Annotated in this window: 51 protein-coding genes and 1 pseudogene (1 of these 52 only partly in view); 22 read left to right on the top strand and 30 right to left on the bottom strand. The window is 70.8% G+C overall.

Features of this window, described 5'->3' with window-relative positions; genetic code table 11:
* Window positions 1-625 carry the 3' portion of a type II secretion system ATPase GspE gene (gene gspE / locus CKO43_RS05975; protein ID WP_200228372.1) on the top strand. The gene continues 794 nt to the left of window position 1, outside the view, so only the last 625 of its 1,419 coding nucleotides appear in the window; the start codon falls outside the window, past its left edge; the stop codon is at window positions 623-625.
* Between the two features lie 5 nt (window positions 626-630).
* On the top strand, window positions 631-1,848 hold the full coding sequence (gene gspF, locus CKO43_RS05970) for a type II secretion system inner membrane protein GspF (protein WP_200378142.1): 1,218 nt from the start codon (window positions 631-633) through the stop codon (window positions 1,846-1,848).
* 24 nt (window positions 1,849-1,872) lie between these two features.
* Here the strand turns inward: gspF and CKO43_RS05965 are convergent, their stop codons facing one another.
* The 4 genes from CKO43_RS05965 to CKO43_RS05950 form a co-directional block, all read right to left on the bottom strand.
* Entirely contained in the window at window positions 1,873-3,429 is a 1,557-nt protein-coding gene (locus CKO43_RS05965; protein WP_200228370.1) for a methyl-accepting chemotaxis protein, read from the bottom strand.
* Window positions 3,430-3,614: 185 nt separating this feature from the next.
* Window positions 3,615-5,177 (bottom strand): methyl-accepting chemotaxis protein, encoded by a 1,563-nt coding sequence (locus CKO43_RS05960; RefSeq protein ID WP_200378141.1) that lies wholly within the window; start codon window positions 5,175-5,177, stop codon window positions 3,615-3,617.
* A 39-nt stretch (window positions 5,178-5,216) separates the two neighbouring features.
* The gene (locus tag CKO43_RS05955) at window positions 5,217-5,426 is read right to left on the bottom strand and encodes a hypothetical protein (protein WP_200378140.1); all 210 of its coding nucleotides are present in this window, start codon (window positions 5,424-5,426) and stop codon (window positions 5,217-5,219) included.
* Between the two features lie 134 nt (window positions 5,427-5,560).
* Window positions 5,561-7,117 (bottom strand): methyl-accepting chemotaxis protein, encoded by a 1,557-nt coding sequence (locus tag CKO43_RS05950; RefSeq protein WP_207184904.1) that lies wholly within the window; start codon window positions 7,115-7,117, stop codon window positions 5,561-5,563.
* 258 nt (window positions 7,118-7,375) lie between these two features.
* Between CKO43_RS05950 and CKO43_RS05945 the strand changes: the two genes are divergently transcribed.
* Together CKO43_RS05945 and CKO43_RS05940 are read left to right on the top strand one after the other, a co-directional pair.
* Window positions 7,376-8,377 (top strand): AAA family ATPase, encoded by a 1,002-nt coding sequence (locus CKO43_RS05945; RefSeq protein ID WP_200228366.1) that lies wholly within the window; start codon window positions 7,376-7,378, stop codon window positions 8,375-8,377.
* 85 nt (window positions 8,378-8,462) lie between these two features.
* Window positions 8,463-10,649: a patatin-like phospholipase family protein gene (locus CKO43_RS05940; protein ID WP_242481070.1), complete on the top strand. Its 2,187-nt coding sequence runs from the start codon at window positions 8,463-8,465 to the stop codon at window positions 10,647-10,649.
* A 262-nt stretch (window positions 10,650-10,911) separates the two neighbouring features.
* Here the strand turns inward: CKO43_RS05940 and ydiK are convergent, their stop codons facing one another.
* From ydiK to CKO43_RS25735, 5 genes are read right to left on the bottom strand one after another with little or no spacing between them, the layout of a single operon-like run.
* Window positions 10,912-11,988, bottom strand: coding sequence for an AI-2E family transporter YdiK (gene ydiK, locus CKO43_RS05935; RefSeq protein WP_200378137.1), 1,077 nt, complete (start codon window positions 11,986-11,988; stop codon window positions 10,912-10,914).
* The gene (locus CKO43_RS05930; protein WP_200378136.1) at window positions 11,985-12,569 is read right to left on the bottom strand and encodes a DUF3299 domain-containing protein; all 585 of its coding nucleotides are present in this window, start codon (window positions 12,567-12,569) and stop codon (window positions 11,985-11,987) included. The genes ydiK and CKO43_RS05930 overlap by 4 nt, the downstream gene beginning before the upstream one ends.
* Window positions 12,570-12,592: 23 nt before the next feature.
* Window positions 12,593-13,864, bottom strand: a complete 1,272-nt coding sequence (locus tag CKO43_RS05925; RefSeq protein ID WP_200378135.1) for an ABC transporter permease — start codon at window positions 13,862-13,864, stop codon at window positions 12,593-12,595.
* Window positions 13,861-14,538 (bottom strand): ATP-binding cassette domain-containing protein, encoded by a 678-nt coding sequence (locus CKO43_RS05920; RefSeq protein WP_346014421.1) that lies wholly within the window; start codon window positions 14,536-14,538, stop codon window positions 13,861-13,863. The genes CKO43_RS05925 and CKO43_RS05920 overlap by 4 nt, the downstream gene beginning before the upstream one ends.
* The gene (locus CKO43_RS25735) at window positions 14,535-15,086 is read right to left on the bottom strand and encodes a ZrgA family zinc uptake protein (RefSeq protein ID WP_242481069.1); all 552 of its coding nucleotides are present in this window, start codon (window positions 15,084-15,086) and stop codon (window positions 14,535-14,537) included. Before CKO43_RS25735 ends, CKO43_RS05920 begins: the two co-directional genes overlap by 4 nt.
* An 88-nt stretch (window positions 15,087-15,174) precedes the next feature.
* Between CKO43_RS25735 and CKO43_RS05915 the strand changes: the two genes are divergently transcribed.
* Both CKO43_RS05915 and CKO43_RS05910 read left to right on the top strand, forming a co-directional pair.
* A complete protein-coding gene (locus CKO43_RS05915; protein ID WP_200228360.1) occupies window positions 15,175-16,095 on the top strand; it encodes a 5'-nucleotidase in 921 nt (306 codons plus the stop codon).
* A gap of 38 nt (window positions 16,096-16,133) precedes the next feature.
* Window positions 16,134-16,982, top strand: a complete 849-nt coding sequence (locus tag CKO43_RS05910) for an alpha/beta fold hydrolase (RefSeq protein WP_200378134.1) — start codon at window positions 16,134-16,136, stop codon at window positions 16,980-16,982.
* A 66-nt stretch (window positions 16,983-17,048) separates the two neighbouring features.
* Here the strand turns inward: CKO43_RS05910 and CKO43_RS05905 are convergent, their stop codons facing one another.
* The gene (locus tag CKO43_RS05905) at window positions 17,049-19,796 is read right to left on the bottom strand and encodes a M16 family metallopeptidase (RefSeq protein ID WP_200378133.1); all 2,748 of its coding nucleotides are present in this window, start codon (window positions 19,794-19,796) and stop codon (window positions 17,049-17,051) included.
* A 56-nt stretch (window positions 19,797-19,852) separates the two neighbouring features.
* Window positions 19,853-20,581 (bottom strand): Crp/Fnr family transcriptional regulator, encoded by a 729-nt coding sequence (locus tag CKO43_RS05900; RefSeq protein ID WP_200378132.1) that lies wholly within the window; start codon window positions 20,579-20,581, stop codon window positions 19,853-19,855.
* 112 nt (window positions 20,582-20,693) lie between these two features.
* Here CKO43_RS05900 and CKO43_RS05895 point away from each other — a divergent pair, with 112 nt between their 5' ends.
* The 8 genes from CKO43_RS05895 (at window position 20,694) to CKO43_RS05860 (ending at window position 29,869) form a co-directional block, all read left to right on the top strand.
* Window positions 20,694-22,640, top strand: coding sequence for an AMP-binding protein (locus CKO43_RS05895; protein WP_200378131.1), 1,947 nt, complete (start codon window positions 20,694-20,696; stop codon window positions 22,638-22,640).
* 10 nt (window positions 22,641-22,650) lie between these two features.
* Window positions 22,651-23,478 carry an ATP-binding cassette domain-containing protein gene (locus CKO43_RS05890; protein WP_200378130.1) on the top strand — a complete coding sequence of 276 codons (828 nt, stop codon included), beginning with the start codon at window positions 22,651-22,653 and terminating at the stop codon, window positions 23,476-23,478.
* A 165-nt stretch (window positions 23,479-23,643) separates the two neighbouring features.
* Window positions 23,644-24,573 (top strand): branched-chain amino acid ABC transporter permease, encoded by a 930-nt coding sequence (locus CKO43_RS05885; RefSeq protein ID WP_200378129.1) that lies wholly within the window; start codon window positions 23,644-23,646, stop codon window positions 24,571-24,573.
* A gap of 9 nt (window positions 24,574-24,582) precedes the next feature.
* A complete protein-coding gene (locus CKO43_RS05880) occupies window positions 24,583-25,647 on the top strand; it encodes a branched-chain amino acid ABC transporter permease (protein WP_200378128.1) in 1,065 nt (354 codons plus the stop codon).
* A gap of 220 nt (window positions 25,648-25,867) precedes the next feature.
* Entirely contained in the window at window positions 25,868-27,178 is a 1,311-nt protein-coding gene (locus tag CKO43_RS05875) for an ABC transporter substrate-binding protein (RefSeq protein ID WP_200378127.1), read from the top strand.
* A gap of 127 nt (window positions 27,179-27,305) precedes the next feature.
* Window positions 27,306-28,112 (top strand): ABC transporter ATP-binding protein, encoded by an 807-nt coding sequence (locus CKO43_RS05870; RefSeq protein WP_200228352.1) that lies wholly within the window; start codon window positions 27,306-27,308, stop codon window positions 28,110-28,112.
* Between the two features lie 167 nt (window positions 28,113-28,279).
* The gene (locus tag CKO43_RS05865; RefSeq protein ID WP_200228351.1) at window positions 28,280-28,585 is read left to right on the top strand and encodes a hypothetical protein; all 306 of its coding nucleotides are present in this window, start codon (window positions 28,280-28,282) and stop codon (window positions 28,583-28,585) included.
* A 9-nt stretch (window positions 28,586-28,594) separates the two neighbouring features.
* Window positions 28,595-29,869 (top strand): phenylacetate--CoA ligase family protein, encoded by a 1,275-nt coding sequence (locus CKO43_RS05860; RefSeq protein WP_200228350.1) that lies wholly within the window; start codon window positions 28,595-28,597, stop codon window positions 29,867-29,869.
* Window positions 29,870-29,885: 16 nt separating this feature from the next.
* Here CKO43_RS05860 and CKO43_RS05855 read toward each other — a convergent pair whose 3' ends face one another.
* Entirely contained in the window at window positions 29,886-30,848 is a 963-nt protein-coding gene (locus CKO43_RS05855) for a tripartite tricarboxylate transporter substrate-binding protein (protein ID WP_200378126.1), read from the bottom strand.
* A 234-nt stretch (window positions 30,849-31,082) separates the two neighbouring features.
* Between CKO43_RS05855 and CKO43_RS05850 the strand changes: the two genes are divergently transcribed.
* The gene (locus CKO43_RS05850; protein ID WP_200228348.1) at window positions 31,083-32,054 is read left to right on the top strand and encodes a tripartite tricarboxylate transporter substrate binding protein BugD; all 972 of its coding nucleotides are present in this window, start codon (window positions 31,083-31,085) and stop codon (window positions 32,052-32,054) included.
* Window positions 32,055-32,120: 66 nt separating this feature from the next.
* On the opposite strand, the gene dtd is transcribed toward CKO43_RS05850, so the two are convergent.
* From dtd to tyrS, 3 genes are read right to left on the bottom strand one after another with little or no spacing between them, the layout of a single operon-like run.
* A complete protein-coding gene (gene dtd, locus CKO43_RS05845) occupies window positions 32,121-32,561 on the bottom strand; it encodes a D-aminoacyl-tRNA deacylase (protein ID WP_200378125.1) in 441 nt (146 codons plus the stop codon).
* Window positions 32,558-33,454 (bottom strand): cation diffusion facilitator family transporter, encoded by an 897-nt coding sequence (locus CKO43_RS05840; protein ID WP_200228346.1) that lies wholly within the window; start codon window positions 33,452-33,454, stop codon window positions 32,558-32,560. Before CKO43_RS05840 ends, dtd begins: the two co-directional genes overlap by 4 nt.
* Window positions 33,455-33,482: 28 nt before the next feature.
* Window positions 33,483-34,721: a tyrosine--tRNA ligase gene (gene tyrS, locus CKO43_RS05835; protein WP_200378124.1), complete on the bottom strand. Its 1,239-nt coding sequence runs from the start codon at window positions 34,719-34,721 to the stop codon at window positions 33,483-33,485.
* A gap of 148 nt (window positions 34,722-34,869) precedes the next feature.
* Between tyrS and CKO43_RS05830 the strand changes: the two genes are divergently transcribed.
* Window positions 34,870-36,240, top strand: coding sequence for a M23 family metallopeptidase (locus CKO43_RS05830; RefSeq protein WP_200378123.1), 1,371 nt, complete (start codon window positions 34,870-34,872; stop codon window positions 36,238-36,240).
* Between the two features lie 19 nt (window positions 36,241-36,259).
* Complete coding sequence (locus tag CKO43_RS05825; protein ID WP_200228343.1) at window positions 36,260-37,354, top strand: anhydro-N-acetylmuramic acid kinase; 1,095 nt, start codon at window positions 36,260-36,262, stop codon at window positions 37,352-37,354.
* 70 nt (window positions 37,355-37,424) lie between these two features.
* Here CKO43_RS05825 and erpA read toward each other — a convergent pair whose 3' ends face one another.
* The 3 genes from erpA to rplM all read right to left on the bottom strand — a co-directional run bounded on the left by erpA (window position 37,425) and on the right by rplM (window position 38,848).
* Window positions 37,425-37,799: an iron-sulfur cluster insertion protein ErpA gene (gene erpA, locus CKO43_RS05820; RefSeq protein WP_200228342.1), complete on the bottom strand. Its 375-nt coding sequence runs from the start codon at window positions 37,797-37,799 to the stop codon at window positions 37,425-37,427.
* Between the two features lie 219 nt (window positions 37,800-38,018).
* Window positions 38,019-38,411 (bottom strand): 30S ribosomal protein S9, encoded by a 393-nt coding sequence (gene rpsI, locus CKO43_RS05815; RefSeq protein WP_200228341.1) that lies wholly within the window; start codon window positions 38,409-38,411, stop codon window positions 38,019-38,021.
* 8 nt (window positions 38,412-38,419) lie between these two features.
* Entirely contained in the window at window positions 38,420-38,848 is a 429-nt protein-coding gene (rplM, locus tag CKO43_RS05810; RefSeq protein ID WP_200228340.1) for a 50S ribosomal protein L13, read from the bottom strand.
* A 293-nt stretch (window positions 38,849-39,141) separates the two neighbouring features.
* Here rplM and CKO43_RS05805 point away from each other — a divergent pair, with 293 nt between their 5' ends.
* Genes CKO43_RS05805 through CKO43_RS05795 form a run of 3 tightly spaced genes read left to right on the top strand, consistent with a single transcriptional unit; the run spans window position 39,142 to window position 41,665 of the window.
* A complete protein-coding gene (locus CKO43_RS05805; protein ID WP_200228339.1) occupies window positions 39,142-39,882 on the top strand; it encodes a GNAT family N-acetyltransferase in 741 nt (246 codons plus the stop codon).
* A 43-nt stretch (window positions 39,883-39,925) separates the two neighbouring features.
* Window positions 39,926-40,666: a DUF2726 domain-containing protein gene (locus CKO43_RS05800; protein WP_200378122.1), complete on the top strand. Its 741-nt coding sequence runs from the start codon at window positions 39,926-39,928 to the stop codon at window positions 40,664-40,666.
* 6 nt (window positions 40,667-40,672) lie between these two features.
* Complete coding sequence (locus tag CKO43_RS05795) at window positions 40,673-41,665, top strand: serine/threonine protein kinase (RefSeq protein ID WP_200378121.1); 993 nt, start codon at window positions 40,673-40,675, stop codon at window positions 41,663-41,665.
* 43 nt (window positions 41,666-41,708) lie between these two features.
* On the opposite strand, the gene htpG is transcribed toward CKO43_RS05795, so the two are convergent.
* The 6 genes from htpG to CKO43_RS05765 form a co-directional block, all read right to left on the bottom strand.
* Complete coding sequence (htpG, locus tag CKO43_RS05790) at window positions 41,709-43,577, bottom strand: molecular chaperone HtpG (protein ID WP_200378120.1); 1,869 nt, start codon at window positions 43,575-43,577, stop codon at window positions 41,709-41,711.
* A 132-nt stretch (window positions 43,578-43,709) separates the two neighbouring features.
* A complete protein-coding gene (locus CKO43_RS05785; protein ID WP_200228335.1) occupies window positions 43,710-44,414 on the bottom strand; it encodes an alpha/beta fold hydrolase in 705 nt (234 codons plus the stop codon).
* A gap of 87 nt (window positions 44,415-44,501) precedes the next feature.
* A complete protein-coding gene (locus tag CKO43_RS05780) occupies window positions 44,502-45,485 on the bottom strand; it encodes a hypothetical protein (RefSeq protein ID WP_200378119.1) in 984 nt (327 codons plus the stop codon).
* Between the two features lie 73 nt (window positions 45,486-45,558).
* Window positions 45,559-45,777, bottom strand: coding sequence for a (2Fe-2S)-binding protein (locus CKO43_RS05775; RefSeq protein WP_200228333.1), 219 nt, complete (start codon window positions 45,775-45,777; stop codon window positions 45,559-45,561).
* Between the two features lie 99 nt (window positions 45,778-45,876).
* Window positions 45,877-46,353, bottom strand: coding sequence for a bacterioferritin (gene bfr, locus CKO43_RS05770; RefSeq protein WP_200228332.1), 477 nt, complete (start codon window positions 46,351-46,353; stop codon window positions 45,877-45,879).
* A 66-nt stretch (window positions 46,354-46,419) separates the two neighbouring features.
* A complete protein-coding gene (locus CKO43_RS05765; RefSeq protein WP_200378118.1) occupies window positions 46,420-47,019 on the bottom strand; it encodes a LysE/ArgO family amino acid transporter in 600 nt (199 codons plus the stop codon).
* Between the two features lie 73 nt (window positions 47,020-47,092).
* Here CKO43_RS05765 and CKO43_RS05760 point away from each other — a divergent pair, with 73 nt between their 5' ends.
* Together CKO43_RS05760 and CKO43_RS05755 are read left to right on the top strand one after the other, a co-directional pair.
* The gene (locus CKO43_RS05760; RefSeq protein WP_200378117.1) at window positions 47,093-47,986 is read left to right on the top strand and encodes a LysR family transcriptional regulator ArgP; all 894 of its coding nucleotides are present in this window, start codon (window positions 47,093-47,095) and stop codon (window positions 47,984-47,986) included.
* A 123-nt stretch (window positions 47,987-48,109) separates the two neighbouring features.
* Window positions 48,110-50,734, top strand: coding sequence for a GNAT family N-acetyltransferase (locus tag CKO43_RS05755; protein WP_200378116.1), 2,625 nt, complete (start codon window positions 48,110-48,112; stop codon window positions 50,732-50,734).
* Here CKO43_RS05755 and CKO43_RS05750 read toward each other — a convergent pair.
* From CKO43_RS05750 to CKO43_RS05725, 6 genes and pseudogenes are all read right to left on the bottom strand, one after another.
* Entirely contained in the window at window positions 50,709-51,632 is a 924-nt protein-coding gene (locus tag CKO43_RS05750; protein ID WP_200228329.1) for an alpha/beta fold hydrolase, read from the bottom strand. The two genes, CKO43_RS05755 and CKO43_RS05750, sit on opposite strands and share 26 nt — an antisense overlap.
* The gene (locus tag CKO43_RS05745) at window positions 51,629-52,843 is read right to left on the bottom strand and encodes a 6-phosphofructokinase (RefSeq protein WP_200228328.1); all 1,215 of its coding nucleotides are present in this window, start codon (window positions 52,841-52,843) and stop codon (window positions 51,629-51,631) included. Before CKO43_RS05745 ends, CKO43_RS05750 begins: the two co-directional genes overlap by 4 nt.
* 100 nt (window positions 52,844-52,943) lie before the next feature.
* The gene (locus CKO43_RS05740) at window positions 52,944-53,465 is read right to left on the bottom strand and encodes a hemerythrin domain-containing protein (RefSeq protein ID WP_200378115.1); all 522 of its coding nucleotides are present in this window, start codon (window positions 53,463-53,465) and stop codon (window positions 52,944-52,946) included.
* Window positions 53,466-53,479: 14 nt separating this feature from the next.
* Complete coding sequence (locus CKO43_RS05735) at window positions 53,480-53,887, bottom strand: SirB2 family protein (protein WP_200228326.1); 408 nt, start codon at window positions 53,885-53,887, stop codon at window positions 53,480-53,482.
* Window positions 53,888-53,932: 45 nt separating this feature from the next.
* Entirely contained in the window at window positions 53,933-55,168 is a 1,236-nt protein-coding gene (locus CKO43_RS05730; RefSeq protein WP_200228325.1) for an NAD(P)H-dependent flavin oxidoreductase, read from the bottom strand.
* Between the two features lie 166 nt (window positions 55,169-55,334).
* A pseudogene (locus tag CKO43_RS05725) lies at window positions 55,335-55,872 on the bottom strand (hypothetical protein); the annotation flags it as partial.

Genomic DNA, 55,872 nt, shown 5'->3' with positions numbered 1-55,872 from the left:
CGTCGACACCGCGACGACCAACGTGCTGACGGTCGAGGACCCGGTCGAGTACGAGCTGCCCGGCATCGGCCAGACCCAGGTCAACCCGAAGATCGACCTCACGTTCGCGAAGGCGCTGCGCGCCATCCTGCGCCAGGACCCGGACGTCATCATGATCGGCGAGATCCGCGACTACGAGACCGCGCAGATCGCGATCCAGGCCTCGCTCACCGGCCACCTGGTGCTGGCGACGATCCACACCAACGACGCACCGTCCTCGGTCACGCGGCTCATCGACATGGGCGTCGAGCCCTATCTGCTGTCCTCGAGCCTGCTGGGCGCGCTGGCGCAGCGCCTGGTGCGCAAGCTCTGCCCGGCGTGCAAGCGCCAGGACGGCGAAGGCCGCTGGCACCCGGTGGGCTGCGAACGCTGCAGCCACACCGGCTACAAGGGCCGCACCGGCGTCTACGAGCTGATGGTCGTCGACGAGGCGGTGCAGACGCTGATCCACGAGCGCGCCTCCGAGCAGGACCTGGCCGCGGCGGCGCGCGCCAACGGCCTGAACTCGATGCGCGAGGACGGCGAGCGCCTGATCGCGGCCGGCCTGACCTCGGCCGAGGAAGTCATCCGCGTGACGCGGGACTGAAGGCGATGCCGGCTTACCGCTTCGAGGCGCTGGACGCCACCGGCAAGCAGCAGTCGGGGCTGCTCGACGCCGACAACGCCCGCGCCGCACGCACCCAGATCCGCGCCCGCAACCTGGTGCCGCTGTCGGTGGCGCCGGTGGGCGCGCCGGCGGCCGAAGGCACGAACGCCTCGCGCTTCTCGCGCCGCGTCTTCAACACCACCGGGCTGGCGGTCTGGACACGCCAGCTCGCCGGGCTGGTGGGCTCGGGGCTGCCGCTGGAGCGGGCGCTCACCGCGCTCGCCGACGAAGCCGAAGACCAGCGCCAGCGCGAGCTGCTCGCGCACCTGAGGAGCGAGGTCAACGCCGGCAGCCCGTTCGCACGGGCGCTGGCGACCGCGCCGCGCGAGTTCGACGATGTCTACCGCGCGGTGGTGGCCGCCGGCGAGCAGAGCGGCGCGCTCGGCGCCGTGCTCGAGAACCTGGCGCAGGACCTGGAGGACCGCCAGGCGCTGCGCAGCAAGCTGCTGGGCGCGATGCTGTATCCGGCGATCGTCTCGGCGATCGCGCTCGTCATCGTCACCTTCCTCGTCACCTACGTCGTGCCGCAGGTGGCGACGGTGTTCAGCAACACCAAGCAGACGCTGCCGCTGCTGACGGTGCTGATGATGGCCGTCAGCGACTTCGTGCGTCACTGGGGCTGGGCGCTGGTGCTGGCGCTGGTGGCGGGCGTCTCGGGCTTCGTGTTCGCGCGCCGCAGCGAGGCTTTCCGCGAGCGCAGCGACGCCGCCTTCCTGCGCCTGCCGCTGGTCGGCCGGCTCACGCGCGGCTACAACGCGGCGCGTTTCGCCGGCACGCTGGCGATGCTGGCCGGCGCCGGCGTGCCCATCCTGAAGGCGCTGCAGGCGGCGGCCGAGACCCTGGGCAACCGCGCGATGCGCGCCGACGCGCTCGACGCGCTGGTGCAGGTGCGCGAAGGCGCGCCGCTGGCCGCGGCGCTGGCGGCGAAGAAACGTTTCCCCGGGCTGCTGGCGATGTTCGCGCGCCTGGGCGAGCAGACCGGCCAGCTGCCGGTGATGCTGCAGCGCGCCGCCACCCAGCTCGGCGCCGAGGTCCAGCGCCGGGCGATGGCGGTGGCCACCGTGCTCGAGCCGCTGCTGATCGTCGCGATGGGCGGCGTCGTGATGCTGATCGTGCTGGCGGTCATGCTGCCGATCATCCAGCTCAACAGCTGGGTGCACTGAGCGGCCGCGGGCCGCGGCCGCCGCTCAGGCGGTCTCGCGCCCGAGGCGGAAGGTCGACACCAGCTCGGCCAGCTGCGACGCCTGCGTGCGCAGGCTGCCGGCGGCGGCGGTGGCCTCTTCCACCAGCGCCGCGTTCTGCTGCGTCATCTGGTCAAGCTCGCCGACCGAGCCGTTGACCTGGTGGATGCCCTGGCTCTGCTCGTGGGCCGCGGCGCTGATCTCGGCAATGATGTCGGTGACGCGCTGGGCGTTGGTGACGATCTCCTGCATCGTGCTGCCGGCGTCGGCCACCAGCTTGCTGCCCGACTCGACCTTGTCGACGCTGGTGCCGATCAGCGCCTTGATCTCGCGTGCCGCGTCGGCGCTGCGCTGCGCCAGCAGCCGCACTTCGCCGGCGACGACCGCGAAGCCGCGGCCCTGCTCGCCGGCACGCGCGGCTTCGACCGCGGCGTTCAGCGCCAGGATGTTGGTCTGGAACGCGATGCCGTCGATCGTGCCGATGATGTCGGCGATGCGGTGCGAGCTGGCGCTGATCTCGCCCATCGTCGTCACCACCTGGCCGACGACCTCGCCGCCGCGGCGGGCGACGTCGGCCGCCGACACCGCCAGCTGGTTGGCCTGGGCTGCCGCGTCGGCGCTCGACTTGACGGTGCTGGTCAGCTCCTCCATCGCGGCCGCGGTCTGCTGCAGGTTGGACGCGGTGTGTTCGGTGCGCTGGCTCAGGTCCTGGTTGCCGGTGGCGATCTGGCTGCTGGCGGTGGCGATGCCGTCGGCCGCGCCGCGCACCTGCTGCACGGTGCGCCGCAGCGCGTCACGCATCGCGTCGATGGCGCGCAGCAGGCGCCCCACTTCGTCGCTCGGGTAGTCGCTGCGCGCCTGGCCCGACAGGTCCATCGCCGCCACCGCCTCGGCGGCGCGTTCGGCTTCGACCACCGGGCGCACGATGCTCAGCGTCAGACGCCAGGCGAGGAAAACGCCGAGCAGCAGGCCGACAACGCTCGCGGCGACCTGAACCTGCACCGTGCGCGCGCGCAGCGCTTCGACACGCTGGGCGGCGTCGTCCAGGCTCTTCTGCTGCAGGTCGACCAGCGCCTGTACCGCCACGACATAGGCCTTGGCAGCGGGGTCGAACTGCTCGGCGTAGGCGCGCTCCGCTGCGCCCATGTCACCGGTCTTCTTGGCCTCGCTGACGGCGTCACGCGCCGCGAGGTAGTTCTTGCGTGCGACGCCGATGCGGTCGAACACCGCCCGCTCCTCGGGCAGGGTCAGCGCCTGGTCGACACGCTTTTGCAGCTCGGCCGAGCCCTTGGAGGCCTCGGCGTTGATCGGCGCGAAGTAGTCGGCCAGCGTCGGGTCGCTGCTCTTGGCGATCGCCGCGGCACGCTGCAGGCCGACGTTCAGGCGCTGCAGCCAGTCGGCGCTCATGCGCTCGACCTGCAGCCGGTGCTGGAGCATGTCCTGAATCTCGCCCTGCAGCGTGCGCAACATCAGGACGGAGACGACGGCGGAGGCCAGGGACAGCGCCAGGATGGTGGCGAGCACGACCGCCATGCGGCGGCCGATGGAAAGACGTTGGAGCATGCGACTTCTTGACCGGTGCGACCAGGCGAGAGACCCGGACTTCTACTAGCCTGCTTTCGGCATGGGTTTTCACTGATTAAGCGAAATCGCTGGTTTGCCGTGACGGATGTCACGACAAAGGCCGGTCGGCCGCCGAAAAGCTCACGACCTGCCGGCCGCTAGCGGCCGCCTCGTGCCACGCCGCCTCAGGCGAAGGCGTGCTGCCCCAGGCGGAAAGTCGCGACCAGATCGGCCAGTTGCCCGGCCTGCGACTGCAGGCTGCCGGCGGCGGCGGTGGCTTCTTCCACCAGCGCCGCGTTCTGCTGCGTCATCCGGTCGAGTTCGCCGACCGAGCCGTTGACCTGGTTGATGCCCTGGCTCTGCTCGCGCGACGCGGCGGTGATCTCGCCGATGATGTCGCTGACGCGCTGCACGCTGGAGACGATCTCCTGCATCGTGCTGCCGGCATCGGCCACCAGCTTGCTGCCCGACTCGACCTTGTCGACGCTGGTGCCGATCAGCCCCTTGATCTCGCGTGCCGCGTCGGCGCTGCGCTGCGCCAGCAGCCGCACTTCGCCGGCGACGACCGCGAAGCCTCGGCCCTGCTCGCCGGCACGCGCGGCTTCGACCGCGGCGTTCAGCGCCAGGATGTTGGTCTGGAACGCGATGCCGTCGATCGTTCCGATGATGTCGGCGATGCGGTGCGAGCTGGCGCTGATCTCGCCCATCGTCGTCACCACCTGGCCGACGACCTGGCCGCCGCGGCGGGCGACGTCGGCGGCCGAGCCCGCCAACTGGTTGGCCTGGGCGGCGGCGTCGGCGCTGGACTTGACGGTGCTCGTCAGCTCCTCCATCGCGCTGGCGGTCTGCTGCAGGTTGGCCGCGGTGTGTTCGGTGCGCTGGCTCAGGTCCTGGTTGCCGGTGGCGATCTGGCTGCTGGCCGTGGCGATGCCGTCGGCCGCGCCGCGCACCTGCTGCACGGTGCGCCGCAGCGCGTCGCGCATCGTGTCGATGGCGCGCAGCAGGCGCCCCACTTCGTCGCTCGGGTAGCCACTGCGCGCCTGGCCCGACAAGTCCATCGCCGCGATCGCCTGGGCCGCACGTTCGGCCTCGACCACCGGGCGCACGATGCTCGCCGTCAGGCGCCAGGCCAGCCAGGCGCCGAGCAGCAGGCCGAAGACACTGGAGCCGACGAGCACGTTGACGGTGCGCGCGCGCAGCGCGTCGATGCGCTGCGCCGCCGCGTCCAGTTGCGCCTGCTGGCCGTCGACGATGCCCTGCACGCCGTGCACATAGGCCACCGAGGTCGGCTCGAAACGTTCGGCGAAGACCCGCGCCGCACCGGCGGGGTCGCCCGCCTTCTTCAGGCGCGAGATCTCGTCGCGGGCCGCGAGGTAGTTCTTGCGCAGCGCGCCGACGGCGTCGAAGCGCGTGCGCTCCTCGGGCGACGAGATCGCCTCCTCGATCTGCTTCTGCAACTCGTTGGTTTCCTTGATCGCCAGCGCCGAGGCCGGCGCGAAGTACTCGACCAGGCTGGTGTCGCTGCTCTTGGCGATCGCAGCGGCGCGCTGGATGCCGGCACTGGTGCGTGCCAGCCAGGCCGCGCCGGCGCGTTCGACCTTGAGCTGGCGCCCGAGCATGGTGTCGAGCTCGCCCTGCAGCGAGCGCAGCATCAGCACCGAGACGATCGCCGAGGCGACCGACAGCAGCAGGATCGTCGCGAGCACGAGCGCCATCCGGCGGCCGATCGAAAGCTTGTGCAGCAGCATGCGGTTGTCTCACCGGTTGCCGGGAGACGATCCGGGCTTCTACCGGTACTTATCGGCGCGCAGCTCGCTTGATCTGAATCCAGCCGCGTGAAGAACAGCACGGAGCGGCGCAGGACCGGCGCCGGCAGGCGCCGCGCAATCGCCCAGGTCCTCGGCAAAAGCCTCGCTGCGCCAGCAGAAATCCGACGCCGGCGGCTCGGGGCGGGCCCGGTCCTCGATCGGCATCCATGCGGCGGCGGCGCTCGACATCGTCGTCTCCTGTCAGCCCGGGATGGGCCGGCGGGTCACAGTGTCCCGGCGCGAGGTTTCAGCGTTTTGACGGGCCGATGACAACTGTCTGACACCCCCGCGGCCCAATGCCGGCTGCGGCGGGGCACGGCAGATCAGGCGAGTTCGCGCCCCAGGCGGAAGGTCGCGACCAGACCGGCCAGTTGTCCGGCCTGCGACTGCAGGCTGCCGGCGGCGGCGGTGGCTTCTTCCACCAGTGCCGCGTTCTGCTGCGTCATCCGGTCGAGCTCGCCGACCGAGCCGTTGACCTGGTTGATGCCCTGGCTCTGCTCGCGCGACGCGGCGGTGATCTCGCCGATGATGTCGCTGACGCGCTGCACGCTGGCGACGATCTCCTGCATCGTGCTGCCGGCGTCGGCCACCAGCTTGCTGCCCGACTCGACCTTGTCGACGCTGGTGCCGATCAGGCCCTTGATCTCGCGTGCCGCGTCGGCGCTGCGCTGCGCCAGCAGCCGCACTTCGCCGGCGACGACCGCGAAGCCGCGGCCCTGCTCGCCGGCACGCGCGGCTTCGACCGCGGCGTTCAGCGCCAGGATGTTGGTCTGGAAGGCGATGCCGTCGATCGTGCCGATGATGTCGGCGATGCGGTGCGAGCTGGCACTGATCTCGCCCATCGTCGTCACCACCTGGCCGACGACCTGGCCGCCACGGCGGGCGACGTCGGCGGCCGAGCCCGCCAGCTGGTTGGCCTGGGCGGCGGCGTCGGCGCTGGACTTCACCGTGCTCGTCAGCTCCTCCATCGCGCTGGCGGTCTGCTGCAGGTTGGCCGCGGTGTGTTCGGTGCGCTGGCTCAGGTCCTGGTTGCCGGTGGCGATCTGGCTGCTGGCGGTGGCGATGCCGTCGGCCGCGCCGCGCACCTGCTGCACGGTGTGCCGCAGCGCGTCGCGCATCGCGTCGATGGCGCGCAGCAGGCGCCCCACTTCGTCGCTCGGGTAGTCGCTGCGCGCCTGGGCCGACAGGTCCATCGCCGCCACCGCCTCCGCGGCCTGCTGAGCCTCGACCACCGGCTGGACGATGCTCGCCGTGAGGCGCCACGCCATCCAGGCGCCCAGCAGCAGGCCGAAGACACTGGAGCCGACGAGCACGTTGACGATGCGCGCACGCAGCGCGTCGATGCGCTGCGCCGCCACGTCGAGGTTGGACTGCTGCAGTTGCAGCAAGGCCTGCACCCGTTCGATGTAACGCGCCGATGTCGGCCCGAAGCGCTCGCCGAAGGCTTGGGCGGCGCCGGCCGTGTCGCCTTCCTTCTTCAGCCGCGTGATTGCGTCGCGCGCTTCGAGATAAGCCTTGCGCACCTGCCCGATCTCGTCGAACAGCGCCCGCTCCTGGGGCGTGTCCAGCGCCGCGCCGACCGTCTTCTGCAGTTCGGTGGTCTCCTGGCTGGACCGGGCCGATGCCGCAGCGAAGTACTCGACCAGGCTGGCGTCGCTGCTCTTGGCGATCGCGGCGGCGCGCTGCACGGCGGCGTTGATGCGCAACAGCCAGGCGGCGCTGGCCCGCTCGACCTTGAGCTGTCTCTCCAGCATGGTGTCGAGCTCGCCTTGCAGCGAACGCAGCATCAGCACCGACACGATGGCCGAGACGACCGACAGCGCCAGGATGACGCTGAGCACGAGCGCCATCCGGCGGCCGATCGAGAGACGTTGAAGCAGCACGGTGTTCCCCTGCGCGGAGAAAAGCCCGCGACTCCACTCGACAGGTCGACCGCCTCGTGCCGCGCTTAAACAGATATGACGCCGGCGCGAGCATCTGTTCACGCTCTTCGGTGCCGGCCCGGCAGGTATTCGGGCGCAGCTCTTGCTAACTGCAGCACAACTGACCGGGTTTCACCTGCCGGTTCGGGCTCCCGGCGCGGGCATCTGCATGCTGGAATCGAGCCAGGCAGTCGATCGCCTTCATCGGAGGTGTGCATGTCGCAGTCGCACGAGCTCGTCACGGTGCCGCCCGCCCAGGGCCGCATCCCGATCGCCCAGATGCGCGCCGTCTACCGGCCCGACGAGGTCGAGCAGCGCCTGACCAAGCTGCCGCCGCGCGAACACGAAAGCCTGCGCTGCACCTACGAACGCATGCTCGAGAAAGGCGGCGAACGTTTCCAGGTCAAGCCCTCGGGGCTGCCGGCAATGGAGCACCTGTACGAGGAACTGCCCAACTTCGGCGAGGTGCTCGACGACGTCAGGCGCCAGCTCGCGCTATGCCAGGACAGCCGCGACGCGCTCGAGATCACGCCGATGCTGCTGCTGGGCCCGCCCGGCATCGGCAAGACCCACTTCGCGCGCGAGGTCGCGATGCTGCTGGGCACCGGCATGGGGTTCATCTCGATGAGTTCGCTGACCGCCGGCTGGGTGCTGTCGGGCGCGTCCAGCCAGTGGAAGGGGGCGCGCCCGGGCAAGGTCTTCGAGACCCTGGTCGACGGCCAGTACGCGAACCCGGTGATGGTCGTCGACGAGATCGACAAGGCGCGCGGCGAACACGCCTACGACCCGCTGGGCGCGCTGTACTCGCTGCTCGAACACGACACCGCGCGCCAGTTCACCGACGAGTTCGCCGAGGTCGCGATCGACGCCAGCCAGGTGATCTGGGTCGCGACCGCGAACGACGAACGCGCGATACCCGAGCCCATCCTGAACCGGATGAACGTCTTCGAGGTCCAGGCGCCCGACGCCGACGCCGCACGCTCGATCGCGCTGCGCCTGTACCGCAGCCTGCGCGAGTGCCACGACTGGGGCCGGCGCTTCGACGAGGATCCGGGCGAAGCGGTGCTCGAGCGCATGGCGCAGATGGCGCCGCGCGAGATGCGCCGCGCCTGGATGACCGGCTTCGGCAACGCCCGCCTGGCCGGGCGCGACAGCGTCGAACTCACCGATCTGCCCGGCGCCGGCACGCGCCGCGGCGGCATCGGCTTCCTGCAATAGACAGCGCCGCCTCGCGCCCGCCGGTTCGCTCGGGCGCGTACGCCGCAGGCCGGCGCGGGCCCGGCGGGGCGGGACAATGCCGGGCATGACGACGACTTCGCTGCGCCTGGCCACTTTTGCCACCCTGCTGGCCTTCGTGCCGGCGCTGCACGCCGAACCGGCGCCGCGGCCGCGTGTCGGCCTGGTGCTGAGCGGCGGTGGCGCGCGCGGCGCGGCCCACGTCGGCGTGCTCGAGGTGATGGACCGGCTGCACGTGCCGGTGGACTGCGTCGCCGGCACCAGCATGGGCGCGCTGGTGGCCGGCGCCTGGGTCGCCGGCGTGCCGCCGCAGACGATGCGCGAGGAACTGGGCAAGGCCAACTGGCACGACATGTTCGTCGACAACCCGGCCTACGCCGAGCTGAACTACCGCAACAAGCAGCTCGAGCGCCGCTACCTATCGGGCACCGAGGCCGGCTTCGGCCTCGACGGCATCGTCAGCGCGCAAGGCGTCGTCACCGGGCAGAAGATCAAGCTGTTCTTCAACACCATCGTGCGCGCCCAGGCGGGCGAGCGCGACCTGGCCAAGCTGCCGCTGCCACTGTCGATGATCGCCACCGACATCGGCAGCGGCGAGCGCGTCGTGCTGCGCTCGGGCAGCCTGACGCAGGCGATGCGCGCCTCGATGGCGGTGCCCGGGCTGCTGCTGCCGCTGGACCTGGACGGCCGCCGCCTGGTCGACGGCGGCATCGTCGACAACCTGCCGGTGCGCGAGGTGCACGAGCGCTGCGGCGCCGAGGTCGTCATCGCCGTCAACGTCGGCTCGCCGCTGCTGCGCGCCGAGGAGGTAACCGGCGTGCTGTCGCTGACGGCGCAGATGGTGGCCATCCTCACCGAGCAGAACGTCGCCCAGTCGCTGGCGACGCTGACCGACGGCGACATCTACATCAAGCCCGACCTGAGCGGCATCAGCGCGGGCGACTTCGACCGCAGCGCCGAGGCCGCCGACCGCGGCCGTGCCGCCGCCGAGGCGCTGGCGCCAGCGCTGGCGCGGCTGGCGGTGCCCGAGGCGCAGTACGCGGCCTGGCGCCGGCGGATGGAGGACCACCGGCCCGACATCGACCGCGTCGACGACATCGAGATCGCGGGCCTGAACCGGGTCAGCGCCGACGCCCTGCGCCGCCACCTGCAGCAGCGCGTCGGCGAGGCGCTGAACACCGAAGAACTCAACCGCGACCTGGTGCGCGCCTACGGCGACGGCTACTACCAGGGCGTCGACTACACGCTGCTGACGGTGCGCGACAAGCGCGTGCTGCGCATCACGCCGATCGAGAAGCCCTGGGGGCCCGACTACCTGCGGCTGGGGCTGAACTTCGATTCCAACGTCAGCCAGGGCTCGACCTACTCGATGCGCGCCGGCTACCAGAAGACCTGGCTGAACACGCTCGGCGCCGAGGCCATGCTGGAGCTGGAGATCGGCAACGTCAGCGCCGCCAGCCTGCAGTTCTACCAGCCGCTGGAGCCGAGCCAGACCTGGTTCGTGCAGGCCGACGCCAACTACCGGCGCGAACGCGCCGACGTCTTCGAGAACGACCACCGCATCGCCGAATACCTGGTGTCGCGCGACACCTTGGCGCTGCGCCTGGGCGCCAACCTGGGCTTCTACGGCCAGGCCAGCGTCGGCCGGCGCCGCGGCGAGCTGCGCCCGCGGGTGGACACCGGCGACGCCTCGCTGTCGAGCTCCCGCCAGCCGCTGGACGGCTGGGAGGCGACGCTGGACCTGGACCAGCTCGACCAGCTGCACTTCCCGTCCTCGGGCTGGGCGGCGCGCCTGGGCTGGTTCTCGTCGACGGCGCGCAACTACGCCCGGCTCGACGCCGACGCACGCATGGCCTGGTCCTACGGCGACTGGGTGCTGGGCACACGCGCGAGCTGGACCGGCTCGACACGCGGCACGCTGCCGGTCTGGGACGCGGCGACGCTGGGCGGTTTCCTCAACATGTCGGCCTACGCCTCGGGCCAGCTGCGCGGCGACGACATGCGCTACGGCCAGCTGCGCGCCGAACGCATCGTCGGCCGGCTGCCGCTGGGGCTGCGCGGCGACATGCGCTTCGGCATGGCCTGGGAGCGTGCGCGCCTGGGCCTGCTCTACACCGAAACCCAGCGCAGCGGCTGGCTCGACTCGGCCACCGCCTACCTCGGCGGCGAGACGCCGATCGGCGCGGTCTACGTCGGCGTCGGCCGCAGCCGCGACGGCGCGTCCAACGCCTACCTGTTCATCGGCACGCCCTAGGAGTCTGCGCGGCAGCAGCCGCCCAGACTCCCAGCTGCGCCTTAACGCACGGCTCCCCCGAGCCCCCTCCACGAGGGTGCTCCAGCGTGTCGGACCGCACCCTCCAGCCTCCCTCCGCGAGGCAGGCTCCAGTCAGTCTGACGACTGCCGTAACGCGCGTCAGCCTGCGCTCAACTGCTCGCGGCTGAACTGCCGGAGCCCGGGCACGTTCTTGATCCCGCGGCATCGGCCACGGCCGGGTTCTACCGCGCGGGCTCCTGGCTCACGGCGCCGGCGGCGGGTCCTCGGGCGCCGGGCCGCCTTCCTCGATCCAGCTGTCCAGCAGCGTGAACGCGACCGCCAGCACCACCGGCCCGACGAAGATGCCGACCAGGCCGAAGCCGAGCAGGCCGCCGATGACGCCGGCGAAGATCAGGAGCAGCGGCAGGTCGGCGCCGAGCCGGATCAGCACCGGGCGCAGAAAGTTGTCGAGCGTGCCGACGATCAGCGACCAGACCAGCAGGAACACGCCCCAGCCGACCTCGCCGCCCCAGAAGGCCCAGGCGGCGGCCGGGAGCAGCACCGGCAGCGCGCCGATCTGGGCGATGCACAACATGAACATCAGTGCCGTCAGCAGCCCCGCCAGCGGCACGCCGGCCAGCGCCAGGCCGATGCCGCCCAGCACCGCCTGCACCACCGCGGTGACGCCGACACCGAGCGCAACACCGCGGATGGCGTCGGCCGCCAGCTTCACCGCGCCCTCGCCGCGCGGCCCGGCCAGCCGGCCCGCGAACGCACGCACGTAGCCGCCGAAGACCTCGCCGCGTGCGTACATCACCGCAGCGATGACCACCGTCAGCAGGAACTGCAACGTGACGCTGCCGAAGTCGCCGATCTCGCCGACGAACCAGCGCGTGAAACCGCCCGCGTAAGGCTGCACGTGCGCCAGCAGCCCTTCGATGCCGGCGGCCACCGCCTGCTCCCAGGCCAGCGCCAGCTTGCCGCCGACCAGCGGCAGCGTCAGCACCCAGTCGGGCGCGATGCGTGTCGGGCGCCAGGCGGCGACGTCGCGTGCGCTCTGCACGATGCGGTCGGCGTTCTCGACCAGGGTCGCGATCGACAGCGTCAGCGGCACCGCGAACAGCAGCACCAGCAGCAGCGTCATCACCACGACCGCGATGCTGCGCCGGCCGCCGCACCAGGCCTGCACGCGCAGCATCACCGGCCAGGTGGCGACGACGACCATCGTCGACCAGATCGCCGGGCCGATGAAGGGCTTGAGGATCCACAGCGAGCCGCCGATCAGCGCCGCCAGGAAGAGCACGGCGAAGCTCGTGCGCGTGATGTCGGCTGTCTTCAACGCGCCTTCTCCGTGTAGCGCTCGACGGCGGCGCCGTCGATGCGGTAGCTGGCGGCACCCATGAACGAATCGGTGCGCACCGTCGCCAGCGTGCCGCTGACCCAGACCGTGTCCATGGACTTGAACGCCACCGGCGCGTGCGCCAGCACGTGCACGATCTGGTTGGCCGGTGGCGGCGGGCTGTGGATGCAGGCGCCGAAGTACGGCACGAGCAGGAACTCCTTCAGGCCCTGCTTCGTTTCTTCCAGCGGCACGACGAAACCCGGCAGCCGCACCGCCTGGCCGACGATGGCCGGATTCGCCGGCGCCGCGTCCCAGACCTCGCGCATGCGTTGCAGCAGCTTGTTCGCGCGCGGGTCGCCGTCGGCCAGGCCGGCCAGGTCCAGGTCCTTGAACTCCTTCAGCGGGTCCCAGTCCTTGGGCACCAGCTCGTCCCAGCGGATGGTGCGCGGCGCACCCGGCGCAGCCTTGGCCGGCGCGCCGCTCAGCGCCGGCTGCGAAGCCGGCAGGCCGGGCAGCGGGGGCGCCGCGACCGCAGCAAATGAGGCCGCGGTCATCGCGGCCAGCAGGCTTGTTCGCATCTCGTCGTGTCCTCGGGAAATCATCAGCGCGGGCTGAGCCCGTCGGCCAGCGACAGGCGGTAGGCACGCCAGCCCGGCACCAGCCCGGCGAGCATACCGGCCACCAGCACCGCCGCGAGCCAGGCCCACTGCGTCGCCGTCGGTGCGCCCAGGCCGAGCGCAACGCCCAGCCGCTGCTGCAGCAGCGGCCCGGCGAACGCGATGCCGGCGGCGGCGGCGAGCGCGCCGGTCACCACCCCTGCTGCCGTCACCAGCGCCGCCTCGGCCGCCAGCAGCAGCAGCACCTGGCGCGGCCCGGCGCCGACGGCGCGCAGCACCGCCAGCTCGCGCCGGCGTTCGCCCAGACCGGCGAGCACCACCGCCACCAGCCCGGCCAGGCTGACCGCCGCCACCAGCACCGACACCGCGAGCAGCGCCCGTTCGCCGACACCGACGACTTCCCAGAGTTCGTCCAGCGCGACGCCCGGCAGCACCGCCATCAGCGGTTCGGCCTCGTAGTCGGCGACCCAGCGCTGCATGCGAAAGACCGCGACCCGGTTCTTCAGGCCGACGAAGACCGCGGTCGCACGTTTGGGCGCCAGGTCGAACTTGCGCGCCTGCTCGGCGGGAATGGCCAGCCCCGGCAGCGGCGCACCGCCGGCCCAGTCGAGGTGGATGGCCTCGATCGCCTGCAGGCCGACGTGCACGCTGCGGCCCACCGGCGTGCCGGTGGGCGCGAGCACGCCGACGACGGTGAAGGGTTTGTCGGCGTGTTCGGCGCCGAGTTCGCCGCCGGCGCCGTGCGCGAGCACGATGCGCTGGCCCGGCCGGTAAGCCAGCCGCGCCGCCACCTCGAAGCCCAGCACGGCCTCGTACAGGCCGTCCAGCGTGCCGCTGAACGCGCGGCCTTCGGCCAGCACCAGCGGCTGGGCGTCGCCGTAGCGGAAGTGCTCGAAGTAGGCCGGCGTCGTGCCGACGACCGGGAAGCCCCGGTGCGAGTCGCCGAGTGCGATCGGCACGACCCAGGCCACCGCCGGCTGGCGCGCCAGCGCCTCGACGCTGGCCATCGAGATGTCGTTGGTCGCGCCGCCGAGGCGGAACACCGCGTACAGCATCAGCTGCACCGGCCCCGTGCGCGCGCCGACGACGAGGTCGGTGCCGCTGACGGCCTGGGCGAAACTCGCGCGCACGTCCTCGCGCAGCCGCTCCAGCGTCAGCAGCAGCGCGGTCGACAAGGCGATCGACAGCACCACCAGCGCCAGCGTGCCGCGCCGCGACCAGGCGCTGCGCGCGGCGAGTGCGGCCAGCGGCGTCATCGCGCCGCCCCGTTCAGCTCGGCGAGCGCGACGCGGCGGTCGAAACGCCCGGCCAGGCCCTGGTCGTGGCTGACGAAGACCAGCGTCGAGCCGGCTTCGTGCACCGCGTCGAGCAGCAGATCGAGGAAGGCGTCGCGCAGCGGCGCGTCCAGCGCCGAGGTCGGCTCGTCGCAGATCACGAGTTCGGGCGCGCCGATCAGCGCGCGCGCCGCGGCCACACGCTGCTGCTGGCCGACCGAGAGTTCGGCCGCCGGCCGCGGCCAGGCCGCAGGCGGCAGGCCGATGCGTGCCAGCAGCGCCTCGGCTGCACCGGCACCGGCGCGTGCACGCCGCAGCGCCGAGAAGCGGCAGGGCAGCAGCACGTTGTCGAGCACGCTCAGATAGGGCAGCAGGTTGAACTGCTGGAAAACGTAGCCGACGTGGTCGGCGCGGAAGGCGTCGCGCCGGCCGGCGGGCAGCGCCGCCCAGTCCTGGCCCAGCACCTCGACGCGGCCGGCGCGCGCGACGAGCACCCCAGCCAGCAAGCCCAGCAGCGTGCTCTTGCCGCCGCCGCTGGGGCCGTGCAGGAACACGGTTTCACCGCTGCCGACGTCCCAGGCCTCGACCGCCAGCGTGTCCGCGGCGGCGCGCGGCCAGCGGTAGCGCAACGCGCGGACCGACAGCGCAGCGCTCACCGCACCAGCGGCAGGCGCGTCATCGGCCGGGTCAGCAGCGTCTTCCACTGGCCCTGGCGTGTCGCCAGCTGCACGTTGACGGTGCGCAGCCGCGGGAAGGACTCGAGCAGCCCGGTGTCGACGAAGGCGGCGCGCTCGGCCGCGCTGCATTCGAAGCTGAAGCTGGCTTCGGCGTCGGCATGGCCGTCGCCGTCGTCGTGGGCATGGGCCGGCTCATGGCTGCCGTGCTCGCCAGCTTCGATCGGGCCGGCTCCGATTTCGACCGTCGGCGCAGCGCAGCCGGCGGCGGCGTCGACACGCCACAGGCGGGCCGCGTCGTGCAGCTTGGCGAGCGCGGCGCGCGCGGCCTCGCGTTCGACGGCGTTGCGCGGCGCGTGTTCGAAGCCGACGAGCGAATCGAGCGGCATCTCCAGCAGCAGCGTCACGCGGCCGTGTTCGACGGCAACGTCGAGCCGGCCGACCCCGTGTTCGTGCGGCGGCGCGGCGAAGGCGGAGGCGGCGCACAGCGCCAGCAGGACCGGGGTCGAGCGCATCAGCGAAGGCTTCATCACGAAGGGCGGGCAAGGGCCGCAAGCCGGAAACGACGGCCGATTGTGCCGCCGGCGCATGACGTCCCCGTCGTTATGATCATCCACGATGGACGCAGCCGCCCCCACCCCCGCCGTGCCGGATGCGCGCCTCGTCGTCGCCATCTCCTCGCGCGCGCTGTTCGACTTCGAGCAGGAAAACGAGGTCTTCGAGACCGAAGGCGACGACCGCGCCTACATGCGGCTGCAGCTCGAACGCCTGGACGTGCCGGCGCAGCCCGGGGTCGCGTTCTCGCTGGTGCAAAAGCTGCTCGCCTTCAACGCCGACGCGCCGCGTGTCGACGTCGTCGTGCTCTCGCGCAACGACCCGGTCTCGGGGATGCGCGTGTTCCGCTCGGCCCAGCACTACGGGCTGGCGATCGAACGCGGCATGTTCTCGCGCGGCCGCCCGCCCTGGCGCTACCTGGGGCCGCTGAAGGCCAACCTGTTCCTGTCGGCGAACGAGGCCGACGTGCGCGCCGCGCTCGACGCCGGCGTCGCCGCGGCACGCGTGCTGCCCTACAGCCGCCACGCCGCTGAGACCCACCCCGACGAGGTGCGCATCGCCTTCGACGGCGACGCGGTGCTGTTCTGCGACGAAGCCGAACGCATCTACCACGACGGTGGCCTGGCGGCCTTCCAGACGCACGAAGTCGAACGCCGGGCGACGCCGCTGGCGGCAGGGCCGTTCAAGCCGCTGCTGGAAGCGCTGCACCGGCTGCAGCGCGCCGCCGGCACCGGCATGCGGCTGCGCACCGCGCTCGTCACCGCACGCAGCGCGCCGGCGCACGAACGCGCGATGCGCACGCTGATGGCCTGGAACATCGAGGTCGACGAGGCGATGTTCCTCGGCGGCCTGCCCAAGGGCGAGTTCCTGCGCGAGTTCGAGCCCGACTTCTTCTTCGACGACCAGACGCGCCACGTCGAACACGCCGCCGGCCACGTGCCGGCGGGCCACGTCGCCTCCGGCATCCGCAACCCGGCGCCCTGATCCCTTCGCGGCCTTTGCCGCCCTCTATCCCAGCACCCATGCGCATCGAGATCCAGCCCGGCATCCGCCTCTTCGTCGACATCGAGGGTCCGGGCTTCGTGCCCGACGGCCCGAAGCTGCGCGAAAAACCCACGCTGCTGCTGCTGCACGGCGGCCCGGGTTTCGACCACGCGAGCTTCAAGCCGCTGTTCTCGCGTCTGGCCGACCTGGCGCAGATCGTCTACGTCGACCACCGCGGCCACGGCCGCAGCGACCGCCGCCCGGCCGACGAATGGACGCTGGACACCTTCGCCGACGACGTCGTGCGGCTGTGCGACGCGCTCGGCGTCGAGCGCCCGATCGTGCTCGGCCAGTCCTTCGGCGGCTTCGTCGCCCAGCGCTACATCGCGCGCCACCCGGGGCATCCGGCGAAGGTGATCCTGTCCAGCACCGCGCCGCGTTTCGAGCTGGCGCGCAAGCTGGCGATGTTCGAACGCCTGGGCGGCGCGGCCGCGCGCGACGCGGCCGAGGCCTTCTGGACGCGCCCCGACGCCGCCACCTGGGCGGCGTACGAGCAGCACTGCCGCCACCTCTACAACACGATGCCGCCGGCCGACCCCGAGGCCGGCAGCCGCGGCATCTTCAGGCCCGAGATCCTCTTCGGCTGGAACGAACAAGAACACGCGGCAATGGACCTGCGCGCCGGCCTGGCCGAAGCGCGCTGCCCGGTGCTGGTGCTGGCCGGCGCCGAGGACCCCGTGTGTCCGGTCGCCGACGCCGAGGACATCGCCGCCGCGCTGCCGCCGCAGTGGCTGCAGTACAGCGTGATCGAAGGCGCCGGCCACGGCACCTGGCGCGACCGGCCCGACGAAGCGCTGGCGCGGCTGCGCGCGTTCATAGCCGCCTGAAAACAAAAACGGCCCGTCGCAGCGACGGGCCGTCAGGGGCAAAGCCGGGCGTGGCCCGGCCGGCGCTCAGTTGCCGTCCTTGAAGTCACCGCCCCAGGCGATGCTCCAACGCGAGGGATCGAAATAGCGGCGCAGCGCCGCGTTGACCTGCTCCAGCGTCACCGCGCCGATCTTCTCGTCGACCTGCTGCGCGAACGCGAAGCTGCGGCCGAGGTAGAGGTTCTGCGCCAGTTGGCCGGCAACCGCGCCGTCCTGCGCGCGCTGCAGCTGCAGCACGTTCAGCAGGCCCTTGCGGCCGGCGTCGAGCTCGGCCTGGGTGAAACCGTCGCGGCGCGCACGCTCCAGCTCGGCCATCACCGCGGCTTCGACCTTGGCACGGTTCTGCGGCGCGAAGATCGCGCTCACCGACCAGGTGGAGTTGGGCTCGAGCCGGTTCCAGTCGATCGTCGAGCGCACGTCATAGCTCAGGCCCTCGGTCTCGCGCACCCGCGTCCACAGCCGCGACGAGGTGCCGCCGCCGAACAGGTAGTTGGCGACCAGCAGTGCCGGGTAGTCGGCGTCGCGGTCCGACAGCGGCAGCGCCAGCGCGGTGCGCAGGTTGGCGTTCTGCTTGTCCGGCGTCTTCAGCTTGAAGGCGGCCGGCGCCACCTCGACCAGCGGCTGCGGCAGGCGCACGTAGGGCAGCGCACCGCCGGCCGGGGCGCGCCAGTCGGCGAAGGCGACGACGAGCGCACGCTTGACGGCATCGGCGTCGAAGTCGCCGACGGCGCTGAACTCGCCGGCCGCGGCGCTGTAGAAGCGGCGGTGGAAGGCGGCGATCTTCGCCGTGTCGACAGCGGCCACGTCCTCGATGATCTCGTCGAAGCTGGGTGCGTAGCGCAGGTCGCCGCGCGGATACGGGTTGCCGTGGCGCTGCAACTCCTTGGCGACCAGCGCCTCGGGTTCCTGGCGCTGGTTTTCGATCGCGGTCAGCCACTGGCGCTTCTGCTCATCCAGCGCATCGGCCGGGAAGGCCGGCTCCCGCAGCAGCCGGCCGATGAGCGCCAGCGTCGCCGGCAGGTGCTCGCGCACCGTCGTCACGAAGACGTCCAGGTCCTGACCGTTGGCGCGAAAGCCCACCTGCGCGCGTAGCGCATCGAAGCGGTCGGCGATCTGCTGGCGCGTGAGGCCGGCGCCGCCCTTGTCCAGCAGCGAGGCGGCGAAAGCGGCCACGGTCTCCTGGCCCTTGAGGCTGTCGCCGTCGCCGAAGTGCAGCCGCAGCCGCGCCTGCACCGCGCCGCCGCGTGTGCTCTTGGGCAGCAGGCCGATCTTCAGCCCGCTTTCCAGCGTCGAGACCTGGCTGCGGCGGTCGAGGTTGGCCGGCGTCGCCTCGAAGGCCTCGGCCTGGGCGAGCTGGGCGCGGCCGCGGTAGTCCTTGACCAGGGCGGCCACGTCGACACGCGCCGGTGCCGGCGCGCGCTGAGGCTGCTCGGTCGGCAGGTAGGTGCCGACGGTGCGGTTGTCGCGCAGCAGGTACTGGCGCGCGACGCGGTTGACCTCGTCCAGCGTCAGCTTCTGGATCTGGTCGCGGTCGACGAAGAACAGGCGCCAGTCGCCGCGGGCGATGGCGTCCGAGAGTTCGACGCCGACGGCCTGCGGATCGGTGAAACCCTGTTCCCAGGCGTTGAGCCACTGGGTGCGGGCACGCTCCAGCTCCTCGGCCGTGATCGGCTCGGTGGCGAGCGCGTCTATCGTCGCCAGCATCGTGCTGCGCGCCGCGTCGACGTCCTGCCCCGGCGCCAGGCCGACACCCAGGAAGATCACGCCCGGTTCGGCCAGGCCGAAAGCGGCGCTGAAGCTGGACGACGCGAGCTTGCCTTCGACCAGGCGCTTGTGCAGCCGGCCGGCGGGTGCGTCGCCCAGGATGCCGGCGACCAGCGAGGCGGCGGCGAAGTCGGCGGCGGCACCCGGCGGCACGTGGTAGCCGGCGAAGACCAGCGGCGCGCCGCCGCTGCGGCGCAGCGTGACGCTGCGTTCGCCGTCCTGCGCCGGGTCCAGCGTGTAGGTCGGCTCGATGACACGTTTGGGGCGCGGGATCTTGCCGAAGTCCTGCACCACCCAGGCCAGCGTCTTCTTCAGGTCGAAGCGGCCGCTGACGATCAGCGTCGCGTTGTCGGGCTGGTAGTAGCGGCGGTAGAAGGCCTGCAGGCGCGGGATGTCGACGTTCTCGACGTCGGCGCGTGCGCCGATGGTGTCCTTGCCGTAGGCGTGCCAGTCGTACATGACGGCCATCGTCTTCTGCAGCAGGACGCCGCCGGGGCTGTTCTCGCCCATCTCCATCTCGTTGCGCACGACGGTCATCTCGGTGTCCAGGTCGCTGCGCGCGATCAGGCTGTTGACCATCGCGTCGGCCTGCCACGACAGGTACCAGCGCAGGTTCTCGTCGTTGGCCGAGAAGCTGGCGAAGTAGTTGGTGCGGTCGAACCAGGTGGTGCCGTTGGCGCGCATGCCGCGGCGGCTGAACTCGGCCATCACGTTGCGCGTCGTCGGCGTGCCCTTGAACAGCAGGTGTTCCAGCAGGTGCGCCATGCCGGTCTCGCCGTAGCTCTCGTGGCGCGAGCCGACGCGGTAGGTGACGTTGACCGTCGTCGTCGGCTTGGACTCGTCGGGCACCAGCAGGACCTGCAGGCCGTTGGGCAGGCGGTACTCGGTGATGCCTTCGACGCTGGTGACGGGGCTGGGCAGCGCCGGCGGCGCGGTCTTGGAAGGTGGCGCGCCCTGCACCAGGGGAGCCGACAGCACGAGCGCCGCGGCGGCAAACCAGGCTCTGATCATCTTCGGGGGAGCAGGCTAGGAAGAAGCCGGCGAGTGTAGGCCGCGCTACGACTCCCTCAGCCCGAGCAGCGATAAGCGCGCAGTTCCTCCAGCGCCAGCACGCGCACGCCGCCGTATTCGACGCGGATCAGGCCCGCCGCCTGCAGCGCGCGCAGCGCCTCGTTGACCCGCTGGCGCGACAGGCCGACCAGGTAACCCAGCTCCTGCTGGGTGATGTGCAGCACCTCGCCGACGCCCGGATACAGCGTCGGGTGGAACAGCGAGGCCAGGCTGCGTGCGACGCGTTCGTCGGGGTCGCTCAGGCGGTCGATCTCGCGCGCGCCGATGAACTGCCCCAGGCGTTCGTTCAGCTGCAGCATCACGAAGCGGTTGAAGCCGATGCTGCGGTCCAGCAGCCAGTGGAAGGTGTCGGCGCCGATGCCGGCGACGTGGCTGCGGCGCAGCGCCTCGATGTTGTAGCGGTAGGGCTCGCGCTTGAGCACCGTGCCTTCGCCGAACCAGCCGCCCGGTGGCACGCCGGTGAACGTGATCGGCATGCCCAGAGCCGAGTCGTTGCTCATCTTCAGCAGCCCGTCGACGAGCCCGAACCAGTAGCTCACCGGCCGGCCGATGCGGCAGACCTGCTCGCCGGCCTCGACCTGCACGACGCGCAGGTCGGCCGTCACGCGCTCGCGCTCGACCTCGTCGAGGCAGCGCAGCCAGGGGATGCCGGCGAGTTCGTCGGCACTGGCGGCACGCGAACGCGAGGCCAGTGCGGCGGGGCCCGGCGGGACGGCTGGAGTCATGTCGGCCTTGCGGGAAAGACCCGGTGGGAGCTTCCCGAAGATTGTCGTCAGAACGACAACTCGACGTCAAAGCACTTCGCACAATGGTTTGAACCCGTGCCAGGAGTGCGCCGTGCCGACGACTTTTCCGCGCCTGTTGCAGCAGCATGCGATGCAGCGCCCGCAGGCCCCGGCGCTGCGCGAGAAGGTCTACGGCATCTGGCAGACGCTGTCCTGGGGCGAGCTGCTGCCGCTGGTGCGTGCGATCGCCGGCGGGCTGCTGGGCGCTGGCGTGCAGCGCGGCGAACACGTGGTCGTCGTCGGCGAGAACCGGCCGCGCCTGTATGCCTCGATGCTGGCGCTGCAGGCCATCGGCGCGGTGCCGGTGCCGCTGTACCAGGACGCGGCCGCGCCCGAATACGCCTTCCCGATCACCAACGCCGAGGTGCGCTGCGCCATCGTCGAGGACCAGGAGCAGGTCGACAAGCTGCTCGAGCTGCGCGAGAGCTGCCCGCGGCTGCAGCGCCTCTGGTACGACGACCCGCGCGGGCTGCGCAAGTACGCCGAGAGCGGGCTGGAGTCGCTGGACACGCTGCTCGAAGCCGGCCGCGCGCACGAAGCCGCCGAGCCCGGCTGGTTCGAGGCCGCGGTCGCCGCCGGCGCGCCCGAGGACGTCGCGGCGATGTTCTTCACCTCGGGCACCACCGGAAACCCGAAGGGCGTGGTGCACACCCACTTCTCGCTGCTGGACCGCGCCGCCGCCGGCCGCGACTTCGACCGGCTCAGCGCCGACGAGGAAGTGCTGGCCTACCTGCCGCCGGCCTGGATAGGCCAGAACATCTTCAGCTACGCGCAGTGGCTGGCCTGCGGCTACGTCGTCAACTGCCCCGAGTCGCAGGCCACCGTGACGATAGACCTGAAGGAGATCGGCCCGACCTACTACTTCGCGCCGCCGCGCATCTTCGAAGGCCTGCTGACCAGCGTGACGATCCGCATGGAGGACGCCTCGGCACCCAAACGCTGGATGGTCCGGCGCGCGATGGCGGTGGCACGCCGTGTCGGCCCGCGGCTGATGGACGGCGAGGCCGTCGGCCTGGGAGACCGCCTGGCCTACGCGCTGGGAAACCTGTTCGTCTACGGCCCGCTGCGCAACACGCTGGGTTTTTCGCGCGTGCGTGTCGCCTACACCGCCGGCGAGGCCATAGGCCCCGACCTCTTCAGCTTCTACCGCTCGATCGGCATCAACCTGAAGCAGCTCTACGGCTCGACCGAGACCGCGGTCTTCGTCTGCCTGCAGCCGGATCACGAGGTGCGCGCCGACACGGTGGGCGTGCCGATCGAAGGCGTCGAGATCCGCGTCGCCGGCAATGGCGAGATCCTGGTGAAGAGCCCCGGGCTGCTGAAGGAGTACTACAAGAACCCGGCAGCCACCGCCGAGGTGTTGACGGCCGACGGCTGGTACCACACCGGCGACGCCGGTTTCCTGGACGCGCACGGCCACCTGAAGATCATCGACCGCGCCAAGGACGTCGGACGCCTGGCCGGCGGCGCGAACGACGGCGCGATGTTCGCGCCCAAGTACGTCGAGAACAAGCTGAAGTTCTTCCCCTTCGTCAAGGAGGCGGTGGCCTTCGGCGACGGCCGCGAGAAGGTCTGCGCCTTCGTCAACATCGACTTCGAGGCGGTGGGCAACTGGGCCGAGCGCCACAACCTGCCCTACGCCGGCTACACCGACCTGGCGGCCAAGCCGCAAGTGCTGGAGCTGGTGCGCGAGTGCGTCGAACAGGTCAACGCCGACCTCGCCGGCGACGAGCGCCTGGCCGGCAGCCAGATCCACCGCTTCCTGGTGTTGCACAAGGAGCTCGACGCCGACGACGGCGAGCTGACGCGCACGCGCAAGGTGCGGCGCGGCACCATCGCCGAGAAGTACGCGGTGCTGGTCGACGCGCTGTACGAGGGCCGCAGCGAGCAGTACATCGAGACCGCGGTGAAGTTCGAGGACGGGCGCACGGGCAGCGTCTCGGCGACGCTGGCGATCCTCGACACCAAGGTGTTCCCCGCAGCCCGAAAGGCGGCTTGAGGTGGCAGCAGTGCTCGAACGACCCCAGGACGCGTCGGTGTCCGACCCGGCGCCCACCGGCCGCCGCAGCGGCGAGGTGATCCTCGACGTGCGCAACATCTCGCTGCGTTTCGGCGGCGTCAAGGCGCTGACCGACATCAGCTTCGACGTGCGCGAGCACGAGGTGCGCTCGATCATCGGCCCCAACGGCGCGGGCAAGAGCTCGATGCTCAACTGCATCAACGGCGTCTACGCGCCGCAGCAAGGCGCGATCAGCTTTCGCGGCAAGACCTTCGCCCACATGAACAGCCGCCAGGTGGCCGAGATGGGCATCGCGCGCACCTTCCAGAACCTGGCGCTGTTCAAGGGCATGAGCGTGCTCGACAACATCATGTCGGGGCGCAACCTGAAGATGAAGACCAACATCTTCCAGCAGGCCATCCGCTGGGGCGCGGCCGAACGCGAGGAGACGGCGCACCGCGAGGCGGTCGAGAAGATCATCGACTTCCTCGAGATCCAGGCCTGGCGCAAGACGCCGGTCGGGCGCCTGCCCTACGGCCTGCAAAAACGTGTCGACCTCGGCCGCGCGCTGGCGATGGAGCCGCAGGTGCTGCTGCTGGACGAGCCGATGGCCGGCATGAACGTCGAGGAGAAGCAGGACATGAGCCGCTTCATCCTCGACGTCAACGAGGAGTACGGCACGACCATCGTGCTGATCGAGCACGACATGGGCGTGGTGATGGACATCAGCGACCGCGTCGTCGTGCTCGACTACGGCAAGAAGATCGGCGACGGCACACCCGAGGAGGTGCGCAGCAATCCCGACGTCATCGCGGCGTATCTCGGTACCTCTCATTGACATGGAGCCCCCGACCTCGCATTCGCTCGGTACCCCCCAAGGGGGCCGTCCGCCAGCGGCCCGGCAGAGCCGGTTCCGCGGCGGGAAGCTTGATCGGGCCTCGCGTCTTCGTGATCCGCGGGTGGTAGCCAGCGCCATGGACAACTGAAACGAAAGCGGCATCGCATGGCCTTCTTCCTCGAAACCCTGATCGGCGGCCTGATGACCGGCATGCTGTACGCGCTGGTCGCGCTCGGCTTCGTGCTGATCTTCAAGGCCAGCGGCGTCTTCAACTTCGCCCAGGGCGCGATGGTGCTGTTCGCGGCGCTGGCGATGGCGCGTTTCTCGGCCTGGTTCCCGGCCTGGTTCGGCTTCGAGAGCCAGCTGCTCGCCAACCTGCTGGCCATCGTCGCGGCGATGGCGGTGATGATCGTCGTCGCCTGGTGCATCGAACGCTGGGTGCTGGGCAAACTCGTCAACCAGGAAGGCGTGACGCTCCTGATGGCGACGCTGGGCATCGCCTACTTCCTCGAAGGCCTGGGGCAGACGATCTTCGGCAACGACATCTACCCCATCGACGTCGGCCTGCCCAAGGACCCGGTGTTCATGCTGCAGGACAGCTTCGAAGGCGGCATCCTCGTCAACAAGGAAGACCTGTACGCGGCGCTGATCGCCGCCGCGCTGGTGGCGGCTCTGAGCCTGTTCTTCCAGAAAACCGCCACCGGCCGCGCGCTGCGCGCCGTGGCCGACGACCACCAGGCGGCGCAGTCGATCGGCATCCCGCTGAACCGCATCTGGGTCATCGTCTGGAGCGTCGCCGGCTTCGTCGCGCTGGTCGCCGGGATCATCTGGGGCAGCAAGCTGGGCGTGCAGTTCTCGCTGTCGCTGGTGGCGCTGAAGGCGCTGCCGGTGGTCATCCTCGGCGGCCTGACCTCGGTGCCCGGCGCCATCGTCGGCGGCCTCGTGATCGGCGTCGGCGAGAAGCTCTCCGAGGTCTACATCGGGCCGATGTTCGGCGGCGGCATCGAGATCTGGTTCGCCTACGTGCTGGCGCTGGTCTTCCTCTTCGTGCGGCCGCAGGGGCTGTTCGGGGAAAAGATCATCGACCGGGTCTGAGGAGGCCGCATGCTCTACAGGGAAAACGGCCAGTTCAAGACGAGCTACCGCGCCGACCAGCAGGTCTTCCCGATCCGCCAGGACCGGGTCGCGATCGCGCTGCTGCTGGCGCTGGCCATCGTCGCCGTGCCGCTGGTGGCACCCGAATACCTGTTCCGCGCGATCCTGATCCCCTTCCTGATCCTGTCGCTGGCGGCGCTGGGCCTGAACATCCTCGTCGGCTACTGCGGCCAGATCTCGCTGGGCACCGGGGCCTTCATGGCGGTGGGCGCGTATGCGGCCTACAACTTCCAGGCGCGTATCGACGGCATGCCGGTGATCGCGTCCATCCTGCTGGGCGGGCTGGCCTCGACCGCGGTCGGCGTGCTTTTCGGCCTGCCCTCGCTGCGCATCAAGGGCCTGTACCTGGCGGTGGCGACACTGGCGGCGCAGTTCTTCGTCGACTGGGCGGCGCTGCGGCTGAAGTTCGTGACGAACGGCTCGTCATCGGGTTCGGTCAGCGTCGCCGGGCTGCAGGTGCTGGGCGTGCCGCTGGACTCGCCGGTGCAGAAGTACCTGTTCTGCCTGGCCTTCGTGCTCGTGTTCGCGACGCTGGCCAAGAACCTGGTGCGAGGCCACATCGGCCGCGAGTGGATGGCGATCCGCGACATGGACGTCGCCGCCGCCGTGATCGGCATCCGCCCGGTCTACGCCAAGCTGAGCGCGTTCGCGGTCAGCTCCTTCATCGTCGGCGTCGCCGGCGCGCTGTGGGGCTTCGTGCACCTGGGCTCGTGGGAGCCGGCGGCCTTCGGCGTCAACCGCTCCTTCGACCTGCTGTTCATGGTGATCATCGGCGGGCTGGGCTCGATCATGGGCAGCTTCTTCGGCGCCGCCTTCATCGTCGTGCTGCCGATCGTGCTGGACAGCCTGCCGTACTGGTTCGGCATCCCCATCGACACCGCACTCGCGGCGCACCTGACCTACATGATCTTCGGTGCGCTGATCGTCTTCTTCCTGATCGTCGAGCCGCATGGGATCGCGCGGCTTTGGTCCACGGCCAAAGAGAAGCTGCGTCTCTGGCCATTTCCGCATTGATGTGGGCCCCCGAGCTCGCATTCGCTCGCTACCCCCCGAGGGGGCCGAGGCCGGACGCAGTCGGTCCAGTGGACCGACTGCGCCTGCCGAGGGATCGGGCCACTGGCCCGATGCGGCCTGCAAGGCCGTTCGCCGATGACCCGGCAAAGCCGGGCCATGGCTTCTGCTTGATCGCGGTACCACCGCCATTTCGGTCGACAACAAACGGAGACAAACAAAGATGAAGCTCGTTCCGTACACCCTGGCCGCCGCGGCGCTGGTCGCCGCCACGGGCGCCTTCGCCCAGGCCAAGGAGCAGTTCTTCCCGCTGCTGGTCTACCGCACCGGCCCGTACGCGCCCAACGGCACGCCGTGGGCGAACGGCAAGCAGGACTACCTGAAGATGATCAACGCACGCGACGGCGGCGTGAACGGCGTCAAGCTGACCTTCGAGGAATGCGAGACGAGCTACGCCACCGACAAGGGCGTCGAGTGCTACGAGCGCCTGAAGGGCAAGGGCGCGACGCTCTTCGACCCGCAGGCCACCGGCATCACCTTCGCGCTGACCGACAAGGCGCCGGCGGACAAGGTGCCGCTGATGACGCTGGGCTACGGCCTGGCGGCCTCGGCCGACGGCGGCGTCTTCAAGTGGAACTTCCCGCTGATGGGCAGCTACTGGACCGCGGCCGACATCCTGATCCAGCACCTGGGCAGGAAGGAAGGCGGGCTGGACAAGCTCAAGGGCAAGAAGATCGCGCTCGTCTACCACGACAGCCCCTTCGGCAAGGAGCCGATCCCGCTGCTGGAAGAGCGCAGCAAGATGCACGGCTTCGAGCTGAGCAAGATCCCGGTGACGGCGCCGGGTGTCGAGCAGAAGTCGGCCTGGCTGCAGGTGCGCCAGCAGCGCCCCGACTACGTGCTGTTGTGGGGCTGGGGCGTGATGAACTCGACCGCGCTGAAGGAGGCCCAGGCCACCGGCTACCCGCGCGAGAAGATGTACGGCGTCTGGTGGGCCGGTGCCGAGCCCGACGTCAAGGACGTCGGCATGGGCGCCAAGGGCTACAACGCGCTGGCACTGAACACCTCGGGCACGACACCCAGGGTCATCCAGGACATCCTGAAGCACGTGCACGACAAGGGCCAGGGCACGGGCCCCAAGGACGAGGTCGGCTCGGTGCTCTACACCCGCGGCGTCATCATCCAGGCGCTGGGCGTCGAGGCCGTGCGCCGGGCGCAGGAGCGTTTCGGCAAAGGCAAGGTGATGAGCGGCGAGCAGGTGCGCTGGGGCCTGGAGAACCTGGCGCTGGACGACAAGAAGCTCGAGCAGTTGGGCCTGGCCGGCGTGATCCGCCCGATCAGCACCTCCTGCCAGGACCACCAGGGCTCGACTTGGGCGCGTGTGCACACCTGGGACGGCGCCAAGTGGAGCTTCAGCTCCGACTGGTACCAGGCCGACGAGCAGATCCTCAAACCACTGGTGAAGGCGGCGGCCGAGCGTTATGCGGGCGAGAAGAAGCTGACGCGGCGCTTGCCTGCCGATTGTCAGTCTTGACCCCCCCGTAGCGGCTTCGCCGCTCCCCCCAGGGGGCACCGCGAGCGGCCCGGCAGAGCCGGTTCCGCCGCGGTCGCTTGAAGAGCGGGGCGCGCTGCGCGCGGCCCCTAGTTTTCGGAGGACGGCGATGAGCAATGTGCTGCTGAACGTCAACGGCATCGAGGTCATCTACAACCACGTGATCCTGGTGTTGAAGGGCGTCTCGCTGCAGGTGCCCGAGGGCGGCGTGGTGGCGCTGCTGGGGGGCAACGGGGCGGGCAAGACGACGACGCTGCGCGCGGTGAGCAACCTGCTGGCGGGCGAGCGCGGCGAGGTGACCAAGGGCGCGATCGAGCTGCGCGGCGAACGCATCGAGCGGCTGTCGACCTCGCAGATGGTCGAACGCGGCGTCGTCCAGGTGATGGAGGGCCGGCACTGCTTCGCCCACCTGACGATCGAGGAGAACCTGATGACCGGCGCCTACACGCGCCGCGACGGGCGCGCCGCGGTCGCGCAGACGCTGGACAAGGTCTACACCTACTTCCCGCGGCTGAAGACGCGCCGCGGCAGCCAGGCCGCCTATACCTCGGGCGGCGAGCAGCAGATGTGCGCCATCGGCCGCGCGCTGATGGCGAACCCGAAGATGGTGCTGCTCGACGAACCGTCGATGGGCCTGGCGCCGCAGATCGTCGAGGAGGTGTTCGAGATCGTGAAGGACCTGAACACACGCGAAGGCGTGACCTTCCTGCTCGCCGAACAGAACACCAGCATCGCGCTGAAGTACGCCGACTACGGCTACATCCTGGAGAACGGCCGCGTCGTGATGGACGGCGCCGCCGAGGCCTTGCGCGAGAACGAGGACGTCAAGGAGTTCTACCTCGGCATGGGCGGCGGCGACCGCAAGAGCTTCCGCGATGCCAAGAGCTACAAGCGGCGCAAGCGGTGGTTAAGTTGAGCCCCCAAGCTCGCTATCGCTCGCTACCCCCCAGGGGGGCCGTCCGCCGATGGACCGGCGGAGCCGGTCCATGGCGGGAAGCTTGATGGCGGGCGGCTGGGTGGTCTTCGGATGCTCGCTGACCGCGGGCCGAGAATTCGGGGATCCTCGGTTTCTACGACACCGCCATGAACGACGACGATTTCCTGGGGTTCGCCCCGCCGGCATTCAACCCGGCCGAGGCGCTGCAGCGGCTGCGGCGCGAGCTGCGTGAGCTGGGGCTCGCGGAGCGCGAAGGGGTGTTCGAGCGCCGCGGCTGTGCGATCGCGCGGGTGGAGCTGGAGACGGCGGCGCTGAAGGCCGGGGTGGTGAAGCGGCCGTCGCGCAGCAGCCCGGAGTGGCAGGCGAAGACGCTGCGTTCCAGCGCCGAGACGCGCGACTTCGTCGCCGACCTGAAGAAGCGGCTCGCCGGCTGGAGCGACCGCGATGACTAGGAGCTTGTGATGACCGCTGTCGAAACCGCGCTCGACCCGCTCGAGACCCGCGACCCCGCCGAACGCGAGGCGGCGCTGCTGGCGGCGCTGCCGACCCAGGTGGCGCTGGCCCTGTGCACGCCGGCCTTCGCCGAGCGCCTGCAGGGCGTGGAGCCCGAGGCGGTGACGAGCCGCGCCGCGCTCGCGGCGCTGCCGGTGACACGCAAACACGAGCTGCTCGAACGCCAGCAGGCCGAACGTGCCGCCGGCGGCGACCCCTTCGGCGGCTTCTCGGCGATCGGCTGGCGCGGCATCGGCGCGGTGCGCATCGCCCGGCGCGTCTTCCAGTCGCCCGGCCCGATCTACGAGCCCGAAGGCGCGGCGGCCGACTACTGGCGTTTCAGCCGCGCGCTGCGCGCCGCCGGCATCAAAGCCGGCGACCTGGTGCACAACAGCTTCAGCTACCACCTGACGCCAGCCGGCTCGATGATGGAAGGCGGCGCGCTGGCACTGGGCTGCGCGGTCTTCCCCGGCGGCGTCGGCAACACCGAGCTGCAGCTGCAGGCGCTGGCCGAACTGCGCGCCGACGCCTACGCCGGCACGCCGAGTTTCCTGCGCATCCTGCTGGAGAAGGCCGACATCGCCAGCATCCGGCTGCCGGCGCTGCGCAAGGCGGCCGTCAGCGGCGAAGCCTTCCCGCCGGCGCTGCGCGACGCCTTCCGCGCCCGTGGCATCGAGGCTTACCAGAGCTACGCCACCGCCGACCTGGGCCTGGTCGCCTACGAGACCGCGGCGCGTGAAGGCCTGGTGCTGGACGAATCGGTGATCGTCGAGATCGTGCGCCCCGGCACCGGCGAGCCGCTGCCCGACGGCGAGGTCGGCGAGGTCGTCGTCACGGTGCTCAACCCCGACTACCCGCTCGTGCGTTTCGGCACCGGCGATCTGTCGGCCATCCTGCCGGGGCCGTGCCCGACCGGGCGCAGCAACACCCGCATGCGCGGCTGGCTGGGCCGCGCCGACCAGACCGCCAAGGTGCGCGGCATGTTCGTGCACCCGGCCCAGGTGGCCGAGGTGCTGCGCCGCCATCCGGAACTGGGCCGCGCGCGCCTGGTCGTCGAAGGCGAGATGGCCGACGACCGCATGACGCTGATGGTCGAGTGCACACGCCGGCCCGAAGGGCTGGCCGCGCGCATCGCGCAGACGGTGCGCGACCTGACCAAGCTGCGCACCGAGGTCGAGCTCTGCGACCCGGGTCAGCTGCCGAACGACGGCAAGGTGATCGACGACCTGAGGCGCGTCGGCTGAGGCCGGCAGGCCAGGCTCAGATCATCTGCGCCTGGCGCGCCAGGCGTTCCCAGCGCTTCAGGTCCAGGCGGATCGCGCCGCCCCACTCGAGCGGCGACATCGTCACCGGCTGGGCGCCGAACTGCAGCAGCTGGGCCTTGTATTCGGCGGTGTCGACGAGACGGTTGACGGTCTCGTTGTAGCGCTCGACGATCGCTCGCGGCGTGCCGGCCGGAGCGACGATGCCGTACCAGACGGGGGCGTCGAAACCGGGCAGGCCGGCCTCGACCAGCGTCGGCACCTCGGGCAGCGCGAACGAGCGTTTGGTGGTCGACACCGCCAGCGCCTTCACCTTGCCGGCGCGCATCTGCACCATCGCCGACGGGATGGTCTCGAAAGCCAGGTCGGCTTCGCCAGCCGCGACGGCGGCCATCATCGGCGCGCCGCTGGCATAGGTCGAACGGTCGAGCTTGATGCCGGCGCGCAGGCGGAACAGCTCGGCCGTGGCCTGCTGGGTCGAGCCGGCGCCGATCGAGCCGTAACGCAGGCGCCCGGGTTCGGCCGCGGCCTGGTTGATCAGCTCCCTGACGCTGTTCAGCTTGGAGCGCGCCGAGACCACGAGCACCGATGGCACCGCCGCCACCGCCGCCACCGGCTCGAAGGCGGTCGCGAAGTCGTAGGGCAGGTCGCGCATCACGTGCTGGGCGACGAGGTGGTGCGACGAGGCCAGCATCAGCGTCATGCCGTCCGGTGCGGCCTTGGCCACATGGGCCGCCGCCACCGTGCCGCCGCCTCCGTCGCGGTTCTCGGCCACGACCGGATGGCGTAGCCCCCCCGCCAGCCGCTCGGCCAACGCGCGGCCGAGCGCGTCGCTCGAGCCCCCGGGCGGATAGCCGATGACGAAGCGGATCGGCCGGCCCGCGTTCTGGGCGAAGGCGCTGGGCAGGCCCAGCGCGGCGGCAGCACCGAGCAGGCTACGGCGGGAGACGTGTTGTTTCATCGGCGTGGTGGGCACAGTCGGACCGCAGGATTCTGCTGCCGGCCCGGGCGCGACAGCCGCGCGCAGTCGCCGGGAACGGCGATCCGTCACGATCATCGCGCCACAGGCCGCTGACGGCGCGCAAAGCTGCGACAAGCGTCCTCCCGGATACGTATTTACCGATGAGCGTCCCCGTCCGCACGACCTAGCATTCGCCGGTTCGGATCGCCCACCACCGCAGGAGACAAGCACCTCATGAAGAAGACGCTGTTCGCTCTGGCCGCCGCGACGCTCGCCGCAGCCGCTTCCGCCGCCTACCCCGAAAAGCCGATCACCTTCGTCGTGCCGTTCTCGGCCGGCGGCCCGACCGACAAGGTCGCGCGCGACCTCGCCGAGGCGCTGCGCAAGCAGCTGGGCAACGCGACCATCGTCATCGAGAACGTCGGCGGCGCCGGCGGCACGCTCGGTGCGTCCAAGGTCGCGAAGGCGGCGCCGGACGGCTACACGCTGCTGGTGCACCACATCGGCATGGCGACCTCGCCGGCGCTGTACCGCAACCTGCCGTACAAGACGCTCGACGACTTCGAGTACGTCGGCCTCGTCAACGAGGTGCCGATGACGCTGATCGGCCGCCCCGACCTGCCGGCCGCCAACTACGCCGAGCTGCACAAGTGGCTGGAGGCGAACAAGGGCCGCATCAACCTGGCCAACGCCGGCCTGGGCGCCGCTTCGCACCTGTGCGGCCTGCTGTTCCAGCAGAAGCTGGGCATCGACATGACGACCGTGCCGTACAAGGGCACGGCGCCGGCGATGACCGACCTGCTCGGCGGCCAGGTCGACCTGATGTGCGACCAGACGACCAACACCACCGGCCAGATCGAGAGCGGCAAGGTCAAGGCCTACGCGGTGACGACGACCAAGCGCCTGACGGCACCGGCGCTGGCCAAGCTGCCGACGCTGGACGAGTCGGGCGTCAAGGGTTTCAACGTGACCATCTGGCACGGCGTCTACGCGCCGCGCGGCACGCCCAAGCCGGTGCTGGACACGATCAACGCCGCGCTGCGCAAGGCGCTGAAGGACGCCGACTTCGTCAAGCGCGAAGAGGCGCTGGGCGCGGTCATCGTCAACGACAACCGCGTGAACCCGGCCGAACACAAGAAGTTCGTCGAGTCCGAGATCAACAAGTGGGGCCCGATCATCAAGGCCGCCGGGCAGTACGCCGACTGAAGCGGCAAGGCCGTGCGCCGGCACGGCGCGCCCGGACGCCGCGCTTGCAGCGCGGCGTTTTGTTTTCTAGACCACGCGCATCGGAATCGTCACCGGCCCGTCGTTGACGAGGTGCAGTTGCATGTCGGCGCCGAAGACACCGGCGGCGACCAGCGGGTGACGCTCGCGCGCCAGCCGCAGCACCTCGTCATAAAGCGCGCGCCCCTGTTCGGCAGGCGCCGCGCCGGTGAAGCTGGGGCGGTTGCCGCCGGCGGTGTCGGCCGCCAGCGTGAACTGCGAGACGATCAGCAGCCCGCCGGCCACGTCCTGCACGCTGCGGTTCATGCGCCCGTTGTCGTCGCTGAAGATGCGCAGCTTGAGCAGCTTGTCGACCAGCCGGGCGGCCAGCGGCGGCGTGTCCGAGGGCTCGGCGCAGACCAGCACCACCAGCCCGCGGCCGATCTCGCCGACGCTGCGGCCGTCGACCTCGACGTGTGCGCGCGCGGCACGCTGGATCAGCGCGATCATGGCTGCGGGTCCTCCTGGCCTGGCAGCGCCAGCGCCTCGGCGTCGCTGGGCAGCAGCTGGATGCTGGCGCGCAGCCCCGGCACCGCGGCCATCAGCGCGCGTTCGACCTCGCCGCGCACCTCGGCCGCGCGCGCCAGCGTCCAGTTGCCGGGCACGTGCAGGTGCAGGTCGACGAAACGGCGCTGGCCGGCACGGCGCGTGACGACGTGGTCGAAGCGGATCGGCTGGCCGGCGAAACCGGCCAGCGTCTTCTCGACCTGGCCGATGACCGCCGGCTCCAGCGCCTCGTCGAGCAGCCCGCTGGCCGAGCGCCAGACCAGCGAGGCGCCTTCACGCAGGATGTTCAGCGCGACGATGATCGCGAGCACCGGGTCCAGCCAGAGCCAGCCGGTGAAGTGCACCAGCGAGAGCCCGATGACGACGCCGGCCGAGGTCCAGACGTCGGTGAACAGGTGGCGTGCGTCGCCTTCCAGCGCCATCGAGCCGACGGCGCGCGCCTTGCTCATCATGGTCCAGGCGAGCACGCCGTTGAGCACCGAGCTGACGACCGACAGCAGCAGGCCCCAGCCCAGCGCCTCCAGTGGCTGCGGGTGCAGCAGCCGCTGCACCGCGGCCCAGACGATGGCAAGCGCGGCGACGAAGATCAGCACGCCCTCGAAGCCGCTGGAGAAGTACTCGGCCTTGTGGTGGCCGTAGGGGTGCTCCTCGTCGGCCGGGCGCGCGGCGTAGGTCACCATCGCCAGCGCGAACATCGCGCCGGCCAGGTTGACCAGCGACTCGATCGCATCCGACAGCAGGCTGACGCTGCCACTGATCCACCAGGCGCCGGTCTTCAGCGCGATGGTCGCGATCGCGACCGCGATCGAGATCTTCAGGTAGCTGCTGACCTGCATCGCGGCCCGCCCCGGTGCTGCGGCGGCGTCAGGCGGCGAGCGTGACGCGCACGAACTTGCGCTTGCCGACCTGCACGACGTAGGTGCCGTTGCCGAGCTTGAGCGCCTTGTCCGAGACCACGCCGCCGTCGACACGCACGCCGCCCTGCTCCACCAGGCGCATCGCCTCGCTCGTCGACGGCACCAGACCGGCCTGCTTGAGCAGCGCGGCGATGCCCAGCGGCGCGCCGGCGAGCGTGCGCTCGGGGATCTCGTCGGGGATGCCGCCGGCGGCGCGGCGCTGGAAGTCCTCGTGCGCGGCCTCGGCGGCGGCGGCGCTGTGGAAACGCGTCGTGATCTCCTTGGCGAGCATCACCTTCGCGTCCTTCGGGTTGCGGCCACACTCGACCTCGCGCTTGAGCGCGGCGATCTCGTCTTCGCCGCGGAAGGACAGCAGCGTGAACCAGCGCCACATCAGCTCGTCGCTGATCGACAGGATCTTGGCGAACATGTCGTTGGCCGGCTCGGCGATGCCGACGTAGTTGCCCTTGCTCTTGGACATCTTGTCGACGCCGTCCAGGCCTTCGAGCAGCGGCATCGTCAGGATGCACTGCGGCTCCTGGCCGTACTCGGCCTGCAGCGCGCGGCCGACGAGCAGGTTGAACTTCTGGTCGGTGCCGCCGAGCTCGATGTCGCTCTTCAGCGCCACCGAGTCGTAGCCCTGCATCAGCGGGTAGAGGAACTCGTGCACGCTGATCGGCGTGTTCGACTCGAAGCGCTTCTTGAAGTCGTCGCGCTCCATCATGCGCGCGACGGTGTAACGCGCCGCCAGCTGGATCATGCCGCGCGCGCCCAGCGCGTCGCTCCACTCGCTGTTCCAGCGCACCTCGGCACGCGAGACGTCGACGACGAGGCCGATCTGATCGAAGTAGGTCTTCGCGTTGGCCTCGATCTGCTCGCGCGTCAGCGGCGGGCGCGTCGAGTTGCGGCCCGAGGGGTCGCCGATCGTCGTCGTGAAGTCGCCGATCAGCGGGATCACGACATGGCCGAGGTCCTGCAGCTGGCGCAGCTTGTTCAGCACGACGGTATGGCCGAGGTGCAGATCGGGCGCCGTCGGGTCCATGCCGAACTTGATGCGCAGCGGCTTGCCGGTCGCCTCCGCGCGGGCCAGTTTCTTCAGCCAGTCGGATTCGGGAAGCAGTTCGTCGCAGCCGCGCAGCGAGATGCGCATCGCCTCCTTGACGCGGTCTGTGATCGGCGTCAACGGAGCAGCAGAGGAGTCGGACATGGCAGTTTTTTTGATGCGGACGGGCCCCTTGCTCGCGGGGGGCTTGGCTATACTCGCGCGGCCCGTTGTAGGACTGGGCGAAGGATTCTAGAGGACGACACGACGCCGGCCCCGTGCCGACGGCCTACAACGAGACCGGATCGACACGTTGGGACCGAGCATCACCCCGGAGCGTCTGCTGAAGCAGGCGCAGGCGTTCGCCGGACGCCACCGCCGCAGCGTCATCGCCTCCGTCGTCGTCGCACTCGGCGGCTTCGGCGTCACGGCCTTCGGTATCGCGCCGCTGGCCCCCGACGCCGCACTGCTGCCGCAGCGCCTGATCACGCAAGCCGTCACGCCCGATGACGTGCAGACGCAGTCCGACGCGCTCGCCGACCTGAAGCTCGAGCTGCTGCGCCACGACATCACGCGCGGCACCGACACGCCGCAAAGCCTGCTGGCACGCCTGGGCGTCACCGACGACGCCGCCGCACGTTTCCTGCGCAACGACCCGATCGCGCGTCGCATCGTCGGCGGCCGCGGCGGCAAGATGGTCCAGGTGCGCGCCAGCGACAGCGGCGAACTCGCCGAACTGGTGGTGCGCTTTCCGGCCGAAAACGCCGACCAGGCGCGCACGCACTTCACCCGCCTGACGGTCAAGCGCAACGGCAAGGGTTTCAGCAGCCACGTCGAGACCGCGCCGCTGGCCGTCCAGGTGCGCCTGGGCAGCGGCACGATCCAGAGTTCGCTCTTCGCCGCCACCGACGCCGCGCTGCTGCCCGACGCGGTCGCGATCCAGATCGCCGACATCTTCTCGGCCGAGATCGACTTCCACCGCGAACTGCGCAAGGGCGACACCTTCAGCGTCGTCTACGAGGCGCTCGCCGCCGACGGCGAAGTGGTGTCGTGGAACGAAGGCGTCGGCCGCGTGCTCGGCGCCGAATTCGTCAACCGCGGCCAGGCCTACCAGGCACTGTGGTTCAACCCCGGCAGCAAGGGCGGCTATTACGACGGCCAGGGGCGCAGCCTGCGGCGCAGCTTCCTCGCCAGCCCGATGGAGTTCTCGCGCGTGACCTCGGGTTTCGCGATGCGCCTGCATCCGATCCTGAACACCTGGCGCGCGCACAAGGGCGTGGACTACGGCGCGCCCACCGGCGCACCGGTGCGCACCGTGGCCGACGGCACCGTCGACCTCGCCGGGCGCCAGAACGGCTACGGCAACGTCATCCAGGTCCAGCACGGCAACGGCCGCGCGACGCTGTATGCGCACCTGAGCCGCATCGACGTCAAGAAGGGCCAGCGTGTCGAGCAGGGCCAGCGCATCGGCGCCGTCGGCGCCACCGGCTGGGCCACCGGCCCGCATCTGCACTTCGAGTTCAAGCTCAATGGCACGCAGCAGGACCCGCTGCGCGTCGCCCGCGCCGCCGAGCAGGTGACGCTGGACGCAGCCGCGCGCTCGCGCCTGGCGCAGCTGTCGCAGGGCCTGCGCGCCCAGCTGCAGCTGGCCGAAGCACGCGCCGCCCGCCCGAGCTTCGAATAAGCCGCCGGGAGCGCCCGCGATGCTGGTCGTGGGGCTGATGTCGGGCACTTCGCTCGACGGCGTCGACGCCGTCGCGGTCGATTTCAGCGCCTCGGCGCGTGCCATCGGCCACGTGCACCACCCTTACGACGCCGCACTTCGCAGCGAGCTGCTGGCGCTGAACAGCTCCGGCGCCGACGAACTGCACCGCGCCGCGCTCGCCGCCAACGGCGTCGCGCGTGCTTACGCCGGCACGGTGGCGGCGCTGCTGAAGACACTGGGCCTGGACGGCGCCGCGGTGCGCGCGATCGGCGCCCACGGCCAGACCGTGCGCCATCGCCCGCGCGAATTCGACGGCAACGGCTACACGCTGCAGCTGCTCAACGGCGCGCTGCTGGCCGAACTCTCCGGCATAGCCGTCGTCTGCGACTTCCGCAGCCGCGATCTCGCCGCCGGCGGCGAAGGTGCGCCGCTGGTGCCGGCCTTCCACGCCCAGGTCTTCGGCCAGCCGGGGCACGACGTCGCGGTGCTCAACCTCGGCGGCATCGCCAACCTGACGCTGCTGCCGGCGGACGGGGGCGTCACGGGTTTCGACTGCGGCCCGGGCAACGCGCTGCTGGACTTCTGGTCTCTGCGCCATCTCGGCCAGCCCTACGACGCCGACGGCGCCTGGGCGGCCGGCGGCCAGGTCGACCAGCACCTGCTTCAGGCCTTGCTGGCCGACGGCTTCTTCGGGCGGCCGCCGCCCAAGAGCACCGGGCGCGACCTGTTCAACGAGGCCTGGCTGAGCACACGGCTGGACACGAGGCTCGCGCCGCGCGACGTGATGGCGACGCTGGCCGAACTGACGGCACGCGGCGCGGCCGATGCGCTGCAGGCGCTGGCGCCGGCAACGGCGCGGCTGGTGGTCTGCGGCGGCGGCGCGTTCAACCGCCACCTGATGGCGCGGTTGGCAGCCCTGCTGCCGCGCGCCGGGCTGGTGTCCAGCGCCGAGTTCGGCATCCCGCCGGACCAGGTCGAGGCCATCGCCTTCGCCTGGCTGGCGCAGGCGCATCTGGAGCGCCGCGCCGGCAACCGCGTCGCCGTCACCGGCGCGCGCGGCGAGCGTGTGCTGGGCGCGCTCTACCCAGCCTGAAACGACAACGGCACGCGGCGCATGCCGGCGTGCCGTCGAGCAGAAGCGGCGCCGCGGGCGCCGCCGGGTGTCAGACCGAGAACGAGGAGCCGCAGCCGCAGGTCGTCGTTGCGTTCGGATTGCGGATCACGAACTGGGCGCCCTGCAGGTCGTCCTTGTAGTCGATCTCGGCACCGACGAGGTACTGCAGGCTCATCGCGTCGATCAGCAAGGTGACGCCGTTCTTCGCCATCTGCGTGTCGTCATCGTTGACTTCCTCGTCGAAGGTGAAGCCGTACTGGAAGCCCGAGCAGCCGCCGCCCTGGACGAAGACACGCAGCTTCAGCTCGGGATTGCCTTCCTCGTCGACCAGCTCCTTCACCTTGGCAGCGGCGCTGTCGGTGAAGATCAGCGGCGCCGGCGGGTCTTCGGTGGTGATGGTGGTCGGTTCGGCGATCGCGTTCATGGGTTCTCCGGTTGGGGCGTGACGGCCCGCGGCCGGCGAGGGGCCGGCTTCGACATTGTGGCGCCGCCGCAGGGCAGCGGCAGACACCGGTAAACGACGACCGCGACAGGAGCGCGGTCTTTGCCGCCCGCCCTGGACGGCAAAACGCCGCGCCAGCCGAAAACGGCCGCGCGGCGTGTGCTTCGTGGCGCAGCCGGGTCTCCCCGGCCACGCGACGGATCAGCGCTTGCTGAACTGCTTGCGACGGCGGGCGCCGTGCAGGCCGACCTTCTTGCGCTCGACTTCGCGCGCGTCACGCGTCACGAAGCCGGCACGGCTCAGGTCGGGCTTGAGCGCCGCGTCGTAGTCGATCAGCGCACGGGTGATGCCGTGGCGCACGGCGCCGGCCTGGCCGGATTCACCACCACCGCGCACGTTCACCTTGATGTCGAAGGCCGCGTCATTGGCGGTCAGCAGCAGCGGCTGCTTGACGATCATGATCGACGTCTGACGACCGAAGTACTCTTCGATCGGCTTGTCGTTGATGACGATCTGGCCGGTGCCCTTCTTGATGAAGACGCGAGCCACCGAGCTCTTGCGGCGGCCGGTGCCGTAGTTCCATTGTCCGATCATCGCAGTCCTCAGATCGCCAGCGGCTTGGGTTGCTGGGCGGTGTGCGGGTGCGTTTCACCAGCGTACACCTTCAGCTTCTTGATCATCGCGTAGCCCAGCGGGCCCTTCGGCAGCATGCCCTTGACGGCCTTCTCCAGGGCGCGGCCCGGATGCTTGGCCTGCATGTCCTTGAAGGCGGTGGCGTAAATGCCGCCCGGGTAGCCCGAGTGACGGTAGTAGATCTTGTCGGTGGCCTTGGTGCCGGTGACGCGGATCTTCTCGGCGTTCACGATGATGATGAAATCACCGGTATCGACGTGAGGCGTGTAGATGGCCTTGTGCTTGCCGCGCAAACGGAGTGCCACTTCGCTGGCGACACGTCCGAGCACCTTATCGGTGGCGTCAATCACGTACCACTCGTGCTTCACCTCGGCCGGCTTGGCGCTGAAGGTCTTCATGAGGGGGTCTTCACAGAGTGCGCACCGGATGTCGGCGCGCGTTGGATCGGCTTGCCTGCTTGCGTCTCCCTTCGGCACCGCTTGTGTGGGCGGCCTCTCGGGGCTGGCCGGACGCCGTGTGAAGGGCGTCAAACCTGGACGTGCTTTTCCCAGCCGAAATCGGGAAAGCCCGCGAGTATACACCGTTCGGCCGCGCGAACTATCGCCGGAAAGCGCCGTCAATCTGAGCTAGGGGTCAAGGGTTAACCCTAGGCTTTCCGCTACGATGCGTCAAAGCAGTCGTTGGGGGCCAGATGAAGACCGAGTCCGAAGTTCCAGGGCACGCACAGCGCGCCGCGGCGGCGCAAGCCGCGGCGCAGCAGTGGGTCCCGATCCGCAAGCTCGCCGAGCGCCACCGGCCCCGTGTGCTGCAGCACCTGCAGGCGCTGCAGGGCCACGAACGCTACCTGCGTTTCGGCTACGCCGCCAACGACCACCAGATCGAACAGTACGTCTCGCGCCTGGACTTCGGGCGCGACGAGATCTTCGGCATCTTCAACCGCCGCCTCGAACTGGTCGCGATGGCCCACCTCGCCCACCTGGACACCACGGGCGAGCACGGCGGACAGGCCGAGTTCGGGGTCTCGGTCTCGGCACATGCACGCGGCCGCGGCTGGGGTTCGCGCCTGTTTGCGCTGTGCATGGTGCACGCGCGCAACCGCGGCGTGTACACGCTGCTGATCCACGCGCTGGCCGAGAACACCGCGATGCTGCGCATTGCGCGCAAGGCCGGCGCCGAAGTCGGCTTCGACGGGCCGGACGCGGTCGCACGCGTGCTGCTGCCGCCGCAGGACCTGGCCTCGCAGGTCGAGGCCCTGGTCGAGCAGCAGGTCGCCGACTTCGACTACGGCTTGAAGCGCCATGCCCGCCGCTTCGACCACTGGCTGAACCTGTGGGGCGGCGTCGGCACCTTGCCGGACCTGGGCGACGCTGCCGTGTCGCAGGCCACGCGCCACGCCCGTTCGCGGGACCGCGGCACGGTGCCCCCGGTTTAAGATCCATCCGGCATCGGCCCCTGCTTGCGGCGGTGCTCCCGTCATGCCGCCCGCCCTGCCCTGGATCCTCACCTCGATCGCTTTTGCTTTGCTGGCAGGCGCTGCGGTGCTGTGGGCGTGGCAGCGGCGCGGGCCGCCGGCAGCGGCACCGTCGCTCGAAGGCGGGTTCGCCGCCCGGCCGGTCTTCGACTCGGTCGAACGCCGCGTGCACCGTGAACTGCGCGAGGCGCTGCCCGAGCACATCGTGCTCGCGCGCGTGCCACTGCGCCGCTTCTGCCGCGCCCTGGACCCGCAACGCGCCCGGCCCTTCGCCGCGCGCATGGCGATGCTGGACGTCGGTTTCCTGATCTGCAGCGCCAGCGGCCGGGTGCTCGCCGCGATCGACCTGGAGCGCAGCGACGACGCCGCCGTCGCCGAACAGCGCCGCTTCAAGGCCGAACTGCTGGCGGCGTGCCGTCTGCGTTACCTGCGCTGCAACCCCGACGCGCTGCCGACGCTGGCCGAGCTGATCCCGGCCGCGGAGAACACCCCGCAGGCGCGCGAGCGCCGGCCTGCGGAAGGCGAGCGAGCGCCGGCGATGCCGCGCCGGCGCGACCACCACATCTGGGTCGAGCCCCCGCCGGCACCGCTTGCCGAGACCTCCTGGGTCGGAGAAGTCCCCAGCGCCGAACCGGCGCCGGCCGCGCCGGTGCCGCCCTGGGTCACGCCGACACGACGCGCCTCGGACCAGCGCAGCCGCGCCGGCGACGGCACGGCCCACCTGCCGCCGCCGCGGCGGCACTGAGGCCCGATGGCCATTTCCGGCTACGCCGACCTGACACCACAGCAGGTTCTCGACGCGCTCGACGCCGTCGCGCTGCGCGGGGACGGGCGCATCCTGCAGCTCAACTCCTACGAGAACCGGGTCTTCCAGCTCTTCCTCGAGGACGGCAGCGCGGTCGTCGCCAAGTTCTACCGCCCCGGCCGCTGGAGCGACGCGCAGATCCTGGAGGAACACGAGTTCGCGCTCGAACTCGCCGCCGCCGAGGTGCCGGTGGTGCCGCCGCTGGTGCTCGAGTCGGCCGAGGCCGGCGTGCGCCTGGCGGGCGTGCCGCCGACGCTGGCTCTCGGCGGCGCCCATCGCTGGGCGGTCGCAGCGCGCTGCGCCGGGCGCGAGCCCGAGCTCGACGACCCCGAGACGCTGCGCCGCATCGGCCGCTTCATCGGCCGGCTGCACGCCGTCGGCCGGCGCCGGCCGTTCGTGCACCGCCACCATCTCGATCCCCGGGCCGACGGCCGGCGCGCGCTGGCGCTGCTGCTCGACGGCGGCTTCGTGCCCGGCGACCAGCTGCCGGCCTGGCAGTCGACCTGCGAGCAGGCGCTGACTGCCGTCGAGTCCGCGTTCGCCGCCGCCGCGCCGCTGGCCACGCTGCGCCTGCACGGCGACTGCCATCCCGGCAACGTGCTGTCGCGCGACGGCGCGCTGCACGCCGTCGACCTCGACGACGCGATGCAGGGCCCGGCGGTGCAGGACCTGTGGATGCTGGTGTCGGGCGAGCGCTCGACGATGGCGCGCCAGCTCGACACGCTGCTGGCAGGCTACGAGGAGTTCAGCGACTTCGACGACCGCGAACGCGTGCTGATCGAGCCGCTGCGCACGCTGCGCATGGTGCGCCACGCCGCCTGGCTCGCCGAGCGCTGGACGGACCCGAGCTTCCCGCTGAACTTCCCGTACTTCGGGACCTCGGCCTACTGGTCGCAGCAGACGACGCAGCTGCGCGAGCAGCTCGAGGCGATGGAATGAACCGCAGTCCGCGGCCTCGTGGGCCGCGGACTGCCGCAGGGCATCAGCCGACGAGCATGCGGTTGATGCGCTGCACGTAGGCCGCCGGGTCTTCCAGCTGGCCACCTTCGGCCAGCAGCGCCTGGTCGAACAGGATCTGCGCCAGGTCGTCGAAACGCGCGTCGCCGTCCAGGCGCTTGACCAGCGGGTGCTCGGGGTTGATCTCGAGGATGGGCAGCGACTTCGGCGCGCTCTGGCCCGCCTGCTTCAGCATCCGCGCCAGGTGCGAGCTCATGTCGCCTTCGTCGGCGACGATGCAGGCCGGCGAGTCGACCAGGCGCGTCGTCGTGCGCACGTCCTTGGCGCGGTCCTTCAGCACCTCCTTCAGGCGCTCGAGCACGGGCTTGAGCGCTTCGGCGGTGGCTTCGGCGGCCTTCTTCTCCTCTTCGTCCTGCAGCTGCCCCAGGTCGATGCCGCCCTTGGCCACGCTCTGCAGCGGCTTGCCCTCGAACTCGTAGAGGTGCGAGAGCATCCACTCGTCGACGCGGTCGGTCAGCAGCAGCACCTCCAGGCCCTTCTTGCGGAAGATCTCCAGCTGCGGGCTGCTCTTGGCCGCGGCCAGGGTGTCGGCGGTGATGTAGTAGATCGCCTCCTGGCCTTCCTTCATGCGCGCGACGTAGTCGGCGAAGCCGACGCCAGCCTCGGCCTGGGTCGACGCGAAACGCAGCAGCTTGGCGATGCGCTCCTGGTTGACGTTGTCTTCGCCTATGCCTTCCTTCAGCACGGCGCCGAACTGGGCCCAGAACTCGGCGTACTTGTCCTTCTGGTTCTCGGCCACGTCTTCCAGCATCGCCAGCACGCGCTTGGTGCTGCCTTCGCGGATCGCCTTCACGTCGCGGCTTTCCTGCAGCAGCTCGCGGCTGACGTTCAGCGGCAGGTCGGCCGAGTCGATCACGCCCTTGACGAAGCGCAGGTACACCGGCATCAGCGCCTCGGCGTCCTCCATGATGAAGACGCGCTTGACGTAGAGCTTGACGCCACCGCGCTTGTCGCGGTTCCACAGGTCGAACGGCGCCTTGGCCGGCACGTACAGCAGCTGCGTGTACTCGGTGCGGCCTTCGACGCGGTTGTGGGTGTAGGCCAGCGGCGGCTCGCTGTCGTAGGAGATCTGCTTGTAGAACTCCTGGTACTGCGCGTCGGTGAGCTCGCTCTTGGAGCGCGTCCACAGCGCCGCGGCCTTGTTCACCGGCTCCCACTCGTCGGTCGCGACCTGTTCCTTTTTCTCGTCGTCCCAGCGCTGCTGGGGCATCAGCACCGGCAGCGAGATGTGGTCGCTGTACTTGCCGATGATGCTGCGCAGCTTCCAGGCGGTGAGGAACTCGTCCTCGCCGTCGCGCAGGTGCAGGATGACGTCGGTGCCGCGTTCGGCGCGGGTGATGTTCTCGACCTCGAACTCGCCGGTGCCTTCGCTGGACCAGCGCACGCCCTGCTCGGGCGGCAGCCCGGCGCGGCGGCTCTCGACGCTGATGCGGTCGGCGACGATGAAGCCCGAGTAGAAGCCGACGCCGAACTGGCCGATCAGGTTCGCGTCCTTCTTCTGCTCGCCTTCGAGCGCGGCCATGAACTCGCGCGTGCCGCTCTTGGCGATCGTGCCCAGGTGCTGCACCGCCTCGTCGGCGCTCATGCCGATGCCGTTGTCGCGGATCGTGATCGTCTTGTTGGCGGCGTCGAAGCTGACGCGGATCTCGAGGTCGGGGTCGTCCTCGTAGAGCTCGGCCTTGTCCAGCGCCTCGAAACGCAGCTTGTCGCAGGCGTCGGACGCGTTGGAGACGAGCTCGCGCAGGAAGATCTCCTTGTTCGAGTACAGCGAGTGCGTCACGAGGTGCAGGATCTGCTTGACCTCGGCCTGGAACGACAGGGTTTGCTTGTCCATGGATGTAGCGGCGACGAAAAAATGTGAGGCCCGTCGGGTGCGGGCACGGCGAGCACAGTGGGGGCGGACTGCACGCCCTTCAAGAGGGCCGGCATTGTCGCCCGCCCGTTGCGGGGGGCGGGACGACCCGGATCAGGCCGCGAGCCAGGCGCCGAGCGCGGCGTTCACCGCCGCCGGCGACTCCAGCGTCGCCATGTGGCCGCAGCGGCCGATGACGACGTGCGAGGCGTCGGCGATGCGCTTGCGCATCTCGGCGTGGCCGTCGGGCGGTGTCAGGCGGTCGTCGCTGCCGGTCAGCAGCAGCGTCGTGCAGCCGATCTCGGGCAGCAGCGCGCTGTAGTCAGGCCGCTCCAGCAAGGCCTGGATCTGGGCCTCGAACAGCTCGGGCGTGCGGCGCGCGAACATCTCGACGACGGTGTCGACCACCGGCCCCGGGCGCCGGCTCTCGTGCACCGTGCCCAGCACCCATTCGTGCGCCATCGCGCGCATGCCGTCGCGCCGGGCGATGTCGAGGAAGCGCATGCGGCCGGTGCGTTCCTGCTCGCCGGCCGCGCCTTCGGGCAGCGCCTGGCAGCCGGTGTTGAGCAGCGCCAGGCGCTGCACACGCTCGGGAGCGCGGCGGCAGATCTCGAAGGCGACGCGCCCGCCCATCGAATGGCCGGCGACGGCCAGCGCTCCGGGCGGGGCGGCGGCGAGCGCCGCCTCGGCCATCGCGCCGATGGAGCGGGCGTCCCCGTATTCGGCCACGGTGCACACGGCCGGCAGCGCCGCGATCTGCGGCGCCCAGACCTCGGCATCACACAACAGGCCCGGCAGCAACAGCAGCTTGGTCGTCATCGCGTGGTTCTCCGTGCGAAGGTGCTGCCATTCTGGCGCGGGCCGCGGGGGCCGGGGCGCGCATCACCCCGCCCCGGTTGCCACAGCTCAGCCGAGCTGCGCCTTGAGCTGGTCGCGCGTGACCGTCCAGGTGCGGTCGATGCTGCCGTCCTTGCCCAGATCCAGCGTCAGCGTCACGCTGCCGTCGGCCCAGGTGGCCGTCAGCTCGTCGTTGGTCGTCGTCGCGACGAAACGGCCGGCGGCAACATAACCATCGCTGCCGATGGTCAGTGCACCGTCGCTTTCGATCTCGATCTGGGCGTCCGGGCGGCGCGGCGTGTCGGACTGGAGCGTCAGCTGGCCGTCGTGCGTGCGGCCGGTGAGGGCACCGCCGGCATCGTAGGTCTTGACCACGGTCCAGTCGTAGGAGTTCAGCCGGTAGTTCGACTCGCGCCCGCCGATGCTGGCGACCAGCACCACCGCCTCGCCGCTCAGTTCGCGCTCGCGACGGCTGCCGCCGCCGTCCAGCGCCGTCGTCTGGCGTTGCACGCGCACGCCGCCGCCGACGGTGAAGCTGCCGGCCGGTTTGCTGACCTTCAGGCCGCTGACCAGCAACGCCAGGTCGCTGGAGCTGTCGTCGCGTGCGGTCACGGTCAGCTGCAGCGAGCCGTCCAGCGTCGTCGTGCCGTCGGCACCGATGCAGGCGGCGTAGTCGACGTCGACCACTTCGCCCGCGTCCAGCCTGCCGTTGCCTTCATTGCCGGCATCGGCGCCGACCACCGTCCAGCTGACCGTGCCGCCGCCGGCGCAGGCCATGCTGCCGTCGACCGACTGCGCACGGACCTGGCCGCTGCCCAAGGCGCCGGCTGCCAGGCCGGCCTCCAGGGTCTCGACCGCGAGGTCGACGCCGTCGGCGGCGACGACCGGCATCGCAGCCGAGTCGGCGACGTAACCCTCGGCGACTTCGGAGGACAGCGCGCCGGCGTTGTCGTCATCGTCGTCGCCGCCACTGCCGCCGCAGGCCGCCACAAAACAAACGGCCGCCAAAGTGGCAGCCGTCAGCTGGAATCGCGACTTGTTCTTCGTTTGCATCGTGTCTCCTGGTGGGGACGGCACTTTCGGCCGTGATACAGGAGAGGAGGCAAACGGCGCGCCCGCCGCGCGTTCAGGCGCTCTGGGCGCTGGCTGCAGCCACCGACTGGCAGCAGTTGCCGGCGTGGCGGTCGACCGCGGCGTCGAAAACCTCGCGCGCGCAGTCGTGGCAGCAGCCGCAGGAGGACGCGACCCCCAGATCGTCCTGCAGCACGTCGAAACAACGTGTGCCCGCCTGGACCGCGGCGGCGATGTCGCGGTCGGAGACGCGGTGGCAGAGGCAGACGATCATGGGCGCAGCTCCGTTCGGAATGCACCCATCCTAAGTCAAATGCGAATCCTTCTCAATACTAGAGAAGGAGGCAGGGGATAGAGCGGCCCCGCCCGCCGATCAGGACGGCTCGCCCATCTGCGACTGCAGATAGTTCGGCTCGCCGAGCTTGCCCACCAGCTCGAGCTGGGTCTCGAGGTGGTCGATGTGCTCCTCGGTGTCCTCGAGGATGTCGTCGAGCAGTTCGCGGCTGACGTAGTCGCGCACCGACTCGCAGTGGGCGATGGCTTCCTTCAGCAGCGCCTGCGAGCCCAGCTCGAGCTTCAGGTCGCACTCCAGCACCTCGACGACGGTTTCGCCGATCAGCAGCTTGCCCAGGTCCTGCAGGTTGGGCAGGCCTTCGATGACGAGGATGCGGTCGACGATCTTGTCGGCGTGTTTCATCTCCTCGATCGATTCCTGGTACTCGTGCTTGGCCATGCGCGCGAAGCCCCAGTTCTTCAACATGCGGTAGTGCAGGAAGTACTGGTTGATCGCGGTGAGCTCGTTCTTGAGCTGGCGGTTGAGGTAGTCGAGAACGACAGCGTCGCCTTTCATGGCCGATCCTCCTTCGGGTGGGTGCGGCGCATTGTGCGGGGAACGCGGATTTCGTGTGCGGACAGCTCAGAACACGAGCGCCGCGGCCAGCACCAGCATCGTCGCGCCGATCAGCAGGTCCAGCACCTGCCAGGCGCGCGGCCGCGCGAACAGCGGCGCCAGCAGGCGCGCGCCGTAGCCCAGCGCGCCGAACCACAGCAGGCTGGCCGAGGCAGCGCCCCAGACGAAGACCGGCCGCGCCGCGGCCGCCTGCTGTGCGCCGACCGCGCCGACCAGCACCACGGTGTCGAGGTAGACGTGCGGATTGAGCAGCGTGAATGCGGCCGCCTGCGCCAGCGCCTGGCGCCGCGTCAGGCCGCAGTCGGCCCCGGCGGCCAGCGCCCCGGGACGGCGCGCGCGCCACAGCGCCTTCAGCCCGTAGACCGCCAGGAAGGCGGCCCCGCCCCAGGTCAGCGCCGCAGCGAGCGCCGGCGCCGCGCCGATCAGCCGGCCCAGGCCGCCGACGCCAGCGCTCATCAGCAGCGCATCCGAGGCGGCGCAGAACAGCACGATGGTGCCGACGTGTTCACGCCGCAGCCCCTGGCGCAGCACGAAGGCGTTCTGGGCGCCGATCGCGACGATCAGCGCCAGCCCGAGCGAAAAACCGGTGATCCAGGACGAGCTCATGGGCGCCAGCATGGCGCGAAATCGCCAAAGCCATGCTTAGACTTGCTGCACCGGATTAAGCAACGCTTCATTGATGCTGGACTACGCCCTGATCGAAGCCGTCGCCGCCGTCGTGCGCGAAGGCAGTTTCGAACGTGCCGCGCGCACGCTGCACGTCAGCGCCTCGGCGGTGTCGCAGCGTGTGCGCCTGCTCGAGGAGCGCCTGGGCCAGGTGCTGGTGGTGCGCGGCCAGCCTTGCGAAGCCACCGCGGCCGGCCGCCTGCTGTGCCGCCACGCCGAGCAGGTGGCCTTGCTCGAAGGCGGGCTGCGGCGCGAACTGCCGGCGCTGGGTGCGGCCGGCGACTGGGCGACGCTGCCGGTGGCGGTCAACGCCGACAGCCTGGCGACCTGGTTCGTCGCCGCCGCGGCCGCCTTCGCTCAGGACGAGCCCGGTGTGCTGCTGGACCTGAGCGTCGACGACCAGGACCACACCGCCGAACGCCTGCGCGCCGGCGAGGTGCTGGCCGCCGTCAGCGCCGACGACGAAGCGGCACCCGGCTGCCGCCGCGTACCACTGGGCCAGCTGCGCTACGTCGCCACCGCCAGCCCGGCCTTCGTCGGGCGCCACTTCGCCGCCGGTGTCGACGCCGCGGCACTGGCGCGCACGCCGGCCCTGGTCTTCGACCGCAAGGACAGGCTGCAGCAGCGCTGGGCCGAACGGGTGCTCGGACACGGCGTCGAACTGCCCCGCCACTGGCTGCCGGCCAGCCAGGCTTTCGTCGACGCGACGCTCGCCGGCCTGGGCTGGGGGCTGAACCCCGAGCCGCTGGTGCGGCCGCTGCTGGCCGCCGGCGCCCTCGTCGCGCTGGTGCCCGGCAGCGAGCTGCAGGTGGCGCTGGCCTGGCAGCACGCGCGCATCACGCTGCCCGCGCTGCAGCGCCTGACGGCACGTGTCGTCGAGGCTGCCGGCGCGGTGCTGGAGCCCTGATCGAGCCGCCACGCGGCGCTTGCGCATGATCAATGCGCCGCACGGGCTCGTGCAGGCTTCACACCCGCGCGCGAAGGCGCTGCCCTATGCTCCTCGGGTTCACCCCAGGACGAAAGAACAACCGTGGACCGCCATATCCTCAGCTCGCTCTTCGCACCGCGCTCGATCGTCGTCTTCGCCGGCGATCCGGACAGCGACGAGGCTCCGACGCCGCTGGCACGCACGATGCGCCGCGCGCTGATCGATGGCGGCTACACCGGCCCGATCACCTGGCTCGACATCTCGATGACGGGCACGCTGGCCGACCTGGCGGCCTCGCGCGCCGACCTGGCGCTGATCGCGCTGCCGGCCGAGCAGATCCCGGCGGCGATGGAGATCGTCGGCCGCATCCGGTGCCGCGCCGCGCTCATCGTCTCCAGCGGCCTGCCGCCGCAGACCTGCACCGAACTGCACCAGGTCGCCAAGCGCTACGGCGTGAACCTGCTGGGCCCGAACAGCCTGGGCTTCCAGCGCCCCAGCCTCAAGCTCAACGCCAGCGCGCTCGGGCCGCTGGCGACACCCGGCCCGCTGGGCCTGATCTCGCAGTCGGGCGCGCTGACGGCCTCGATCCTGGACTGGGCGCGGCACAACGGCATCGGCTTTTCCAACGTCATCTCGCTCGGCCCCAACACCGCCGTCGACCTGCCGCAGGCGCTGGACTTCCTGGCCAACGACGGCCAGACGCAGAGCATCCTGGTCTACATGGAGGGCATACGCAACGCGCGCCGCTTCATGAGCGCGCTGCGCGCCGCCGCCTACGCCAAGCCGGTGGTGGTGATGAAGTCCGGGCGCAAGCCCTCGGGCTCGAACGCCGCGCTGACGCACTCGGCGGCCATCGTCGGCGCCGACGACGTCTTCGACGCCGCGCTGCGCCGCGCCGGCGTCGTGCGCGTGCGCGCCTTCGTGCAGCTGTTCTCGGCCGCCAAGTGCCTGGCCTCACGCTTCCGCCCGGTCGGGCGGCGGCTGTCCATCATCACCAACGGCGGTGGCCCCGGCGTGCTCGCCGCCGACTGGGCCGACGAGATCGGACTCGAGGTCGCCGGCGTCGCCGACCTGGGCGAAGAAGCCGACGGCACGCGCTACCGCGAAGCGCTGCAGACGGCGATGGGCGACCGCGGCACCGACGGCGTGCTGCTGATCTACTCGCCCAAGGCCGGCGAGGACCCGGCCTCGGTCGCCGAGGCCATCGGTGAAGCGTATTCGCCCGCCGGCAAGCCGGTGCTGTCGTGCTGGATGGGCGACTCGGTCGTGCGCCCGGCGCGCGAGTACCTGGGCACACGCTCGATCCCGACCTTCCGCACCCCGGAAGCCGCGGTCGACGCCTTCCACAGCATCGCCAGCTTCTACCGCAACCAGCAGCTGCTGCAGCAGACGCCGGCGCCGCTGTCGCACCTGGCCGAGCCCGACACCGAAGGCGCACGCCTGCTGATCGAGGGTGTGCTGACCGAACGCCGGCGCGTGCTGACCGAGATGGAGAGCAAGGCGCTGCTGGCGGCCTTCCACATCCCGGTGACGCGCACGATGCTGGCGCGCACCGCCAACGAGGCGATGCTGATCGCCAGCCAGCTGGGCTACCCGGTGGCGCTGAAGATCGACTCGCCCGACATCTCGCACAAGAGCGACGTCAAGGGCGTGGTGCTCGACGTGCACAGCGCCGCGCAGGTGCGCGACCGCTTCAACGACATGATGGACAACATCCGCCGCGCGCTGCCGGCGGCGCGCATCAACGGCATCACGGTGCAGCCGATGGCCGGGCGCAACTCGCGCGGCAAGACGCGCGAGGTCTACGTCGGCCTCACCACCGACGACCCCTTCGGCCCGGTGATCACCTTCGGCGCCGGCGGCACGATGATCGAGCTGATCGCCGACCGCGCGATGGAGCTGCCGCCGCTGAACCAGTTCCTGGCGCACCGGCTGATCGAACGCTCGCGCGTCGCCGAGTCGCTGGGCGAATGGCGCGGCGCGCTGCCGGCGGACATCCAGGCGCTCGAACAGGTGCTGCTGCGCGTCTCGGAAATGGTCTGCGAGCTGCCGCAGCTGCGCGAGATGGACATCAACCCGATCATCGTCGACGAAAACGGCGCGGTCGCGGTCGACGCGCGCATCGTCATCGACCACTCGGCGGCGGCGCCGCACAGCTACAACCACCTGGCGATCCTGCCCTACCCCTCGAGCCAGGAACGCGAGTGGCCGATGAAGGGCGGCGGCCTGTACACGATCCGCCCGATCCGCCCCGACGACGCCGACATGCTGCAGTCCTTCGTGCGCGGGCTGTCCGACGAGAGCCGCTACTTCCGCTTCGCCAGCACCATGCCCGAGCTGCCGGCGCGCATGCTGGCGCGCTACACGCTGATCGACTACGACCGCGAAATGGCGCTGGTGGCGGTGCTGCGCGAGCGCCACGTCGGCGAGGACGGCAGCTTCCAGGAGAGCGACCGCATCATCGGCGTCTCGCGCTACATCACCAACCCCGACCAGACGACCTGCGAGTTCTCGCTCGCGGTGTCCGACGAGTTCAAGGGCCAGGGCCTGGGTTCGCGGCTGATGCTGTCGATCATCGACTTCGCGCGCGCCAAGGGGCTGGCCGAGATCGAGGGCCTGATCCTGGCGAACAACGGCAACATGCTGCGCCTGATGCGCAGCCTCGGGTTCTCGATCTCGCCCTTCCCCGAGGACCCCGACTTCAAGCTGGCGGCGCGTAGCCTCTAGTCAGGAAGCGGTCGCAGACGGCGAAGAACTCGCGCGGGCGCTCGTAGTAGGGCAGCGCCCCGGTCTGGAAGACGTTGAAGCGCCAGTTCGGCTTCTTCTCGACTTCGCTCTTGGCGCGGTAGTCGGTGAAGTCGCCGCGCACGCCGTGGCACATCCACACCGGCTGGCGCAGCTTGTCGTAGACGTCGAGGATGTCGGCGCTGAACAGCCCGCCCGACAGGAAGGCCAGCGGCGCGTGCCGCGCGCCCGGCGCACGCGCGGTCTCCACCGCGTAGGCCCAGGCCTGCTCGTCGATCTGGCGCCCGCCCCAGGTCTTCTCGAGGAAGTAGCGCACGACCTTGGGCCGCGTCAGGTTGTCGAACAGGAACGGCGCCCACAGCGGCACCGACAGCACCGCGTGCAGCCCGGGAATCGCGCGCGTGCTGCCGGGCGCACCGCGCAGCGGGCGGGCGCCGCGGAATCCGGTCGGGCTGACCAGCGCCAGCCGGCCCCAGTTGCGCGGGCGTTCGCAGGCCGCGCGCGCCAGGAACTCGCAGCCCAGCGACAGCGCCATCGCGTCCAGCGGCGCGGCGCCGCAGCGCTGGCGGATCTGCGACGCCGCCTCGTGCAGCGCGTCGGTCATCAGCCGCGGCGTGTAGGCGCGATCGGAGCGATCGGACAGGCCGAAACCGGGCAGGTCGAGCGCGAACACCGTGCGCCGCTGGGCGTAGTGTTCGTAGGCCGGGCGCATCTCGGCGGCCGAGGCGGCGGCGTTGACGCTGTGCACCAGCAGCAGCGGCGCGCCTTCGCCCATCGTGTAGCAGACGAGGCCACCCGGCAGCGCCAGGCGTTCGCCGGGCAGCGCCGGCCCGAGCGGCTGGCCCTGACGGGCCAGGGCGGGGTCGAGCGCCGCGTTCATTTGTGCAGCACCTTGGGCACCGGCGCGCGGCGCAGGCGGAAGGCGTCGGGCATGCGCGAACCCAGCAGCGGCCGCAAATACATGCGGAAGGCGTCGGTGACGTCGGTGCCTTCGGGGGTGATGAACTCGTCGTCCATCGTGCGCGTCTTGCCGGCCACCGTCGCCAGCGGCAGGAGTTCGTAGTCGACCGAGTAGAAGCCGGTGCGCTTGATCGCGACCGAGCCGTCGCTCTTGCCCCACATCGCGAACTGCACCGCCTTCTCGCCGACCTCGCGCGCCTCGCGCTGGTCGACGTCGCTGACGCAGCCGATGAAGCTGCGCTGCAGGTAGCCGAAGGTGTCGCCGCGCACGCGCTTGATGCCCAGCCGGGACTTGATCGTGTCGCACAGCAGGTCGGCGAGCGCGCCGTTGCCCGAGAGCTGCACGTTGCCGTGGGCGTCGTGTTCGACGCTCTTGGCCAGCTGCACGACGATGGGCTGGCCCGAGGCGTCGTGTATGCCTTCGCTGACGGCGATGACGCAGCGCCCGTGGCGCTCGTACATGGTCTTCACGTCGGCGAGGAAACGCTCGATGTCGAAGACACGCTCGGGCACGTAGATCAGGTGCGGGCCGTCGTCGGGGAACTTCTTGCCCAGGGCGCTGGCGGCGGTCAGGAAACCGGCGTGGCGGCCCATCACGACGCCAACGTAGACGCCCGGCAACGCGGCGTTGTCGAGGTTGGCACCGGCAAAGGCCTGGGCGACGAAACGCGCCGCGCTCGGGAAACCCGGCGTGTGGTCGCTGCCGACGAGGTCGTTGTCTATCGTCTTCGGAATGTGGATGACACGCAGCGGGTAGCCGGCCTTGATCGCCTGCTCGCTGACGATGCGCACCGTATCCGACGAGTCGTTGCCGCCGATGTAGAAGAAGTGCGCGATCTCGTGCGCCTGCAGGACCTTGAAGATCTCCTGGCAGTACTTCAGGTCGGGCTTGTCGCGCGTCGAGCCCAGCGCCGACGACGGCGTGTTGGCCACCTGCTCGAGGTTGTGGCTGGTCTCCTGCGTCAGGTCGACGAAGTCCTCGTCGACGATGCCGCGCACGCCGTGGCGCGCGCCGTAGACCAGGCGCACGTCGCGAAACCGCCGCGCCTCCAGCACCACACCCACCAGCGATTGATTGATCACGGCGGTAGGACCACCACCCTGCGCGACGAGGATTTTCCCGGACGTCATGCGCTGTCACCTCCTGCAGGCATTGTGCGCCCGCAGCTGGGGCACGGCACCCCCGTCAGGTCAGAAACGCACGCCCTAGGAACGAGGCGTTGCGGGCCGCTCAGCGCAGCCCGCGCCGGTGCGCCATCTCCTCGGCCATGCGGCCCAGGCAGCGATCGTCGATCGCGGCGGCGGCGGCCGGGTAGGCCTGCTCGTCCTCGTCGACGATGTGGCGCCGGTAGGACACGACGAAGGCTTCCCACAGCGGCGCCGCGGCGCTGTCCCAGGCGCCGTCGACGATGGCGGCGAGCGTCGGCCGCAGGCGTGCCCACTGCGCGGCCATCTCACCGTGTTCGGCCTGCAGCCGGTCGGCCAGCGCCGCCTGGCCCTGCTCGCGCAACGCCGGGAAGACGTGGCGCTCCTCGTCCTCGTGGTGTTTGGGCGCGGCGAGGTCGAAGTAGCGCATCACGTCGCGCGCAGCGTGCCGCGCCTGCTCGTCGACCACATCCAGGCGGTCCAGGTGCAGGCGCAGCCGCTCCAGCAGCGACAGCGTGCGTTCGACCCGGTCGTGGCAGGCCTCTAGCATCTCGAACGGCGCCTCGAAACCCACCGAAGGCCCTTCGTGCAGCAGGATCGTCGCCATCGAATGCTCCGTCGTCAGCCCGCCCAGGCGGCGAACAGGCCGCGAGCATCGTGCGCGCGCGCCACCGAGACCATGAAGAGGAAAACCGCCAGCGCCGCCACGTAGGCCGCCGCGCGCGCGGCCGGCGTTCGCCCGCGCTTGAGCGCGAGCGAGCCGAGCACGACGTAGACGACGAGCAGCGCCAGCTTGGTGCCGAGCCAGCCGTCGCGCAGCGGCTGCAGCGCCAGCAGCGTCCACAGCGTGGCGCCGGCGGTCAGCAGCAGGGTGTCGATCAGATAGCTGGCGACGCGCAGCGGCCTCGCCATCGCCCAGCGCTGCCCGGCCAGCACCGCCGCGCCACGGACCGCGAACAGGCCGCCGCTGGCGGCGACGAGCGCGACGTGCGCCAGCTTGATCTCGGCGTAGGCGGCGGCCAGGGACATCGCTCGATGCTGCCGGCGGCGCGCGGGCCGCCGGCGACAGGGTCTTCAGGCCGCGGCGTAGGCGTCGGCGTGAACCGGCGTCAGCAGCTTCTCGAGCAGCTCGCGCACCTGGACGATGCGGGTGCCGAAGGGCATCTGGCCGACGCCGCGGAAGAACAGCCCCTTCTTCAGGTCGCCCCGCACCGCGGCGGCGAGCTGGGTGTCGATGCAGAACTGGCCCCAGCCCTTGAAGCCGTCGCGCAGCCCGCACTGGGCCAGGCAGTCGAAGGTGACGACGCAGCGCGGCTTCTTGTGCGCGATCTCCTGCAGCTTGGGTTCGGCCTGCAGGTAGTTCTTCAGCCACTGGGTCTTGACCGCACGCGCCGGCAGGCCGGCGACGCTGGTGAACTCGACCAGGTCTTCGTCGCGCGCCTCGGCCAGCACCTTCTTGAAGCCGATGTCGGCGTCGCACTCTTCGGTGGCGACGAAGGGCGTGCCCAGCTGCACCGCGGCGGCGCCCAGGTTCTGCAGGCGCGCGATGTCCTCGTGCGTGCGGATGCCGCCAGCGGCGATCACCGGCACGTCTTCCATGCCGGCGCTGCGCAGGAACTCGCGCGTCGCCGGGATCACGTTCTCGAACTCGAAGCGCGGGTCGTTCAGGTCCTCGACACGCGCCGCGCCCAGGTGGCCGGCGGCCAGCCGCGGGTGCTCGATGACGATGGCGTCGGGGCGGCGCTGCTTGCGCTCCCACTTCTTGACGATCAGCTGCACGCCGCGGGCGTCGGACAGGATCGGGATCAGCGCGGTCTTGGGGTGTTCCTTGGCCAGGTCCGGCAGGTCCAGCGGCAGGCCGGCACCGACGACGACCGCGTCGATGCCCGAGCGCAGCGCGCGCACGACCGAGGGCGCGTACTCGCCGACGGCGCGCATGACGTTGATCGCCAGCAGGCCGCGGCCCTGGGAGATCTCGCGCGCGGCGCGGATCTCGCGGTCGATGGCCTCGAGGTTGGCGTCGTTGATCGCCTTCTTGTCGGCCTCGCCGTTCAAGCCCTTGTGACAGTGCTGGGTGCGCTCCATCAGGTCGGGGTGACGGCGGCGCAGGTCGACCGAGGAGATCGTGCCGACGGCCCCGAGCGAGGCCACGCTGCCGGCCAGGCGGTGCGCCGAGATGCCGACCCCCATGCCGCCCTGCACGATCGGGAGCAGTTCGCGGCCGGCCAGCTTCAGCGGGCGCAGCACGCTGCGCTCGAGCTTCTCGCGCAGGAGTTCGACCGTCTGGTCGACCGAAGGGGGCTTCAACATCTTGGATTCACTCGCGGTCAGGCACGCCAGACAGGGATTTCCGGCGTGCCGCATTGCATCGTGCCCGACAGGGGGCGGCCTTGACTTCCGTCAGCTTGACAACCCGTAGCGTAACGGATTCGGGTGCGCGGGCGTCTACGCGGGCATGCGGGCGGCTGCGAGCGGCTCAGAACTCGATCAGTTCGACGCGCTGTCCGCGTTCGGTGAGCCGGTCGCGCAGGCGCTCGGCCTCGGCGCGCTGCAGCATCGGCCAGCAGACCGAGCGCCAGTTGTCGCCCGCCGGCATCACGTCCACGCGCGGGCAGCGCGGCGCACCGGGCAGCGCGGCGAGCGCTGCGTCCAGATCGCGCCCGAGCAGCCGTGACTCGGCCTGCGTGCGCACCGCGCGCGTCGCCAGCGCGTAGGCGATCTTGTAGCGGTCGACTCGGCGCGCGGCCGAGGCCGCGCGTGCGGCCTCGCCGGCCTGGCGCGCCGCCAGGCGCTGCGCGTCGTCGAGCAGGAAGGCGGGCGGCTCGTGCACGCGCCGGCCACTGGCATCGGTTTGCACCGGGCGGATCACCGGCGCGGCCGGTGCGGCGACCGGCGGCAACCCCGGTGGCGGCTGCAGCCGGCGGCGGTCGGGCGCGGAAGCTGGCTTCGGCGCCGCTGGAGGCGGCGCGGCAGCGGACGCCGCCGAAGCCGTGCCTGCCGGCACGGCTTCGGCG

The sequence above is a fragment of the Rubrivivax gelatinosus genome (assembly GCF_016583785.1).
Classification (GTDB): domain Bacteria; phylum Pseudomonadota; class Gammaproteobacteria; order Burkholderiales; family Burkholderiaceae_C; genus Rubrivivax; species Rubrivivax gelatinosus_B.
The sequence above is the reverse complement of the archived record's forward strand: the minus strand, read 5'-3'. Positions and strand labels throughout refer to the sequence as shown.

Coding starts and splice junctions, on each gene's coding strand:
- gspF (WP_200378142.1), top strand. CDS start 631: ATGCCGGCTTACCGCTTCGAGGCGCTGGACGCCACCGGCAAGCAGCAG.
- CKO43_RS05965 (WP_200228370.1), bottom strand. CDS start 3,429: ATGCTCCAACGTCTTTCCATCGGCCGCCGCATGGCGGTCGTGCTCGCC.
- CKO43_RS05960 (WP_200378141.1), bottom strand. CDS start 5,177: ATGCTGCTGCACAAGCTTTCGATCGGCCGCCGGATGGCGCTCGTGCTC.
- CKO43_RS05955 (WP_200378140.1), bottom strand. CDS start 5,426: ATGTCGAGCGCCGCCGCCGCATGGATGCCGATCGAGGACCGGGCCCGC.
- CKO43_RS05945 (WP_200228366.1), top strand. CDS start 7,376: ATGTCGCAGTCGCACGAGCTCGTCACGGTGCCGCCCGCCCAGGGCCGC.
- CKO43_RS05940 (WP_242481070.1), top strand. CDS start 8,463: ATGACGACGACTTCGCTGCGCCTGGCCACTTTTGCCACCCTGCTGGCC.
- CKO43_RS05930 (WP_200378136.1), bottom strand. CDS start 12,569: ATGCGAACAAGCCTGCTGGCCGCGATGACCGCGGCCTCATTTGCTGCG.
- CKO43_RS05925 (WP_200378135.1), bottom strand. CDS start 13,864: ATGACGCCGCTGGCCGCACTCGCCGCGCGCAGCGCCTGGTCGCGGCGC.
- CKO43_RS25735 (WP_242481069.1), bottom strand. CDS start 15,086: ATGAAGCCTTCGCTGATGCGCTCGACCCCGGTCCTGCTGGCGCTGTGC.
- CKO43_RS05915 (WP_200228360.1), top strand. CDS start 15,175: ATGGACGCAGCCGCCCCCACCCCCGCCGTGCCGGATGCGCGCCTCGTC.
- CKO43_RS05910 (WP_200378134.1), top strand. CDS start 16,134: ATGCGCATCGAGATCCAGCCCGGCATCCGCCTCTTCGTCGACATCGAG.
- CKO43_RS05905 (WP_200378133.1), bottom strand. CDS start 19,796: ATGATCAGAGCCTGGTTTGCCGCCGCGGCGCTCGTGCTGTCGGCTCCC.
- CKO43_RS05900 (WP_200378132.1), bottom strand. CDS start 20,581: ATGACTCCAGCCGTCCCGCCGGGCCCCGCCGCACTGGCCTCGCGTTCG.
- CKO43_RS05885 (WP_200378129.1), top strand. CDS start 23,644: ATGGCCTTCTTCCTCGAAACCCTGATCGGCGGCCTGATGACCGGCATG.
- CKO43_RS05880 (WP_200378128.1), top strand. CDS start 24,583: ATGCTCTACAGGGAAAACGGCCAGTTCAAGACGAGCTACCGCGCCGAC.
- CKO43_RS05875 (WP_200378127.1), top strand. CDS start 25,868: ATGAAGCTCGTTCCGTACACCCTGGCCGCCGCGGCGCTGGTCGCCGCC.
- CKO43_RS05870 (WP_200228352.1), top strand. CDS start 27,306: ATGAGCAATGTGCTGCTGAACGTCAACGGCATCGAGGTCATCTACAAC.
- CKO43_RS05865 (WP_200228351.1), top strand. CDS start 28,280: ATGAACGACGACGATTTCCTGGGGTTCGCCCCGCCGGCATTCAACCCG.
- CKO43_RS05860 (WP_200228350.1), top strand. CDS start 28,595: ATGACCGCTGTCGAAACCGCGCTCGACCCGCTCGAGACCCGCGACCCC.
- CKO43_RS05855 (WP_200378126.1), bottom strand. CDS start 30,848: ATGAAACAACACGTCTCCCGCCGTAGCCTGCTCGGTGCTGCCGCCGCG.
- CKO43_RS05850 (WP_200228348.1), top strand. CDS start 31,083: ATGAAGAAGACGCTGTTCGCTCTGGCCGCCGCGACGCTCGCCGCAGCC.
- dtd (WP_200378125.1), bottom strand. CDS start 32,561: ATGATCGCGCTGATCCAGCGTGCCGCGCGCGCACACGTCGAGGTCGAC.
- CKO43_RS05840 (WP_200228346.1), bottom strand. CDS start 33,454: ATGCAGGTCAGCAGCTACCTGAAGATCTCGATCGCGGTCGCGATCGCG.
- tyrS (WP_200378124.1), bottom strand. CDS start 34,721: ATGTCCGACTCCTCTGCTGCTCCGTTGACGCCGATCACAGACCGCGTC.
- CKO43_RS05825 (WP_200228343.1), top strand. CDS start 36,260: ATGCTGGTCGTGGGGCTGATGTCGGGCACTTCGCTCGACGGCGTCGAC.
- erpA (WP_200228342.1), bottom strand. CDS start 37,799: ATGAACGCGATCGCCGAACCGACCACCATCACCACCGAAGACCCGCCG.
- rpsI (WP_200228341.1), bottom strand. CDS start 38,411: ATGATCGGACAATGGAACTACGGCACCGGCCGCCGCAAGAGCTCGGTG.
- rplM (WP_200228340.1), bottom strand. CDS start 38,848: ATGAAGACCTTCAGCGCCAAGCCGGCCGAGGTGAAGCACGAGTGGTAC.
- CKO43_RS05805 (WP_200228339.1), top strand. CDS start 39,142: ATGAAGACCGAGTCCGAAGTTCCAGGGCACGCACAGCGCGCCGCGGCG.
- CKO43_RS05800 (WP_200378122.1), top strand. CDS start 39,926: ATGCCGCCCGCCCTGCCCTGGATCCTCACCTCGATCGCTTTTGCTTTG.
- CKO43_RS05795 (WP_200378121.1), top strand. CDS start 40,673: ATGGCCATTTCCGGCTACGCCGACCTGACACCACAGCAGGTTCTCGAC.
- htpG (WP_200378120.1), bottom strand. CDS start 43,577: ATGGACAAGCAAACCCTGTCGTTCCAGGCCGAGGTCAAGCAGATCCTG.
- CKO43_RS05785 (WP_200228335.1), bottom strand. CDS start 44,414: ATGACGACCAAGCTGCTGTTGCTGCCGGGCCTGTTGTGTGATGCCGAG.
- CKO43_RS05780 (WP_200378119.1), bottom strand. CDS start 45,485: ATGCAAACGAAGAACAAGTCGCGATTCCAGCTGACGGCTGCCACTTTG.
- CKO43_RS05775 (WP_200228333.1), bottom strand. CDS start 45,777: ATGATCGTCTGCCTCTGCCACCGCGTCTCCGACCGCGACATCGCCGCC.
- bfr (WP_200228332.1), bottom strand. CDS start 46,353: ATGAAAGGCGACGCTGTCGTTCTCGACTACCTCAACCGCCAGCTCAAG.
- CKO43_RS05765 (WP_200378118.1), bottom strand. CDS start 47,019: ATGAGCTCGTCCTGGATCACCGGTTTTTCGCTCGGGCTGGCGCTGATC.
- CKO43_RS05760 (WP_200378117.1), top strand. CDS start 47,093: ATGCTGGACTACGCCCTGATCGAAGCCGTCGCCGCCGTCGTGCGCGAA.
- CKO43_RS05750 (WP_200228329.1), bottom strand. CDS start 51,632: ATGAACGCGGCGCTCGACCCCGCCCTGGCCCGTCAGGGCCAGCCGCTC.
- CKO43_RS05745 (WP_200228328.1), bottom strand. CDS start 52,843: ATGACGTCCGGGAAAATCCTCGTCGCGCAGGGTGGTGGTCCTACCGCC.
- CKO43_RS05740 (WP_200378115.1), bottom strand. CDS start 53,465: ATGGCGACGATCCTGCTGCACGAAGGGCCTTCGGTGGGTTTCGAGGCG.
- CKO43_RS05735 (WP_200228326.1), bottom strand. CDS start 53,887: ATGTCCCTGGCCGCCGCCTACGCCGAGATCAAGCTGGCGCACGTCGCG.
- CKO43_RS05730 (WP_200228325.1), bottom strand. CDS start 55,168: ATGTTGAAGCCCCCTTCGGTCGACCAGACGGTCGAACTCCTGCGCGAG.